This window comes from Bradyrhizobium sp. in8p8 (assembly GCF_000426845.1).
Classification (GTDB): domain Bacteria; phylum Pseudomonadota; class Alphaproteobacteria; order Rhizobiales; family Xanthobacteraceae; genus Bradyrhizobium; species Bradyrhizobium japonicum_C.
On the sequence record NZ_AUGD01000004.1, the window covers coordinates 1 to 55,995 of the forward strand.

Genomic DNA, 55,995 nt, shown 5'->3' on the forward strand with positions numbered 1-55,995 from the left:
GGCCAGATCTCGTCGATCTCGACGTCGATCGCGAGCGCGGTCGAGCAGCAGGGCGCGGCGACGCAGGAGATCGCCCGCAGCGTCCAGACGGTCGCGCAGGGCACCCAGACTGCGGCTACTGACATCGGCGAGGTCAACCGCGGTGCCGCCGAGACCGGATCTGCCTCGGAAGAGGTGCTCAATTCGGCCAAGACCCTGTCGAGCGAGAGCACCCGCCTGCGCGCCGAGCTCGACCGCTTCATGGCGACGATCAGGGCCGCGTAGGGGCGTGCGATAGGCTCACCGCCATCGCACCACCCTCCGCTGTCGTCCCCGGGCAAGCGCGCTCTCCGGCGCGCTTGGATTAGTGGTTCATACCCACAGGATTGGGCTTGGCAGGGATTCGGGCCACCTGCAGAACGTCAGCATCGACAGCGCCGATCCGGGCGCCTGTCTTCCGTGAATGTGTCGTCTTTCTGACGTGAGCCATGCATCGAGCCCTTGCGGCTCCATCGCATCGAGCGGTGTCGACGGGCCTTCCCGCGGGAACCCGGCCACTTCGCAGGCGTTGTCGCAGGTGGCAGGCAGAATGCCGCACTCCCATGATCGGATCGACCCCGTCCACGTCACCTGGGACGGGGCTGCTTCCATTGATCAGACGCAACAACCGATGGAATTGCAGCAAAGTCCAGCGCTGAACTATGCACCCGTAGTCCCGGCGGCGACGGCGGCCGACCGTATCGTGGAGACCAGCATTCCCTCGCGGCTCGATGCGCTGCCGTGGAGCGGTTTCCACACCCGCGTCGTGCTCGCGCTCGGCATTACCTGGATACTCGACGGACTTGAGGTGACATTGGCCGGTGCGCTCTCCGGCGCGCTGAAGCAGAGCAACTCGCTGCATTTCTCCAATCTCGATCTCGGTATCGCGAACTCCGCCTATCTCGCCGGCGCCGTGCTAGGCGCTCTCGGCTTCGGCTGGCTCACCGATCGCATCGGCCGCAAGAAATTGTTCTTCATCACGCTCGCGCTCTACCTGTCGGCGACGGCCGCGACGGCCCTGTCATGGGATGTCGCGAGCTACGCGCTGTTCCGATTCCTCACCGGCGCGGGCATCGGCGGCGAGTATACCGCGATCAACTCGACCATCCAGGAGCTGGTGCCGGCTCGCTATCGCGGCTGGACGGATCTCGTCATCAACGGCAGCTTCTGGATCGGCGCCGCGATGGGCGCGGTCGCCGCCATCGTGCTGCTTGATCCCGCCGTGATCGATCCCGACCTCGGCTGGCGACTCGCCTATCTCATCGGCGCGGCCCTCGGCCTTGTCGTGCTCCTGATGCGAATGTGGATCCCGGAAAGTCCGCGCTGGCTGATGATTCATGGACGACCCGACGAGGCCCATGCCATCGTCGGCGACATCGAGCGTTCGGTGATCGGGCACAATCAGGATACGAGCGGCGGGCGCTTCACCAAGATTCGGCTGAGGATGCGTGACCACACGCCGATTGCAGAGGTTCTCCACACGCTGTTCTCGCTCTATCGTCAGCGTGCGCTGGTTGGCCTCGTGCTGATGAGCGCACAGGCGTTCTTCTACAACGCCATCTTCTTCACCTTCGCGCTGGTGCTGACCGATTTCTACGGCATCCGCTCCGATCACGTAGGCTGGTACCTGCTGCCCTTCGCTGCCGGCAATTTCCTCGGGCCTCTCTTGCTCGGCCGCCTGTTCGATACGCTCGGCCGCCGCACCATGATCATGTTCACCTATGGCGCGTCGGGCCTGTTGCTGGCGCTGTCGGGCTATCTGTTCTCGATTGGTGTGCTGAGCGCGCAGGGACAGACGATTGCCTGGATGGTAATCTTCTTCTTCGCCTCACCCGCCGCGAGTGCGGCCTATCTCACCGTCAGCGAGACCTTCCCCCTCGAGGTGCGTGCGCTGGCGATCGCGGTGTTCTATGCGGTCGGCACCGGCATCGGCGGCGTGATCGGACCGGCACTGTTCGGTGCGCTGATCGACACGGGGTCGCGCAACAGCGTGTTCGCCGGCTATCTGCTGGGGGCGGCCCTGATGATCGTGGCAGCGATCGTGGCGGGGCGCTATGCCGTGGCGGCGGAGCGCAAATCGCTCGAACAGATCGCGCGTCCGCTCGCCTTTATGGAGTAGACTGATGAAATCGGAACTTGCGGACATGGCGATGGACCAGAAGCGCACCATACTGGACGGGGATGCACCGGATGCGGTGCCGGTGCCGCATGCGCTCGTCCCGCATCTCGATGAACTTGCCATTTTGCTCGACATTGACGGCACGCTGCTCGATCTGATGCCGACGCCGCGCGAGGTATGGGTGCCGCCGGGCCTGTCGGAAACGCTGAAGCATCTGACCGAGCGCACCTCCGGCGCGCTGGCGCTGGTCAGCGGTCGCTCCCTCAACGACATCGACCTGATCTTTGCGCCCGACGTGTTCCGCGCCGTGGCCGGTCACGGCGCCGAGATGCGGCTGTCGGCGGACAATGAAGCGGAGGCCGTGCACGCGCCGCCGTTGGACAAGGAGCTGAAGCGGCGGCTCGCGGCGCTTGCCAAGCTCAGTCCGGGCATTCTGCTCGAGGACAAGGGCTATTCGCTGGCGCTGCATTACCGCCTCGCGCCGCATGCGGAAAAGGCGATCTACGAAGCCGTTTCGCTGGTCCGCGCAGAGTTGCCCAATGCGCCGATCGAGGTGCTGCCTGGCAAGTTCGTCTGCGAGATCAAGCATTCCGGTTTCACGAAGGCAACCGGGGTATGCGAGCTGATGAAGCACGAGCCTTTCAAGGGACGTCGCCCGATCTTCATCGGCGATGATGTCACGGACGAGACCGTGTTCGCGATCATGCCCGACATGGATGGGCTCGCGTTCTCGGTCGGTCGCCGCGCCATGGGCGTGAACGGTCACTTCGATGCGCCAGCCGACGTCCGTGCGTTCCTCGCGCGCCTGCTCGATCCAAGGTGAAATGAAGGCTGCGCCACGCCGCAGACACAAAGGTCTTCGAGCACGGCGCCGTCGCGCGGCGCCATGCGTGCTGCGGGAGAGACCCGAAGGGATGCTTTTCCAAGCGAATCGGGTGGGTTCCGCGAGCGAAACCAGTTCCAACGCGCCCGCCTGATTTTGGTTTCAATTGGTTGAAACGATGATCAGGAACCATATTGATGAACGGCAGTTAAACGGGGTGGAATGAACAGGAGGGGACGACCTGTGAACTTAGTTGTCGTTTCAAACCGCGTCGCCCGCGGCAAGCCGAACGAGCCCATGACGGGCGGCCTTGCAGCAGCCTTGCTTCCAGTTGTGGAACATTCGGGTGCGATCTGGGTGGGCTCCTCCGGGCGCGTGCGGGATGGACACCAGAAAGAACCTTTCGCCGAAATCGAGGCGCTCGGGACGGGCGCAATCGCGACGCTGGATTTGCCGGCGGCACATTACGGCGGTTATTACGAAGGCTTCGCCAATTCGGCGCTGTGGCCGGCGCTGCACTCCCGCAGCGATCTGATCCGTGTCTCGCGGGACGATTATGTCAGCTATCGCGAGGTCAACGCCTTCATGGCGAGGGCCTTGATGCGTTTCCGCAAGCCACAGACTGCGTTCTGGGTGCAGGATTACCATTTCCTCGCGCTCGGCGCCGAGCTGCGCGACCTCGGCGTTGATGACCCGATCGGCTTCTTCCTGCATACGCCGTGGCCCGTTACCACCGTGATGCAGGGCGTGCCGAACCATCGCGAGCTGGTCACGGCGATGCTGGCCTACGATCTGCTCGGCTTCCAGACCGAGGAGGATCGCCAGAACTTCCTCGGCTATGTCGGCGGCGAGCTCGGCCTCGCGATCGAGGACGGCGTCGCGATCTCGCAGCAGGGGCGCACCCGCTGCGAAGTGTTTCCGATCGGCATCGATGCGGAGAAGTTTGCGGCCTACGCCGCGAAGTCGGCCTCCCATCCCGACGTATCGCGCCTGCGCCGCAGCCTCAATGGCGAGCGCCTCGCGATCGGCGTCGACCGGCTCGACTATTCAAAGGGCCTCCTCAACCGAATCAGTGCTTTCGACCGGCTCTGGACCGAGCATCCGCAGTTTGCGCGGGGCATCTCGCTGCTCCAGATCGCCAATCCCTCGCGCGGCGGCATCGAGGCCTATGGCAATCTCCAGAACGAGGTCGCCCGCCTCGTCTCGGACGTCAACGGCCGCCATGGCGAGGTCGACTGGACGCCGATCCGCTATCTGAACAAGGGCTTCAGCCAGGCCGTGCTCGCGGGTCTGTACCGCACCGCGCAGATCGGCGTGGTGACGCCCCTGCACGACGGCATGAATCTCGTCGCCAAGGAGTATGTTGCCGCCCAGAACCCGGCCGATCCCGGCGTACTGGTACTGTCGAAGTTCGCGGGCGCGGCCAACGAGCTCGACGCCGCACTGCTGGTCAACCCGCACGACATCGACGGCATGGCCCGCGCGATCGCGGTCGCCGCATCCATGCCGTTGACCGAGCGCAAGATGCGCTGGGACGCGATGATGAAGAAGCTGCGTTGCCACACGATCCAGCAATGGTCCGCCGATTTCGTCGCCAAGCTCGAGAAGTGCCGGACCGAGAAGGCTGCCGTTGCCCCGCTCGCAGCCCAACCGCCGCAGGCGCTGCGTTGGCTGAAGTCGGCAATCTCTGGCGTGCGGTTGATCTGAGATTATTCTCGGGTCTATCGACCCCTCGTGGCCGGGCTCGACCCGGCCATCTGCCACGGGCATGACGACAAACAGCCATAGCGCCCGCCTTCAATAGCAATACGATACGCCATCCAGAATCGCGCATTGCCGCTTGTTCGGCGCATTCGGATTGTCCAGCGGCACCACGCCCTTGCCCTGGCCGACGAACACGCCGGGGCCCACATGCACGGAGCTCTTGTTGCCGATGATCACGCTCTGATGCGGCGTCGAGCTCGAGCGCGTGCCATCCGGCCAGAGGATGGCATCGCCCGAGAGCATCCCGCGCCGGCCGTCGTCACAGCTGACGTCGGCGCCTTGCCGGCTGCAGACCTGTGCGGCGGCGGGTACTGCGAGGACGGAGCCGAGGGTCAAAATCAGGCCCAGGGCGGCCATGGTCTTGCTGACGGGCATGATGTGCTCGGTCGGGTCTGGTGGGCTTCCCGTGAATCGTCGCGCCGAACCCGCCTCAGGTTCAGCCGGCAAGCGGGCCAAGGTGCATGTAGCGCTGGGCATTGTCTTTAAAAAACAACAAGTTGCGGAAAATAACCCGATTTGCCCCGCGATCCCTTGCAAAATCATCGGCGCCCCTTCAAGAGAGGGCGCTCCGGAGAGATGGCCGAGTGGCTTAAGGCGCACGCTTGGAAAGCGTGTGTGCGGGAAACCGTACCGTGGGTTCGAATCCCACTCTCTCCGCCACCACGTTGTTGTTCAGCAGCGGCCCGACGGCGAGCCGCCAGCAGCCGCATCACACACGACCGACCCGGCGAACGAACTCCCAAACCATTTGCTCGTCAATGAGCCGTCACGGTCGGTCCACGGGATCGGTGGGAGCTGCGGCAGGTAGGACGCATACGGCATCACTTTCGCAAGCGTTACTCGGCCGGGAAACCGCGCATGGAAAGCCTTGTTCATGCCGCCGTCGAGTCCGCTGTAGATCGGGGCCGCCGGCACATTGTCTTCGACCAATTGCGCGTATGCGCGTTCGTCGGCGTGCTGCTTTTGCCACGCCGCTCGCGCGATTTCGGGATTGACGACGAAGGGCGGGCATTTTTCGTTTGCGCTGAATGCGAGAGGGTGCCGCGAACTTGGAGGTGGTTGCGCATCGAATACATAACGGCGGTCGCATACATCCACCTTGGGTTCGAGACGCGTCGTCTCGAAATGATCGTTGCCGACCTTGAGCATTTTCCAGAAGGTCAGGTTGGGACTGTTTCGATGCCGCGCCAGATTTGCCGGCGTCAGGCGGAACGGATAGGCCTGGACCTGGAACGACGGGCGGCCGCCGAGGAATGAGTCGCGCGCCAACGAATAGATTTCGCTGATCTGTTCGTCGGTCATGGCATAGCAACCGCTCGACCAGCAGTCGCCGTGGATCATGAGGAAGCTGCCGTTGCGCTTGTGCGCCTTGTCGAATGCGTTGGGGTAGCCCAGGTTGATCGAAAGGTAGAAGTTAGAGTTGGGATTCATCAACTCAGGTGTAATCGTATAGAACCCTTCCGGAGCCTGTCGGTCGCCTTCGTACAGCTTCGGCCCGAGATCTCCCGACCACCGACAGATCGGATAGGTCTTGAGAATCTGGAAGCGGCCGGTCGCGTCCTGTTTCCAGACCTCGAGCTCGGCCTCCTCCTTGAAAATACGTACGACGATAGGTGAATATTTCGGCATCTTCTTCTGCTCAAGCAGCGCGAGCAGCTCAGCGGGTAGTTCTCTCGTTGCCTTGGCCGGCAAGGGCTTGCTGCTTTCGCCGAGACAAATGACAGGCGCCAAGGCAGTGGCAAGAGCCGCCGCCAGCGCAAGGATAGGTCGGACCATGGCGCGGATCACCACTGTGCCTCCAGCCTTTCCGACCGTGCGCCGCTACGTCTCAAACCCAACGAAGACCGTCGCTTCCTCAACGGACTTGCGCTCCGACACCACTGCGTTCGCAGGAAAAGTTTCATCCGGCCAGCCAAGAGCAATGCTTTTCATGATGATCTGATCGTCGGCTATGCCCGCGTGCTCGCGCACCACGGGGGATTGCATGATGCCCTGGCTGTTGATCACGGCGCCGAGCCCGCGAGACCACGCGGCATTGACCAGGGCCGTCGCCACGGCGCCGCAGTCGAAGGGCGTATCGTCGCTACCATCAAGCATGCGGTCATAGGTGATGATCACGCAGACGGGCGCGTCGAACTGGCGAAAGCCGCGCAGCACCCAGTCCTGGCGCTTCTCCATATTGTCGCGCTCGATTCCCATTGCTGAGAATAATTGCTTGGCGACGCCGACCTGCCTGTCGCGGTGCTTGCCCGAAAAAGCCTGGCCCGTGCGGAACTCGCGCGACTGTGGGATGCCTGCCAGCATCCGTTCGGTGTTGCCGGCGCGGATTCGATCCAGCGGTTCGCCAGTAATGACATAGAAATTCCAGGGCTGGGTGTTCATCGATGATGGAGCGCGCATCGCCAAACCAATGATCTCCGCAATCAGCTCCTTGGGGACCGGATCGGACTTGTAGCCGCGGATGCTTCGGCGACCGAGAATGACGTCATCAAACTGCATTTGTGTGGAGTCCCCCCTGACAAGTTCTGAGCGCTTGCGATTTTCGTGGTTTCGGCACCCTCGCGCAAGCGACGACGGGTGTCATTAAGGATCCAGCCACGCAGAACATGGTCGCGTCAATCTCGCGCACGCCGTCATTCTGCGAGTTTCGGTAGAAGCAAATTGGGCCTCTGATTTGCCCAACGTGTCAAATTCCGGTCCACGCTGCCTTTGATCTCACATTCTGGATTGACTGACACTCTCTACTTCATCGCGCCTCACCGTAGGACCTCCACTTCCCATCCCCCGCTCGCTTTAGCGTCGGATCGGTTACCCGCGCTGGCTCCGCGATGAAATCGATGAACGCGCGGGCGCGGGGTGGCAGACCTTCTATCAATGCGCCATGCAGAAACGCACCTGTACAGGGCCGCATCTCCTCCGTAACCTCCGCTGCGCAATTTCAAGGAGATGCTGGCGTGGCGAAGACGGCGACTAAGAAGGCTTCTAAGAAGAAGAGTGCGTCGAAGAAGGCGGCGAAGACCGCGAAGAAGGCGAACTCCGGCCGCAAGAGTGCCGTCGCGAAGCCGGCAAGGAAGTCCGCGCCGCGCAGGTCCGCCGCACCGCGTCTTCCCAAGGGACCGGCCTGGCAATGGTCGGCGGTGGAGACCGCCGCGGCCATCCGCTCCGGCGCCATCTCTGCGGTCGCGACGGTCGAGGCCCATCTCGAACGGATGCGCGCGGTCAATCCGAAGCTGAACGCCGTCGTCGTCGATCTCTCGGAAGAGGCGCTTGCCGCGGCCCATGCGGCCGACAAGCAGCGTGCCAAGGGCGGCGATCTCGGCCTTCTGCACGGCGTGCCGATCACGATCAAGGAAAACGTCGATTTCCAGGGTCGGCCCAACTTCAACGGCGTGCCGGCCAACAAGGGCCTGATCGCCCCCTCCGACGCGCCTGTTGTCCGCAACCTGAAGAAGGCCGGTGCGATCGTCATCGGCCTGACCAACACGCCGGAATTCTCCTTCCGGGGCTTCACCGACAATCCCCTGCACGGGTTGACGCTGAATCCCTGGGATCCGGACATCACCTGCGGCGGCTCCTCGGGCGGAGCGGGCTCGGCGGTCGCCGCCGGCATCGGCACCATCGCCCACGGCAACGACATCGGGGGCTCGCTGCGCTGGCCGGCGCATTGCAACGGCGTCGCCACCATCAAGCCCACGCAGGGCCGCATCCCCGCATTCAACGAGAGCGCAACGGCCGAGCGGCCGATGCTGGCACATCTGATGTCGGCGCAGGGGCCGCTCGCCCGCCACGTCGCCGACGTTCGCCTCGCGCTGGAGGTCATGAGCCAGCGCGATCCGCGCGACCCCTGGTGGGTGCCGGCACCGCTGGTCGGCGAACGGCCGAAAGGACCGATCAAGGTCGCGCTGGCCAAAATCCCCGAGGACATGGACGTTGATCCGTCTGTCTCCGCCGCGCTGCGCCAGGCCGCCGACCATCTCGAGCGGTCTGGCTATCGCGTCAGCGAGGTCGAGGTGCCCGACATCAACGGTGTCTGGCAGACCTGGTGCGACATCATCACCAACGAGACCGTGGTGATGCAGGAAGCCGGCATGCTGAAGGTCACGTCCGAGGATTTTCACAAGGCCTGGGGCGGCATGAAGGCCAAGGCCAATGTGCTCGATCTCAAGGGCTGGATGCAGGCGACCGCCGCGCGCAACGGCCATATCCGCGCCTGGCAGTTGTTCTTCGAGGAGTATCCGGTCGTGCTGGCGCCGACCACGGTGAAGCCGACGCCAGGCCCGCGTGACGACACCATCAGCGCCGAGCGCGTGCGCGAGATCTTCTGGGGCGAGATCCGCTTCATCTCCGCCATCAATGTGCTGGGGCTCCCGGGCGCGGTCGTGCCGGTGGCGCTGCACGACGGCAAGCCGATCGGCGTGCAGCTGATTGCCGGACGCTATCGCGAGGATCTCGCGCTCGATGCCGCGGCCGCGATCGAGAAACGCGCCGGCGTGCTCGCCCGCCAGCTGTGGGAGCAAATGTCGTAGGTGCACCTTCCCTGATGCCGCGTCGATCTGCCTTCTCCAAGCCGGGAGAGGGCAGAGGCACGCAACCGCCGCGGCAGGACGCAGCAATTTGTTAATCCGCATTAACCCGAATGCCGGCCAATTCCCTGGCAAGCATTAGGGTTACTTCCTCGATCTCTAGGCGAATTATTGTCCGCTTTACCACCCGCCTCTAACAGAGGAGCGGCGGACAACGCACATGCCTCATACAGGCTAATAAGTGCGGCCCGCCCCACGCGGAGGTGGCATAATGCGCAACGAGACGATTGCTATTCACGCCGGCTACGAGCCCGAAGCCACCACGCATGCGGTGGCCGTGCCGATCTACCAGACCGCGGCCTATGCCTTCGACAGCGCCGATCACGGCGCCGCCCTGTTCAATCTCGAGACCGAAGGCTTTCGCTACAGCCGTATCGCCAATCCGACCAGCGCGGTGCTGGAGAAGCGCATCGCCCAACTCGAAGGCGGCGTCGGCGCGCTCGCGGTCGCGACCGGTCAGGCGGCGCTGCATTTCGCCTTCGTCAACGTCGCCGATCACGGCGGCAACATCGTTTCAGTGCCGCAGCTCTACGGCACCACGCACACGCTGCTCTCGCACATCCTGCCGCGCCAGGGGATCACCGGCCGCTTCGCCGAGAGCGACAAGCCGGATGCGATGGCGAGGCTGATCGACGAGAACACCCGCGCCGTCTTCGCCGAGACAATCGGCAATCCCGCCGGGAATGTCTGCGACATCGAAGCACTGGCAAAGATCGCGCATGCGCACGGCGTGCCGCTGATCGTCGACAACACTGTCGCAACCCCGATCTTGCTCAAGCCGTTCGACTACGGCGCCGACATCGCCGTGCACTCGCTGACCAAGTTCCTGGGCGGCCACGGCACCACGCTGGGTGGCGCCATCGTCGATTCCGGGAATTTCCCCTGGGCCAAATATGCCGAGCGCTTCCCGGCCTACAACAAGCCGGATGCCTCCTATCACGGCCTCGTCTATGCCGAGCGCTTCGGCCGCACCGCCTATATCGAGCGCGCGCGCAGCGTCTATCAGCGCACCATGGGCTCGGTGCTGTCGCCGTTCAATGCCTTCCTGCTGCTGCAGGGCATCGAGACCGTCGCGTTGCGCATGGAGCGCCACGTCGAGAATGCGCGCAAGGTTGCTGAATTCCTGCGCGGCGATCCTCGTGTCGCCTGGGTCAATTACAGCGGTTTCCCTGACAGTCCTTACTATCCGCTGGTGCAGAAATACCTGAACGGCAACGCCTCCTCCCTGTTCACCTTCGGCATCAAGGGCGGCATGGAAGCCGGCAAGTCCTTCTACGATGCACTGAAGCTGATCACTCGCCTCGTCAATATCGGCGACGCCAAGTCGCTGGCCTGTCATCCGGCTTCGACCACGCACCGGCAAATGTCGGCGGAGCAGCAGCGCGCCGCTGGCGTGCTGCCGGAGACCATCCGTTTGTCGATCGGCATCGAGCATGTCTCGGACATCATCGAGGACATCGACCAGGCGCTGGAAAGGGCCTGCTCGCCGGCCCGTCTCGAGGCCGCGGAGTAGGCGGCGCTGCCCATGACGATCTTGATCGACAAGGATCAAGTCATCGCCGGCCCGGCGCTGGTGCCGGCCGAGCACGATCTCGCGCGCGAGGCCGGCGACGAACTCACCATCGGGCTCGTCAACAACATGCCGGATCCGGCGCTGAAGGCCACCGAGCGCCAGTTCATGAAGCTGCTCCAAGCCGCAGCAGGCCCGCGCCGTATCCGCTTTTACTGCTTCTCGCTTCCCAGCGTACAGCGCTCGCCGGAAGCGAAGTGGCATATCGAGAGCGAGTACTCCGACCTCTCCGATCTCGAGCGCGGCAAATTCGATGGGTTGATCGTGACCGGTGCAGAGCCGATCGCGCCCGAGCTCGATCAGGAGCCTTACTGGCGCGACCTCACGAACCTCATCGACTGGGCGAAGATCAATACGCGATCGACGATCTGGTCGTGCCTTGCCGCCCATGCGGCGGTGCTGCACCTCGATGGCATCGAACGGCGGCGGTTGCCGGCCAAATGTCACGGCGTTTTCGATTGCGACGTCGTAACGGCCGACTCGCTGACACGTGCCGCGCCCGCGCCTTTCAAGGTCTCGCATTCCCGCCTGAACGAGATCGCCGAGAGCGACCTCGAGCAGGCCGGTTATCAAGTGCTGACACGTTCGGCCCAAGCCGGCGTCGACGTCTTCATCCGCCAATATGCCAGCCGCTTCGTATTCTTCCAGGGCCATCCGGAATACGACGCGCTGTCGCTCCAGCGAGAATATCTGCGCGACATCGGCCGCTATCTCGCGCGCGAGCGCGACAACTATCCACGCCTGCCGATGAGCTATTTTGACGCAGCGACGGAAGAGAAGCTGGCTCGCTTCGAGAAGAAGGCGGCACATCAGCGCCATCCGGCGCTCAGCAACGAGCTGCCCAGGCTGAACTTGCGCGCCGATATCGGCGCTGGCAGCGCCGCGGCGGTGCTATTCCGCAACTGGTTGCGCTATCTCGGCGCGGCCGCCGATGCGTCTGCGGCGGTACGCTAGCGTAGGCGTCTTGGTGCCGCGTTAGGATTACCCAAGCGTTAGGCTTGCCGCAACCAGCGCACGAATGTTTCAGTAGCGCCAACAGGGAAATCACGGGAAACGCAGCGTGTGGTCGGCACTCCAGGGACGCGTGAGTAATCGGCTGGCTCGGCATTTCCGAGCCGCGCCGCACCGACTGCCCGCGCATGCGCCTATGGTGAGCTTTACCTTCGACGATGCTCCCGATAGCGCGGCAAGCGAGGGCGCCGAGCTTCTGGAGAAGCATGGCGGCCGCGGGACGTTCTATCTCGCCGGCAGTCTGATCGATCAGCCGTCGGAGCATTGGCACGGCTTGTCGAATGACGCGATCGTGCGGCTCCACCGCGCCGGTCACGAGATTGCCTGCCATACCTACTCGCACCGGAACTCCGCCACTCTCGACGAGGGCGCGATGGCTCGCGAGATCGAACGGAACCGCTCCTATTTCCGCGGCATCGATTCCTCGATCACACTGGAGAACTTCGCCTATCCCTATGGGGTCGCCTCGATCTGGCGCAAGCCGCAACTCACAAAGGCCTTCCGTTCCGCGCGTGGCATTCTTCCCGGCGTCAACAGCGATGTCATCGACCTCCAGTTCCTGCGTGCTTCGCCCTTGATCGATTGCGAGATCGACAAGGCAGGAGTTGATCGCTATTTCGACGAGGCGGTCGCAAGCGGCGGCTGGCTCATCTTCTACGGCCACGACGTCACCGATCGGCCGAGCCCCTATGGCTGCACGCCCGACCTGATGCGGCATGCGCTGGCGGCAGCCGGCAAGCGCAACATGCCGATCGTCACGGTCGCAGAAGCGTTGCGGCGGATCGGAGCCTAGCTTCCCGCCTCTCGCCCCTGGCGCGGCGGGAAGATAGACTTGCCATGCCGCCGCCAGCATGCGACTGGCCTCGTGACGAATCTCACGGCCTTGTTCCCAGCGCGCCCATGTCCGCTCCCTCCACCGCTACCGTCCCTGTACCGGCCAACGGCCGCGACGCGCTGTCGGTGCTGCATTCGGTGTTCGGCCTGCCGGACTTCCGCGGCGCGCAGGGCGAGATCATCCGTCACGTCACCCAGGGCGGCAATTGCCTCGTGTTGATGCCGACCGGCGGCGGCAAGTCGCTGTGCTATCAACTCCCTTCACTGCTGCGCGAAGGCTGCGGCATCGTGGTGTCGCCCTTGATCGCCTTGATGCGCGACCAGGTCGCCGGGCTGATCGATGCCGGCGTCAATGCCGCCGCCCTGAACTCGTCGCTGACGCCGCAGGAGGCGTCCGATATCGAGCGGCGCCTGCTCGCGGGTGATCTCGACCTGCTCTATGTCGCGCCGGAACGGCTGGTCACGCCGCGCTGCCTGTCGCTGCTGGCGCAGGCGAAGGTGGCGCTGTTTGCGATCGACGAGGCGCATTGCGTCTCGCAATGGGGCCATGATTTCCGTCCCGAGTATGTGGGGCTCTCCATCATCGCCGATCGGTTTCCCGACGTGCCGCGCATCGCGCTGACCGCGACCGCCGACGAGCTGACCCGCAAGGAGATCGTCGAACGGCTTCATCTGACCGGCGCGCCGCAATTCGTCTCGAGCTTCGACCGGCCCAACATCCGCTACGAGATCGTGGACAAGCGCAGCCCGGTGTCGCAGCTCAAGGAATTGATCCGCGAGCGCCACGCCGGCGATGCCGGCGTGGTCTATTGTCTGTCACGCAACCGCGTCGAGGAGGTCGCCGCCGCGCTTCAGGAGGCCGGCATTGCGGCGCTGCCCTATCATGCCGGCCTCGACGGCAGCGTGCGATCGCGCAACCAGGACCGCTTCCTCAACGAGGACGGCATCGTCATCGTCGCGACCGTGGCGTTCGGCATGGGCATCGACAAGCCCGACGTGCGCTTCGTTGCCCATCTCGACCTGCCCAAGAGCATCGAGGCCTATTACCAGGAGACGGGGCGAGCGGGCCGCGACGGCAAGCCGTCGACGGCCTGGATGGCCTATGGCCTCTCGGACATCGTGCAGCAGCGCCGCATGATCGACGAGTCCAGCGCCTCCGATGAGTTCAAGCGGGTCTCGATCGGCAAGCTCGATGCGCTGGTCGGCCTTGCCGAGACGCCGCATTGCCGGCGCCGGCGGCTGCTCGCCTATTTCGGCGAGATCGCGATGGGCGAGAGCTGCGGCAATTGCGACAATTGCCTGACGCCGCCCAAGATGCGCGACGGCAAGGTGCTGGCGCAGAAGCTGCTGTCCTGCGCCTATCGCACCGGCCAGCGTTTCGGCGCGATGCATCTGATCGACGTGCTGGTCGGGCGCCTGACCGAGAAGGTCACGCAGTTCGGTCACGACAAGCTGTCGGTGTTCGGCATCGGCCGCGAGCTCAACGAAAAGCAGTGGCGCACGGTGCTGCGGCAGCTCGTGGCGATGGGCCATTTGCAGAGCGACAGCGAAGCGTTCGGAGCGCTGAAACTGACGGAGTCCTCGCGCGGGGTGCTGCGCGGTGAAACGGAGGTGTGGCTGCGCGAGGAAGCGACCGGCACCCGCACCCGTTCGAGCCGCGCTAGATCCCGCCGCGGCGATCTCGCGCCTGCGGCCGGCGCGCCGCAAGGCGATGTCGATCCCGAGCTGCGTGCGCGCCTGCGGTCGTGGCGTTCAGACGTCGCCCGCGAACGCGGCGTGCCGGCCTACGTGGTGCTGCACGATACCACCATCGACGGTATCGTCCGGGCCTGGCCGACGACGCTGGACGAACTCCGCACCGTGCCGGGGATCGGCGACAAGAAGCTCGAGCATTACGGCGACGAGCTGCTGCAGATCATCAGGACGCGGTAAGAGGAAATGACGAAGACAAGAGCGAGAGCCGCCCTTCTGATGCCTCACCCATTCCTGAACGCATAGGCATACCCGTTCAGCGCCGGCGCACCGCCGAGATGGGCGTAGAGGATCTTCGCGCCTTTCTCGAAATGGCCCTTCTTCGCAAGATCGATCAGGCCCTGCATCGACTTGCCCTCGTAGACGGGGTCGGTGATCATGCCTTCGAGACGCGCGGTGAGGCGGATGGCATTCTTGGTCTCCTCCGACGGCACGCCATAGGCGGGATAGGCATAGTCCTCGATCAGCACGACGTCGCCGGCGACGATCTCCTTGCCGAGCTCGACGAGCTGAGCGGTGTTCTGCGCGATCTCGAGCACCTGCGCCTTGGTCTGCGCGGGCGTAAAGGAGGCGTCGATGCCGATCACCTTGCGGGCACGGCCATCCGCCGCAAAACCGACCAGCATGCCGGCATGGGTGGAGCCGGTGACGGTGCAGACGATGATGTAGTCGAACTTGAAGCCCAGCTCGGCTTCCTGCTTGCGCACCTCCTCGGCGAAGCCGACATAGCCGAGGCCGCCAAACTTGTGCACGGAGGCGCCGGCGGGAATCGCATAGGGCTTGCCGCCCGCTGCCTTCACCTCCTCGATCGCCTGCTCCCAGCTCTTTCGGATGCCGATGTCGAAGCCCTCGTCGACCAGGCGCACGTCCGCGCCCATGATGCGCGAGAGCATGATGTTGCCGACGCGGTCATAGACCGCGTCCTCGTGCGGCACCCAGGCCTCCTGCACGAGGCGGCACTTCATGCCGATCTTGGCCGCGACCGCGGCGATCATGCGGGTGTGGTTGGACTGCACGCCGCCGATCGAGACCAGCGTGTCGGCATTCGAGGCGATGGCATCGGGGATGATATATTCAAGCTTGCGGAGCTTGTTGCCGCCATAGGCGAGACCGGAATTGCAGTCCTCGCGCTTGGCGTAGATTTCGACGTTACCGCCGAGATGTTTTGACAGCCGCTCCAGCTTCTCGATCGGCGTCGGGCCGAAGGTCAGCGGATAGCGCGCGAATTTTTCCAGCATCATTGGTCATCCCGATTGGCAAATGGTCTGGGGACGCAGCTAGCATTGGCCGGGGCAAATGTGCTTTCGAATAGTGCGGCAATGCTGCACTATATCTTGCGAGAAGGACGTCATTTGCTAGGATTTCTTCCGCAGAGCTGTCATTGAAAGAAAGCTTCTTCCATGTCGTCCCGGCTCGATCGAATCGATCTCAAGATGTTGAGATTGCTTCAGAATAACGGCCGGCTCAGCAACGCCGAGCTGGCGGAGACGGTCGCAATCAGCCCCGCCACATGCCATCGCCGTACCCAGCGACTGTTCGAGGACGGCTTCATTGCCGCCGTGCGCGCCATGGTCGCGCCGAAGAAGGTGGCGAAAGGCACGCTCGTGATGGTCGGCGTCGTGCTCGACCGCTCGACACCGGAGAGCTTTGCCTCCTTCGAACAGGCCATTACCAAGCTGAGATGCGTGCTCGACTGCCATCTCGTCGCCGGCGATTTCGACTATTTCCTCAAGATCCGCGTCGGCGACATGGAGGATTTCAACCGCATCCACGGCGAGCAGCTCATCGCGCTGCCCGGCGTGCGCCAGACCCGCACCTTCTTCGTTATGAAGGAAGTCGTCGACAACGCGCCGCTGGAGTTTTGAGCGGCTATCCTGCGCTATGCCTAATTGCGCACGGCGTAGAGCGGCGTTCGTAACGTCAGCTGGTAGGACGGCTTCGGCGCCCACGCGATCAGCGCGGTGATACCGAACAGCCGGTTGTCGTTGTCGTCCATGCGATCGAGGTCGAGCCGCAGGATCGGCTGGGTGAAGGACTCCGCGATCGTCCGCCCCGCGAGCTGTGCGCCACCGAAGGACTGCACGCCGAGGCGCCCGGTGAACTTCCAGTTGCTCGGCCATTGGTAGTAGCCGCCGGCATAGAGGATCGTGTTCGTTCCGATGTTGGCGAATGGGCTGGCAATGGCGGTGGTGGTGTATTGCGTGCCGGCCAGCCAGCCCCGCGTCTCGTCCTCGTCGAGCGCGTAGTCGAACTCCAGGATGTTGTTGAACGAATTCGTCATACCCTGTTCGTTCGGGACCGATTGCGTCAGCGTCGACTGCAGCGTGATGGTCGGAATCGTTCCGCCATTCTGCTGGTACAGGTCGGCCTGCACGCCAATGTTCCAGCTCGTGATGTCGAAGGAGGACCAGCCGCGGCCGATATCAATGGTAGAGCCCGACACGCCGCCATACAGCGAGACGCGGTCGCTGACGTCGACGGTCAACGGCAGGTCGATGGCAATCGCTGTCGTGGCCGGCAAGCCGTGCGGCAGCGTTGCGCCGCGACGCACCGCCAGGGCCTGGAGTGCGGCTGATAGCGAGGTGTTTCCGAATCCGAGTCCGAGGGTGACCGACGGGATTTTCGCATAGTTCGTGCGCAGATCGAGGTAGATGTTCGGAATAGCCGGCTTTGCCGTTTCATCGTCGTCGGCCTCGCCGAAAGCGGCGCTCGCCGAGATGGCAAGACAGGCCAGCCCCATCGCAACAGCGCGCAAATCCGGACGATGCGATGGGTTGTGACTTGACACCTGACAATCCGATGCGCGGAACTCTGGTTACCGAGCGGCCCGCTAAATGGAACGCGATCGTTCCTGAGGTCAAGGGCTATCCGCACGATGGACTGCATCGATGCGCGCGGCTACCCTGCCGTGATCGCACCGACTCTCGCCGGCTATAGCTCGGGCCGGACCATGGAGGACGAAGCCATGAACACGTCGCGCCGCATCCTGCTCGCCGGAATGGCGGGGCTCATCGCCGCTCCGACTGCCGTGACGGCCACACCGGCGTCGGCGGCCGATGATGTGACGGTTGCCGAAGAACGCTTTGCGCGCATGATCGCCGCCGCGCATGCGCCCGACATCAATTGCGCGCGGCAGGCGGAGCGTTATGCGGACGCGCATTGGCCTGAATACGTTGTCGCGGCCAGGGCGGTTCTCGATGCACGCGTGTGATTCGCGTGCTCACCTCTTCACAGCCCTCCGCACCTGTTCTCCGATCTGCGACAACACGAGTTGTGCCTGCGGCAGGATCGCGCCCATGGCGTGGAAATTGTGAACCATGCCGTCGTGGCAGACATGCTCGACGGCGACGCCCGCGGCGAGCAGCTTGCGGGCATAGGCGTTGCCTTCGTCGCGCATCGGGTCGTACTCGGCGGTGTGGATGATCGCGGTCGGCAGTCCGGTGAGCCGCGTTGCGCGCAACGGGGAGACGCGCGGATCTGCGGTATCGATGTCGTCAGGCAGATAGTCGGAAAGATCGGCTTCGATCGTGGCGCGATCGATCAGGTGCCCCTCGGCAAAGGCTTCGCGTGAGGGCGAGGTCTCCTCGAAATCCAGCACCGGGCAGATGAGGCATTGCGCGGCGATGGAGAGGCCGGCGGTCTGCGCCGCCTCCTGGCACACGATCGCCGCGAGCGTAGCTCCGGCGGAATCGCCGCCGATCACCAGACGATCCGCGTCGATGCCGAGAGATGCGGCCTCGCGCGCCACCCATTCGGTGGCGGCGATCGCGTCATCGACGGCGGCGGGAAATCTGTGCTCCGGGGCGAGCCGGTACTCGACCGATACGAGGCGGCAACCGGTGGCATGCGCCAGCGCGGCCGCGATACGGTCGTGCGTGGCAATGCTGCCGGCGACGAGCCCGCCGCCATGGAAGAACACGAAGCCCGGCGCGAGCTCCTCGGCGCTTGCCGGCGTGTAGAGGCGATAGGCCAGTTCAGTGGCGTGGCCAGTCAGCGTGCCATCGGAGGTCGCCACATCCGGCGCCTCGGCGCGCGCGAACTGCATCAGCTTTGCCAGCGATTGCCGCCGCGCCTCCACGCTCGGTCTGCTCCGCGCCTGCGGCCCGGCCGCCGCCATCATGGTCAACAAACGCTTTGCGAGTGGATCGAGCGGCATCGATCTCTCCTTTCTCTCACGAGGGAAAAGGGTAACTCACGAAGCCCCCGCAGCAAATCGTTTAGAAATTGGGACAATAGTGCCCGGATGGTTCCAGGGGAGGCCCGGTCATGGCCGAAATCAAGAAACCCATTGAATATTCGCCGAGTTGGACCTTCTTCGAGGGTAAATGGCACGACGGCAATGTGCCGATCATGGGCCCGCGGACGCATGCGGCCTGGCTCGGATCGATCGTGTTCGACGGCGCGCGCGCGTTCGAGGGTGTCGCCCCCGACCTCGACCGCCACATCGCCCGCGCCAACCAGTCTGCGCTCAACTTCGGCCTCAAGCCGGTGGTCGATACCGACACCTGGCTCACGCTCGCGCGCGAGGGCATTGCGCGCTTTGGACCTTATGCCGAGCTCTATATCCGTCCGATGTATTGGGCGCAGAACGGTTCGGGCGGCGGCGTGCTGTTCGACCCCGAAACCACCAATTGGTGCCTGTGCATCTACGAGGCGCCGATGCCAAAACCCGTGGGCAACGCCATCACGCTGTCGCCGTTCCGAAGGCCCACCGCCGAATGCGCGCCGGTCGAGGCAAAGGCGGCTTGCCTCTACCCGAACAATTCGCGTGCGCTAGCGGAAGCTGCTTCCCGCGGCTTCCAGAACGCGTTGATGCTCGACATGCTCGGCAACGTGGCCGAGTTTGGCAATTCCAACGTGTTCATGGCCAAGGACGGCGTGGTGTTTACGCCGGTGCCGAACGGCACCTTCCTCAACGGCATCACGCGCCAGCGCGTCATCAGCCTGCTTCGCGGCGACGGCATCACCGTGGTCGAGAGGACGCTGCGCTATGCCGATTTCCTGGCCGCCGACGAGATCTTCTCCACCGGCAATTTCGCCAAGGTCGCGCCCGTGATCCGCATCGACGAGCGCGAACTGAAGCCGGGGCCGTTCTATGCGAGAGCGCGCAAACTGTATTGGGACTTTGCGCATGCGATGAAGCAGGCGGCTTGACGCGAGCTGTTTCCGCGAACGCCATCATGGCGAGCGCGGCGGTGGCTCACGCGCCGCGTCTCCGAAACCGGCTGAACTGAAACGCCTGCGTGGAATCCCATGGCGTGTGATGCGTCTCGCTTCGCGTCTCGACGAGCTCGAACTCCGGGCCGAGCGCCGCCGCAAGGCTCGCGCTGTCATGCCGCTGCACCGGCAGGCCGCTGCATTTCTCGGGACCATCGGGCGCGAACGTCGCAATGATGACGTTGCCGCCGGGAGCGACCGCCGACCGAAGGCGCTCGACATAGGCGGCCCTGTCGCGCGGGTCGGTCAAGAAATGAAACGCGGCGCGATCGTGCCAGACCTCGTAGGTCTTCGCCGGCTGCCACGTCGTCGCGTCGGCAACGATCCAGTCGACCATCGAGGCTGCTCCGCCGATCCGCTTCTTTGCTGCGTCAAGCGCATTCGCCGAAAGATCCAGCACGCTGACGTCGCGATATCCGTCCTGCAACAGCGCATCGACCAGTCGTGATGCTCCGCCGCCGATATCGATGATGGCTGCGCCATGGTCGGGAGTTGCAGCGCGGATCAGGTCGAGCGAGGTCGCCGGGCTGTTCTGGAACCAACTGACCTCGGCTTCGCCCTTGGTGAGGTAGACGTTCTCCCAATGCGCACTTCGATCGGACATGGCGCATCCTTTCGGCTTGGGGCGGCTGGCTTGAAAGAAGACCTACTCGTCCTTTTTCGACATCCGCTCGAGGCGTTCCTGCATTTCCTTCATCTGCTGGCGCAGATCGTCGATGTTGCTGTCCTTCGGCGCCTCGGCATTCGCGTCGGGCTCCGGGGTAGTGGCCGAACGGGGCGCTGCGAACGGCTTGAACATCGAGAAGGTCTGCTGGAACAGCTCCATGTTGCGGCGGACCTGTTCCTCCAGGGGAGCAAAAGGAGTGCCGGACAGGGTGTTGGCGATCTGCTTGCGGAACTTCTCCTGCTCCTGGGTCAGGGTCGCGATCGACTGCTCCAGATATTTCGGCACCACCATCTGCATGCTGTCGCCGTAGAAGCGGATGAGCTGGCGGAGGAAGGTGGTCGGCAGCAGGTTCTGGCCGGCCTTGTTCTCCTGCTCGAAGATGATCTGGGCAAGCACGGAGCGGGTGATGTCGTCGCCGGTCTTGGCGTCATAGACCAGGAAATCTTCGCCATCCTTGACCATGGCGGCAAGGTCTTCCAGCGTCACGTAGGTGCTCGTCCCGGTGTTATAGAGCCGGCGGTTCGCGTATTTCTTGATGGTGGTGGGTTGGTCTGATTTCGCCATGGGCTCTCACTTGCAAAACGCGGAGAACGGGAACCTGACGGGCAATGCCGCAGGGCGGGAAGAGTACGCAACGCAACAAAATAAGCATTTTCAAAGGGCTCACGCTACCGTTTTGTGCGGCACGGTTAATTGCAGAGCAAAATCCTGCTTGCGAAAGCGCCAAGAACGCTATTTTGAATGCGTTGCGGCATGAATTCGGAGACCGTCCGATTGACATGCCTCAACGACGTTAACAGGATGCCATTCGAGACTGGCGAGCCGTTTTCCCCAGCCCCGTCTGCCCCCATTTCAAACCCAGGAGATGCCCATGTCAGACGATGTCGTCATCGTCAGCGCCGCCCGCACCCCGGTCGGAAGCTTCAACGGAGCGTTCGCGACCCTTCCCGCCCATGACCTCGGCGCAGTCGCCATCAAGGCCGCGCTGGAGCGCGCGGGCATCGAGCCCGGCCGCGTCTCCGAGGTCATCATGGGGCAGATCCTGACCGCCGCCCAGGGCCAGAACCCGGCACGTCAGGCTTCGATCGCCGCCGGCATTCCGGTGGAAAGCCCGGCCTGGGGCGTGAACCAGCTTTGCGGCTCGGGTCTGCGCACCGTCGCACTCGGCTATCAGGCGCTGCTCAACGGCGATTCCGAGATCGTGGTTGCCGGCGGCCAGGAATCGATGAGCATGGCCCCGCACGCCCAGCACCTGCGCGGCGGCGTCAAGATGGGCGGCCTCGAACTGGTCGACACCATGATCAAGGACGGTCTGTGGGATGCCTTCAACGGCTACCATATGGGCAATACCGCCGAGAACGTCGCGCGGCAGTGGCAGATCACCCGCGCCCAGCAGGACGAATTCGCCGTCGCCTCGCAGCAGAAGGCGGAGGCCGCTCAGAAGGCGGGCAGGTTCAACGACGAGATCGTTCCTGTCACCATCAAGACCCGCAAGGGTGACGTCGTCGTCAGCGCGGACGAATATCCGCGTCATGGCGCCACGCTCGATGCCATGGCCAAGCTCAAGCCCGCCTTCGAGAAGGACGGCACGGTCACAGCGGGCTCTGCGTCCGGCATCAATGACGGCGCTGCCGCCGTGGTGCTGATGACTGCCAAGCAGGCGGCCAAGGAAGGCAAGAAGCCGCTCGCGCGCATCGTGTCGTGGGCACAGGCCGGCGTCGATCCGAAGATCATGGGCTCGGGTCCGATCCCGGCTTCGCGCGCCGCGCTGAAGAAGGCCGGCTGGAATGTCGGCGATCTCGATCTCATCGAAGCCAACGAGGCCTTCGCGGCGCAGGCCTGCGCCGTCAACAAGGACCTCGGCTGGGACACCTCCAAGGTCAATGTCAACGGCGGCGCGATCGCGATCGGCCATCCGGTCGGCGCATCCGGCGCACGCGTGCTGGTGACGCTGCTGCACGAGATGCAGAAGCGCGATTCGAAGAAGGGTCTGGCCACGCTCTGCATCGGCGGCGGCATGGGCATCGCCATGTGCCTGGCGCGCGACTGACGGCGAGCTTGCACGCAGCCGACGCGTGCGCCGCACACGTCGGCGCGTGCGTCGCACGCGACTAAAAAGGCAGCGGCTGCAAATCAAATATTCTTCGCAACCACGCAAGCCTCGACTAAAGAAAAACGCCCGGCTCGACGCCGGGCGTTTTGTTCTTGATGTCCGTCAAACCAACCGCATAATCCAACGCTAAAAACGATCGCTCCAGAAACGTCCGAAGAGTCCAAGGGAAGGGAATTTCGACATGGCACGTGTTGCATTGGTCACGGGTGGTACGCGGGGCATCGGTGCTGCGATCAGCAAGGCGCTGAAAGCCGCCGGCTACAAGGTCGCGGCGAGCTATGCCGGCAACGATGCGGCGGCCGAGAAGTTCAAGGCCGAGACCGGCATCGCGGTCTACAAATGGGACGTCAGCAGCTTCGATGCCTGCGCCGAGGGCGTGAAGAAGGTCGAGGCCGATCTCGGGCCGATCGAGGTGCTGGTCAACAATGCCGGCATCACCCGTGACACCGCCTTCCACAAGATGACGCTCGAGCAGTGGAACGCCGTCATCAACACCAATCTCGGCTCGCTGTTCAACATGACGCGCCAGGTCATCGAGGGCATGCGCGCGCGCAAGTTCGGCCGCATCATCTCCATCTCTTCGATCAACGGCCAGAAGGGGCAGTTCGGGCAGGTCAACTATTCCGCGGCGAAGGCCGGCGACATCGGTTTCACCAAGGCGCTCGCGCTCGAGAACGCCAAGGGCGGCATCACAGTGAACGCGATCTGCCCCGGCTACATCAACACCGAAATGGTGCAGGCGGTCCCCAAGGACGTTCTGGAGAAGAACGTGATTCCGCAGATACCGGCCAGCCGTCTCGGCGAGCCCGAAGAGATTGCGCGCGCGGTCGTGTTCCTCGCGGCCGACGATGCCGGATTCATCACCGGCTCGACCCTGACGGTCAACGGCGGCCAGTACATGGTGTGATGCGATCGCATCACGCGGGCTGATATTTTCCGCCTCGTCATGCCCGGGCTTGTCCCGGGCATCCACGGCCTTACAACAGCCGTCGCCACGGAAGAGCGTGGATGGCCGGGACAAGCCCGGCATGACGGAAACATTGGGCCGATGACTCCCCGCACCGCCACACTGATCGGCTTGACCGCGATCCTCATGTGGTCGCTGCTGTCGGTAATGACGGTGGCGACCGGGAAGATCCCGGCATTTCAACTCGCCGCGATGACGTTTGCGATCGGCGGCCTCGTCGGCCTGCTCACCTGGATCGGGCGGAATGGGGCGACGAAAAGCCTGCGCCAGCCGCTCGTCGTCTGGGTCGTCGGCGTCGGCGGCCTGTTCGGCTATCACGCGCTGTATTTTCTCGCGCTGCGCTTCGCGCCACCGGCCGAAGCCGGCCTTCTGAACTACCTGTGGCCGCTCTTGATCGTGCTGTTCTCGTCATTCCTGCCCGGCGAGCGTCTGGCTGCGCATCACATCATCGGCGCCGTGCTCGGCCTCGTCGGCACCGTGCTGCTGTTCGCCGGCAACACCTCCGGCTTCGCGCCGGGCGCGGTGCCGGGATTGATCGCGGCCTTCATCGCAGCTTTCGTCTGGGCGACCTATTCGGTGCTGTCGCGCCGGTTGAAGGCGGTGCCGACCGACGCCGTCGCGGGCTTCTGCCTTGCCACGGCCGCGCTGGCCGCGCTGATGCATGGCCTGCTCGAGACCACGGTGTGGCCGGAGACCAGGGTGCAATGGCTTTCGGTCATCGCACTCGGGATCGGCCCCGTCGGCGCCGCCTTCTACGCCTGGGACATCGGCATGAAGCGCGGCGACATCCGCGTGCTCGGCGCCGCCTCCTACGCGACGCCGCTGCTTTCGACCGGATTCCTCATTGCAGCCGGTTTTGCCAAGGCCAGCGCCAGCATCGCGCTTGCCGCAATCCTGATCGCGGGCGGTGGCTTGATCGCGGCGAAGGACATGGTGTTGCGGAAGAGGTGAGGGGAGCTACGGCTCCCAGCCGTTCGGTGCGAGCTCGAATCCTGCGAACTCGAATGCGGGCGCCACCGTGCAGCCGACCAGCGTCCACTCGCCCGTGGTTTCGGCCATCTGCCAGGCATTCGCAGGCACGATACCCTGCGGCCGCTCGCCGCCGACGAGGTCGGAGCCCAGCCGCACCTCGTGTTGCGAGCAACCCTCATGGGCGATGCGCAGGATCAAAGAATTGCCGGCGTAATAATGCCAGGTCTCGACCGCATCGACGCGGTGCCAGTGCGAGCGTTCGCCGCGCGCGAGCAGGAAATAGATCAGGGTCGAGCGCGACCGCCCGTTGGCGTCGGTGGCCTGGTCGCGAAACGTCTCCCGGTAATGCCCGCCTTCCGGATGCGGCCGGAGTTCGAGGCGCGCGATGATCTCGGCTGCGGTCGGCATCGATCCCCGCCAGGATTTGTTCGTCTGATCTTCAGGACTTGTTCTTGCGCTCGCGCAGCTCGCCGAACACCGAGGCGGGGTCTGCGCCTTTCATGTGCAGCTTGGCCGCGACCGAGGGTTCGTCGGCGCGCAGGAACACGTTGGCGCGCTTCTCCTCGCCGAGCAGGGTGGGAATGGTCGGCTTGTTCTCGGCCCGGAGCTTCGTCACCTCCGCGGCGCGCGCCTGCAGCGCCGCATTGTCCGGCTCGATGGTGAGCGCGAACCTGACGTTGGACGCCGTATATTCGTGGCCGCAATAGAGCTTGAAGTCGTCGGGCAGGGCGCGCAGCTTCAGGAGCGAATCCCACATCATGGGATAGGTGCCCTCAAAGACGCGGCCGCAGCCGATCGAGAACAGCGTGTCGGCTGCGAAGACCGCCTTCTCGGTGTCGAACACGTAAGAGATGTGGTCGAGCGTATGGCCCGGCGTCTCCACGACGCGCGCCAGCAGATTGCCGATCTTGACCACGTCGGCATTGGCGACGCGCAGATCGACGTTGGCGATCTTCGTCGTCTTGTCGTGCGGCGCGACGACGCGGCAATTGTATTTCTGCTTGAGTTCAGCGACCCCGCCGACATGATCACCATGATGATGGGTGATCAGGATGTCGGTGAGCTGCCAGCCCTCGCGCTCCAGGGCCTCGAGGATCGGGCCGGCCTCCGGTGCGTCGATCGACGCCGTCGCCTTGGTTTCCACATCGTGGATCAGGTAACCGAAATTGTCGTTTAAACAGGTGAAAGTACGAATTTCGGCGGCCATGTCATCTCCATCGCGCTACCCCGCCCGACAAATATGGCGTTAACGTCGCGCAGGCAATGCAATATTCCGCGCGCAGCGCCGGGCGCGTGCATGATACATTGCCCGTCATGACCATCGACGTCGTCGACCTCCGCGAGTTCTATTCCCGCCGCCTCGGCATCGTGGCGCGGCAGATGATCAATCGCGGCATCAGGGAGCGTTGGCCCCGCGCCGAGGGCCAGCGCGTGCTCGGCATCGGCTATCCCACGCCTTATCTGGGGTTGTTCCGCGAGGATGCCGAGCGCTGCATTGCGTTCATGCCGGCCGCCCAGGGTGTCCTGAAATGGCCTACCGGACGGCCGGCGCTGGCCTCGCTGGTCGATGAATTCTCACTGCCGCTTCCTGACGCCGCGGTCGACCGCATCCTCCTGGTGCACGCGCTGGAGATGTCGGACGATCCGGCCGCGCTGCTGCGCGAGGTGTGGCGCGTGCTATCGCCGTCCGGTCGCGTGATCGCGGTGATCCCGAACCGGCGCGGAATGTGGACCCGCACAGACAACACGCCGTTCGGTCACGGGCGGCCCTATTCGCGATCGCAGATCACTGAGCTATTCCGCCAGACCTGGTTCACGCCGACCGGCTGGGGCGAGGCGCTGTTCATGCCGCCCTATGCCGGCGGCTGGGTGCTGAGATCGGCGCAGATGTGGGAGCGCGCCGGAGCAGCGTTGTCGCTGCCCTTTGCCGGCGTTCATATCGTGGAGGCGACCAAGCAGGTCTACCGCGCGATCCCCGCCAAGCGCGAGCGCGCACGGCTCATTCCTTCGCTCGGCAAGCCCGTGCTGGTGCCCTCCTCGACGACGGCGACACGCAGCTGAAACAAATCGTCCCGGCGAAGCCGGGACGATTCAGGTCAGAAGATCGGAAGAGGCTACTCGCCGGGGGCGACCTCGTCGCTGGAGGCGACCGGGGCGGCTTCGCGCTCGGGGCGCGGGCCATGCGGACGGCGACGCCGCCGGGGAAAGCGCTCGCCACCACCGCCCTCGAACCCACCTTGGCCGCCATTCGCGCCGACATTCACCTGCGGCTGCGCGCCGGTGATGAAGGAGGGCAAGCGGTCGACGCCGCCGGCATCGGCAATGACGGGCTGCGGCTGGTTAGCTGGCGGCGGCTGATATTGCGGCTGCGGACGATGATCGCGCTCGCGGTGCTCGCGGGGCTGCTGGTTGTCGCGCTGATAAGGCGGCTGGCTGTCGCGCTGCTGAGGGTCACGCTGGTGGTGATCGCGCTGCCCGTCGCGGTCGCGCATGAAGGGCTGCTGCTGGGGCTGCGGGACGAAGCCCGGCTCCTGGCCGAAGGCCGAGAAATTCTCGCCATCGTCCTCGCCGTCGTCGCTGCTGTTGCTGATCGGCTCATCGCCGCGCGGCTGCTGGTTCTGCCGGAACTGCTCCTGAGCCGCCGCGATCAGGCGGAAGTAATGCTCGGCATGCTGGTAATAGTTCTCGGCCGCAACGGGGTCGCCGGAGGAGCGCGCGTCACGCGCAAGCTGGAGATATTTCTCGGCAATGTGCGAGGCGGTGCCGCGAATCTTGATGTCCGGTCCGTTGGACTCGTAGACCCGGGTCATCGGATTCTGGCCGCGCCGGTTGTTGTTGTTATTGTTGTTGCGGTTGCGCATCCGCTGCTTGTTTTGACCGTTTCTCATGTCCTGCCTTTAATTCCAGCCCTAAAGGTTGCACGCATTACTGATTGCTAGGAGTGATCGGGTGACATGGGCCCACATCTCTCACGCGCACCGCGTGCAAGAGCGGATCGAACCCTGCCGATGTTCGTCGACCGTCGCGTTCAACAAAGACGCGTTCCCCACCCGCCAGCATTCAGTGCCAGCGAACCCATTCATTTCGCTTGCCGAAACAAGCCCAGCTGTCTTGCGTAAGTGTTCAAGCGCAATATCAGGCTTTCGTTCACTTTGCGGTCGGAGAGCAGCGCAGCTCCACTGGCCATCGCGCTCAACAGGACCTGCGGCTTGGAACCTTATCAGTAATGCTCTCGCCCGAGAGCCCGGCTTTCGCCCGTAGGTCTACGGGGCCGGCACCGATGTGTTGCACGGAACGTAGTCGTTCCCAGGCGATATTCCAAGAGGTTTTTGCAGTTCAATCCGGCTTTTATGGGGGCATTTTTCGGGCCGAAACGGCCCGGGGAATGCCGGCCAAGTCGGTCTTGGGTGGCCTGTCGATCGACAACGCGGCCCCCCTCATCAAGGTTTCAATATTCTGGGCCTGGCCCTGGCCAGCCTCGACGATCACCGCGCCGGCCGGGGAGAGGCGCTCGGCGGCCTGAGGGATCAATGCGCGATAGGCGTCGTAGCCGTCATTGCCGCCGTCGAGTGCCAGATGAGGATCGTGCTCGCGGACCTCGATGCTCAATTTCGGAATCTCGGCGGAGGGAATATAGGGGGGATTGGACACGATGAGGTCGAACGGGCCGCGGAGCGCCGCGGCGTAGGAGCAGGCGACGAAGGCGGCGCGGTCGGCGAGGCCGAGCGCCGCGGCATTGTCCCTGGCGGTTCTGAGCGCGTTCTGGCTGAGATCGGTGCCGACGCCGAAAGCATCGGGGATTTCGTGCAGCAGCGCGAGCAGGATCGCGCCCGATCCGGTGCCGAGATCGGCGATACGCGGATGAGGCGTCGGCCGCTCGCGAAAGACTTCCAGCGCAAGCTCGACCACGGTCTCGGTATCGGGGCGCGGGACCAGGGTTGCCTCGGACAGGCGGAATGGCAGACCCCAGAACTCGCGTGTCCCGAGAATGCGCGCCACCGGCTCACCGGCGATACGGCGCTCTGCGTGCTGCGCCAGCCGCGATGCTTCGGCCGCGGTGAGAGGACGGCCGGCCTGCGTGATCAGGCCGGTGAGGTCGAGGCCGAGTACCGCACTGATCAGGATGCGTGCGTCGAGCTCGGCCTCGTCGAATTGTGCCGACCTCAGTCGCGCAGCGAGCGCGCGCCGCGCGCCCTCGATGGATTGTCCGGTGAAGGGATTGCTCACGCCTCAGGCCGCCGCGCCTTGTGCAGCGAGCTGCGCGGCCTGGTGCTCCGTCGTCAGCGCATCGATCAATTCGCCGAGCGCCTCGCCCGCGATCACCTGCGGCAGCTTGTAGAGCGTTAGATTGATGCGGTGATCGGTGACGCGGCCTTGCGGAAAATTGTACGTGCGGATGCGCTCGGAGCGGTCGCCGGAGCCGACCTTCTCCTTGCGCTCGGCCGAGCGCGCGGCGTCGACCCGTTGCCGCTCGGCGTCGTAGATGCGCGACCGCAGAATGTTCATGGCAGAGGCGCGGTTCTTGTGCTGCGAGCGGCTGTCCTGCATCATCACCACGATGCCGGTCGGGATGTGCGTGATGCGGATCGCCGATTCGGTCTTGTTGACGTGCTGGCCGCCCGCGCCTTGCGCGCGCATTGTCTCGATGCGCAGGTCCTCGTTCTTGATCTCGACGTCGACATCCTCGACTTCCGGCAGCACGGCGACCGTCGCCGCGGACGTGTGGATGCGTCCCTGCGTCTCGGTATCGGGCACGCGCTGCACGCGGTGCACGCCGGATTCGAACTTGAGCTTGGAGAAGGCGCCACGGCCCTGCACCTCCGCGATGATTTCCTTGAAGCCGCCGACGGTGCCTTCACTGGCGGAGATCACCTCGACCTTCCAGCCCTGAAGGCTGGCGAAGCGCTCGTACATCCGGAACAAATCGCCGGCGAACAACGAAGCCTCGTCGCCGCCGGTGCCGGCGCGGATTTCCAGCACCACGTTGCGGTCGTCCATGGCGTCCTTCGGCAGCAGCGCGACGCGGATCTTCTGGACCAGCTCCTCGATTCTTGACGTCAACTCGCCGCGCTCGGCCTCCGCCATGCTGCGCATCTCGGCATCGGTGGCGGGATCGGCGATCAGGGCTTCGGTATCGGCGAGCTCCTTGACCGCGGAGCGATAGGTCTTCACCGCCTCGACGAGCGGGGTGATCTCGGCGAGCTCGCGCGTGATCTGCACGTACCGCTCGGAGGTGAGCTGTCCCAGCGATTCAGCCTCGAGCGAGGCGTGATGCGCGAGCAGGAGGTCCAGTTTGGCTTCGGGAAGTGACGACATCGGTTCAGTCTCAATAGCGGAAAGGAGCGAGGCGGCAGGACGCGGCGACAGGCTCGCTACAACGCCAGGCCCTCGGCTTCGGCAAATTCCGTCAGCTTCTGCCGGATCGAGACGCTGCCCGCCGGCGCGTCCAGGAGCGGGCCGAGCACGGCTTCGGCCTTCCTGGCGTCGAGGTCGAGCACCATTGCCTTGACGGGGCCGAGCGCGGTTGCCGAGAGCGACAGCGAACGGTAGCCCAGCGCGATCAGCGCCAGCGCGCCGATCGGTTTCGACGCCATCTCGCCGCAGAGCGAGAGCGACTTCTTCGCCGCGTGCGCCTTGCGTGCGATATCGCGCAGCGCGCGCAGGATCGGCGCCGACATGGTGTCGAAGCGCTCGGAGACCTTGGCATTGCCGCGATCGACCGCGAACAGGAACTGGAACAGATCGTTGGAGCCGACCGAGATGAAATCGACCTTCTTCAGGAGCTCGTCGAGCTGGTAAAGCAGGGCGGGCACCTCGACCATGGTGCCGATGTCGATACGTTCCGGCAGCGTGTGGCCGTGCTGGCGCAGATATGTGAGCTCGCGCTCGACCAGCGCTTTCGCCGCGTCGAACTCGGCGACCTCCGAGATCATCGGGAACATGATGCGCAGCGCGCGGCCGCCGCCGGCCCGCAGCAATGCGCGGATCTGCCCGCGCAACAGGCCCGGACGATCCAGCCCGAGCCGGATCGCGCGCCAGCCGAGCGCAGGATTTTCCTCGATCACCGCTTCCATATAGGGCAGCGCCTTGTCGCCGCCGATATCGAGCGTGCGGAAGGTGACGGGCTTGCTGCCCGCCGCGTCCAGCACGGTGCGATAGAGCGCGAGTTGATCGCTGGTGCGCGGCAGGCTCTGGCCGACCATGAATTGCAGCTCGGTGCGGAACAGGCCGATGCCGGCGCTGCCGGTGTCCTCGATATGCGGCAGGTCGATGGCGAGACCTGCGTTGATCATCAGCTCGACGTTCTGGCCGTCCTTGGTGACGCAGGGCCGGTCGCGTAGCGCCAGATACTGCGCCTGGCGGCGGGCGCGAAAGCGCACGCGCTCGGCGAACGCCGCCTCGACCTCCTGCGACGGGCGCACATAGATCGAGCCGGAGGTGCCGTCGACGATGATGGCATCGCCGGGATCGGCGATGCCGGGCGCGTTCGGCACTTCGCCGACTGCGGGGATTCCGAGCGCGCGCGCCACGATGGAGACGTGCGAATTGGCGGTGCCTTCCTCCAGCACGATGCCCCGCAGGCGCTTGCGGTCGTAGTCGAGCAGCGCCGCCGGGCCCATCGCGCGGGCGATGACGATGGCGTTGTCGGGCAATTGCTCGCGCGAAGGCGCGTGGTCTTGCCCGACGAGCTGCCGCATCAGGCGATAGCCGAGATCTTCCAGATCGTGCAGGCGGTCGCGCAAGTAAGGGTCAGTGGAGCGCAGCATGCGCGCGCGGGTGTCGGACTGCACGCGCTCGACGGCGGCTTCCGCGGTAAGGCCCGTGGCGACGGCCTCGTGCAGCTTGTGCGACCAGCCCTGGTCGTTGGCGAACATGCGGTAGGCTTCCAGCACCTCGCGATGCTCGCCGCCTTCGGCGACGTCGCCGCGCTCCAGCATGCGATCGAGATCGGCGCGCAGCTTGGCGAGCGCGGTGTCGAGCCGCTTGATCTCCTTCGGCAGGTCCTCGGCGATGTAGTCCTTGATGACGACGCGCGGCTCGTGCAGCACGACATGGCCGAGCGCGATGCCCTCCGACAGGATCGCGCCGACCTTCTGCGCGGAATGGCGCGCAGCGGGCTCCTGGCCCGGCTGGGCCAGCGCCGACAATTCGCCCGAGGCGATCAGCTCGGCCAGCACCATCGCAGTGGTCTGCAGCGCCTCGAGTTCCTCCTCGACATAGTTGCGCTTGGCGCGGTTCTGCACCACCAGCACGCCGAGGGTGTTGCCGGCCCGCAGGATCGGCACGCCGAGGAAGGAGTGGTAGATCTCTTCGCCCGTCTCGGGGCGGAACGAGAAGGCCGGATGGCTCTGTGCGTCGCTCAGATTGAGTGGCGTCGCCTCGCTGGCGACCAGGCCGACCAGGCCCTCATGGGCGCTGAGCACGGTGTGGTGCACGGCCTCGCGATTGAGACCTTCGGTGGCGTAGAGCTCCAGCGTGTTGTCGATGCGCAGCACGTAGACCGAGCACACCTCGGCCACCATGTTGGCGGCGATCAGCACCACGATCTTGTCCAGCCGCTCCTGGGCCGAGACCTGCTCCGCCATGGTCTCGCGGAGCCGTCTCAACAAGACGCGGGGACCTCCCGACGCGCTCCGCATGAACCGTCAATCTCCTCCGTCTGCCGGGCCCGGCGGTATCGGCCGGCGGCTAACCCAAAGTTCCAGAAAAACAACCAAAATTGTTCGTCCGGCGCAGGCACAAACCGAAATCTACTTGAGATCTAGCGCTTGCGCCGAATCAGCGCCGCCTGAACTGGGACACAGTCTGCGGCAGCCCACCCTGTTCGCCGTATAGCGAATTGAGGCTTGTTTTGCCAAGCAAAACGCCTGCCAAACGCGAAGGTGTGTACACCTTCGCGTTTGCTGCGACCGCTAAGAGAAAATTAGCCTAGATACGGTCCGGAAAGTGCGACGCGATTTTCCGGAAAGGCCATGCTCAAGGACAATCTGAAGCGCGACGAGGGTCGTGCTTTAGGCTTGATCGAGGCCGTAGAGCGTGTGCAGGGTGCGTACCGCAAGCTCGGTGTAGGCGGTATCGATCAAGACAGAGAATTTGATCTCGGAGGTTGTGATGGCCCGGATGTTGATGTTCCGTCCGGCGAGGGCCGAGAACGCCTGGGCCGCGACGCCGGCATGGCTGCGCATGCCGCTGCCGATCACCGAGATCTTCGCGACGTCGGTGGCGGTATCGAGCCGCGCATAGCCGATCTTGCCCTTGGCGGCGGTAATCGTATCCTTTGCGCGGGTATAGTCGGCGGCCGGCACCGTGAAGGTGAGGTCGGTGGTCTTGCCGTCCTCGGAAACATTCTGCACGATCATGTCGACGTTGATGTTGGCGTCCGCCAGCGGGCCGAAGATCGAAGCCGCAACGCCGGGCTTGTCCTCGATGTGGCGCACCGAGATCTGGGCCTCGTCCTTTGAAAAGGCGATGCCGGTGACGACGTGGCTTTCCATGATCTCCTCCTCGCTGCAGATCAGCGTGCCGGGCGGCTGGTTGGCATGCGGGTCGATATCCTCGGGCTTGTCGAAGCTCGAGCGGACGAAAATCGGCATATTGTGGACCATGCCGAGTTCCACCGAGCGCACCTGGAGCACTTTTGCACCCTGCGAGGCGAGTTCCAGCATGTCCTCGAATGCGATCTTGTCGAGCCTCTTGGCCTTCGGCACGATTCGCGGGTCGGTGGTGTAGACGCCGTCGACGTCGGTATAGATGTCGCAACGATCCGCCTTGACGGCGGCGGCGATCGCCACGGCCGACGTGTCGGATCCGCCGCGGCCGAGGGTGGTGATGCGATTGGTCTCGGGGTTGATGCCCTGGAAGCCGGCGATAACCGCGACCTCCTTGCGCTCCTGGAAGCGCTTGATGATCTCGCTGCCGTCGATGTCCTCGATCCGCGCCGAGGCATGGGCGTCGCTGGTCTTGATCGGGATCTGCCATCCCTGCCAGGAGCGAGCCTGGATGCCCATGCCCTGGAGCACGATGGCAAGCAGGCCCGAGGTCACCTGTTCGCCCGAGGCGACCACGGCGTCGTATTCGCGCGCGTCATGCATCGGCGAGGCCTCGGTGCACCAGGCGACCAGCTCGTTGGTCTTGCCGGCCATCGCCGAGACGACCACGGCCACTTCGTGGCCGGCGTCGACCTCACGCTTCACATGGCGTGCAACGTTGCGGATACGTTCGATATTGGCGACGGACGTGCCGCCGAATTTCATCACGAGGCGGCTCATGACGACGCGTGCATTCCTTCATAAGGATCAGTATGGTGACCCGCACCGGACGGCTGCCTCGCGGATACCGACCGCGCGTATACAGAGCGGCGGGGCCGGGGGCAAGCGGGTTCCTGCGGAGGCAGGACGCGGGGGTAGTGGGTTAACCGAGGCATGGCGCGTTACATCGACGAGATCCTGCAACCGGGCGAGCGGGTGCTGTATTCGACCAATGCGCACTGGATCTTCTACTTTCCGGCCATCATGGCCTGGATCGTGGCGCTGGCCCTCTTCATCCTGTCGCGGCAGGTGACCGTCGACTGGCTCTTTCTGCTTTGCCTGGGAGGCGCCGGCCTCGTGGCTCTGGCCGCACTGTACTGGACCATCAAGGGCTGGTTCCATCGCTTCACCACCGAGACCGACGTCACCAACCTCAGGGTGGTGCACAAGACCGGGTTCATCCAGCGCCGCACCTTCGAGATGGCGCTGGACAAGGTCGAGAGCGTCGATGTCAACCAGACGATTCTTGGACGTATTCTCAACTACGGCGATGTGACCATCAACGGGGTCGGTGAAGGTCGCGAAACCATCCGGACGATCGCCTCGCCGCTCGCCTTCCGTAGTTCGATCACCACGCGGTAGGACCGCGCGCCACCATGAGCATGCAGCAAAATCCTTCCCTTTCTGCCCAGCCGGGCTCGACCGTCGATGCCACCGAGATCGCAAAATTCTCGAAACTCTCGGCGGAGTGGTGGGACCCCAAGGGCAAGATGGCGCCGCTGCACCGGATCAACCCGCTGCGGCTCGGCTACATCCGCGACGCCGCCTGCCGCAAGTTCGAACGCAACGTGCGAAGCCTCAGTTGTCTCGGGTCCTTGCGCGTGCTCGACATCGGCTGCGGCGCTGGCCTGCTCTGCGAGCCGCTGTCGCGCCTGGGTGCGCAGGTTGTCGGCATCGATCCTTCGGCAAGCAACATCGCCGCGGCGAAGCTGCACGCCGGCAAGAGCCATCTTGCGATCGACTATCGCTGCACAACGGTGGAGGAGGTCGACCCGCGCGAGCGCTTCGATATCGTGCTGGCAATGGAGGTGGTCGAGCACGTCACCGACGTCGGCGTCTTCCTGAAGCGCTGCGCCTCGATGCTGAAGCCGAACGGCCTGATGGTGGTCTCGACGCTGAACCGAAACTGGAAGAGCTTCGCCCTCGCCATCGTCGGCGCCGAATACGTGCTGCGCTGGCTGCCGCGCGGCACCCACGAGTGGAACAAGTTCGTCACCCCCGACGAGCTCGCAAAACACCTGCTCGACAACCGTCTCGTGATCACCGAGCAGACCGGCGTGGTCTACAGCCCATTCGCTGATAAATGGTCCCTCTCGTCCGACATGGACGTGAACTACATGGTGGTCGCGGAAGCGATGGTGTGAGGGGGAATGAGTGGCGCGCGAGCTCTTACCCCTCGGGGCAGTGTCGCATTGACCCATACCGCGGATCTGTCGTTACGCGGATGGTGTGAGATGTGCAGGTTGGCGGCCGCCGCAAAACGGCTCCTTGGGTAAAGGGTCCCTGCGTGCGCAGGGACGCCGCCGAATTTGTTGCGAGAGCATCGCTCCCATGACGTCCGTGCGGTTGACCGGGTTGGGTTCAACTTGCAGGCTGGCCGCGTTGATTTCCTGCTAGCGCCCGTTCCCCGCCCCTATGCTCACCATTGCCAGCCTCTGGATCCCTTTCACGATCATTGCCGCGCTGGGTCAGGTCGCGCGCAATGCGATGCAGCGGTCGTTGACGAAGCCGCTGGGGACCTGGGGCGCGACCAATATCCGCTTCCTGTTCGGCTTTCCGTTCTCGCTGCTGTTTCTCGGCGTGGTGCTGATCGGCACCGGCGATCATCTCGGCATGCCGCCGACCGTGTTCTGGCCATGGCTGCTGCTCGGCGCGCTCAGCCAGATCGTCGCCACCGGCCTGATGCTGCTCGCGATGAACGACCGCTCCTTCGTGGTGACGACGGCGTATCTGAAGACCGAGGCGATCCAGACCGCGATCTTCGGGTTCGTCTTCCTCGGCGATCACCTGACGTGGCTGAAGGTGCTGGCGATCGTGATCGCGACGATCGGCGTGGTCATCACCGCGCTGCGGCCCGGCGGCGAGAAGAGCTTTGCCGAATTGAAGCCGACCATCACCGGCCTCGTCGCGGCGGCGGCGTTCGCGCTCTCCGCTGTCGGTTTTCGCGGCGCGATCATCAACGTTCCCGGCGTCTCCTTCGTGACTGCGGCCTCGTTCACGCTGGTGCTTGGCCTGTTCGTGCAGACGCTGGTGCTGACGATCTATCTGCTCTGGCGCGCGCCTGACGTGTTGCGGGGAATCCTCAAATTATGGCGCCCGTCGATGCTCGCGGGCTTCACGGGCGCTTTCGCGTCGCAATTCTGGTTCCTGGCGTTCGCGCTGACGGCGGCCGCCAACGTCCGCACGCTCGCGCTGATCGAGGTGCTGTTCGCGCAAGGAGTAGCCTACTACTCGTTCAAGCAGTCGATCGCGCCGCGCGAGCTTGCAGGCATCGCGCTGATCGTGATTGGCGTTGCGGTGCTGGTCGGCGTCTAGTTCCGGTCTTCCGGCAGCGTCGGCAGCGGCGAGACCTCGATGCCTTCCTCGATCAGCGACTTCGCCTCTTCTGTCGAGGCCTCGCCATAGATCGGGCGATGCTCCTTGTCGCCGTAATGCATTGCGCGGGCTTCGTTGGCAAAACGCTCGCCGACATTGTCGGCGTTCTTGACGATGTGATCGCGCAGCTCCTTGAGCTTGGCGCGCAACTCGCGCTCCTGCGCCATCAGCAGCGAGGTCGGTCCTGAGGCCGCAGCGTCGGGTGTCGCGGCCGTCGCGACTGGCTCCGGTGGCGGCGTCGCGGGGCCACGGCCCTTCTTGCCGACGATGCGCGGCGCCATGATCGCCTTGTCGACCTTGGCCGAGCCGCAGATCGGACAGGTCACGAGCTTCCGCTTCACCTGGGAATCATAGGCCGACGAACTCTGGAACCAGCTCTCGAACTCGTGGTTCCGGTCGCAGCGAAGCGCGTAGCGGATCATGCCGATCCCCGCACAAGGTGCAGGTGATCCGGGCCCGCCTTCGGATCGGAGACACCGAAGCGGCGGCCATGCTGGAGCGAAGGGATTGCCCGCCGGGCGGTCTCGACCTTGGCCGGATCGATCTTGGCCATGATGACACCGGGCTCGACATCGCCCTCGGCGAGGATTTCGCCCCAGGGATCGATGATCAGCGAATGGCCGTAGGTCTCGCGCTTGTTCTCGTGCAGGCCGGCCTGGGCCGCGGCGAAGACGAAGCAGCCGGTCTCGATCGCACGGGCGCGCAGCAGCACGTGCCAATGTGCTTCGCCGGTCTTGCGGGTGAAGGCCGACGGCACCGTGATGAAATATGCTCCGCTTTCGGCGAGTGCGCGATAGAGCGCGGGGAAGCGCACATCGTAGCAGATCGTCAGCCCGATGCGGCCCCAGGGCAGATCGGAGATCACGGCGGTCTCGCCCGGCTGGTAGTTCGCGGATTCCCGATAGCTCTCGCCGTCCGGCAGCTCGATGTCGAACATGTGGATCTTGTCGTAGCTCGCGAGCACATTGCCCTCGGGCCCGATCAGGAAGGAGCGGTTGACCGCCTTTTCAGCCGAGAAGCGCAGCGCCAGCGAGCCGACATGGAGATGGATCTTCAGCTCCGCCGCGAGTGCGCGATAGGCTTTCAGCGAGGTGTCGTCCTCTTCGCTTTGGAGGTGCTCGAACAATGCCTTGCGGTTCAGCTGCATCATGTTGCTGACTTCGGGCGTCTGCACGTAGTCGGCGCCATTGGCCGCAGCCTGGCGGATCAGCTTGGTGGCCTGCTCGAGGCTCGGCCCGGGCATCAGGCCGGTGCGCATCTGCACCATGGCGGCGGTGAAGGTCCTGACCTCGCTCATGAGACCGCCTTGACGCTTTGGAGCATGCCGTCGAGCTTGCCTTCGCGGTCGAGCGCATAGAGATCGTCACAGCCGCCGACATGGGTGCCGCCGATCCAGATCTGCGGGAAGGTCGAGCCCTGACCGGCGCGGTCGTACATTTCCTGACGCCAGGCCGAGTTCTTGGCGACGTCGAATTCGGTGAAGGTCGCCTTCTTGCGGGTCAGCAGCGACTTGGCGGCGGAACAATAGCCGCAGCCCGGCCTCGTGTAGATCTCGACAGCAGCGGTCATCTCGTCTGGCGCTCTCATGTCATGAAGTCATTGAATTATATGGGACGGGGGCTGCTCTCGACAACCCGGGCAAAGACCAGCACGTCGACCTGGGCGGCCCTGGCGCGGAGCAAGACCCGCGCGCAGGCATCCAGCGTCGCCCCTGACGTGAGGACATCGTCCACGAGGACAATGCGGCGGCCCTGGACCTCGGCCTGACGCTCTGGAGATACCTGGAATGCGCCCTGCACATTGGTGGCGCGCTGGGCCCGCGACAGGCCGATCTGCTGCTCGGTGGCGCGCACCCGGCGCAGCACGTCGCCTCGCACCCTCACTCCGCTCTGCAGGGCCATGACACGCGCCAGAGCTCCGGACTGGTTGTAGCGGCGCCGCCAGGCTCGCCGCCAATGCAGGGGGACGGGCACCAGCATGTCGGCGCCTGTGAGCAGCTCGCTGCCGGCGCGCGCCATCCAGCGGCCCATGGCCGGCGCCAGATCGGTGCGGTCCTGGTATTTCAGCGCATGCACCAAGGTGCGGGCGACGTCGTCATAGCGCACCGCCGCGCGGGCGCGCTGGTAGGCCGGCGGGCTGGCGATCGCTTCCATCGACAGCATGTCGGGACCGGGGTCATACACAAAGGGAATGCCGAGCCGCGGGCAATAGGGCCGTTCGATGAACGACAGCCGCCCCCAGCACGAAGCGCAAACGCCTTCGCCATCGACCGGCTCCTGGCAGGACACGCATTGTGTCGGCAGCGCGATGTCGAGCGCGAGCCGCGCCGCGCGCGACAGCACGTGTCGGCCAGCCGTCCACGCGGCCCGCAACGGCGCGCCGATGGAACGGGTAGGGCCAGCTTCGGTTTCCATGAGGCAAGGCTAGCGCTGCGCGCAGCGGATTGCCAGAAGCGTGGAGATCGGCGTAACCAGCGGCATGGCTCAGACCCCGCAAACCCCGCCCGCCTTGTTCGATCGCGCCTTGCTGAACGCGCGGCAGCGGCGCGCGCAGGCGCTGGGCGAGGTGACATTCCTGCTCGATCGCGTGGCCGAGGACATGTCGGACCGGCTGGCGGCGGTGATGCGCGAGTTTCAGGCGCCGGCTGACCTCTGGACGCCCGGCAGCGGGCTGCCGGCGCTGCGTACACCGCTTCCGTCCATCACACGGATTGCGCCCGATGCGAGTGGCGCGGAGGAGCTTCCGTTCGCGCCGGAAAGCCTCGATCTCGTCGTTTCGGCTTTGGCGCTGCAATTCGTCAATGACCTCCCGGGTGTGCTTGCGCAGGTTCGCCGGGCGTTGAAGCCGGACGGGCTGCTGCTCGCCGCGATGATCGGCGGCGACAGCCTCACTGAGCTGCGCCAGGCGTTTGCCGCGGCGGAGGCTGAATGCGAGGGCGGGGTGTCGCCGCGCGTGGCGCCGTTCGCCGACCTCCGCGACGTCGGCGCGCTGTTGCAGCGGGCGGGCTTCGCGCTGCCGGTCACCGACGTCGACCGTGTCGTGGTGCGCTATGGCAATGCGTTCGCCTTGATGCAGGATCTCCGCCGCATGGGCGCGGCCAATGTGCTGATCGAGCGGAGTCGCACGCCGACGCGGCGCGCAACGCTGCTGCGCATGGCCGAAATCTACGCCGAGCGCTTCGCCGATGCCGACGGCCGCATCCGCGCGACATTCGACATCGTGTGGCTCTCCGGCTGGGCGCCGCATGCCAGCCAGCAGCAGCCGCTGAAGCCGGGGTCGGCGAAGGCGAGTCTTGCGGAGGCGGTGAAGAAGGCGGGGAAGGAGTGATCCTCATGGTGAGGGGCGCGTAAGCGCCATCTCGAACCATGCAGGCCCGGCTCTTGCCGTGTGAGCCCGTGCTCACATCAACAGATCGATCAGGTGCGGGATCAGCGGTATGTCCGCGGGCGGCATCGGATAGTCGCGCAGCTTGTTGGCGCGGACCCAGGCCAGGGTCTGGCCTTCGCGCGCCGTAACTTGCCCTTCCCAGCGCCGGCAGATGTAGAGCGGCATCAACAGGTGAAAGGTCTCATAGCCGTAGCTCGCAAACGTCAGTGGCGCCAGGCAGGGCTCGGCGACGGTGATGCCGAGCTCCTCGTGGAGCTCGCGGATCAGGCTCTGCTCGGGCCGCTCGCCCGCCTCGAGCTTGCCGCCGGGAAATTCCCAGAGGCCGGCCAGCGCCTTGCCCTCTGGGCGCTGCGCGATCAGGACGCGCTTGTCGGCATCGACGAGCGCGCAGGCCACCACCAATGTCAGTTTGAGATCGGCCATGCTGCCTAGGACCGGTAGTCCCCGTTGATCGCGACATATTCCTTGGTGAGGTCGCACGTCATGACGCGGTCGCGGCCCTTGCCGAGCCCGAGCGAGACCTTGATCGCGATCTCCGGCGCCTTCATCGCTTCCGACACCTGCGCTTCGTCGTAAGACGGATCGCGTGCGCCGTTCTTGGCGACGCGGATGCCGTTGAAGGAGATCGAGAGCTTGTCGCGATCGGCCGGCTCGCCGGCCTTGCCGACCGCCATCACCACGCGGCCCCAATTGGCATCTTCGCCCGCGATCGCGGTCTTCACCAGCGGCGAGTTGGCGATCGACATCGCGATCTTGCGTGCGGAGGCCTTGGTCTTGGCGCCTTCGACCGTGATCTCGACCAGCTTGCGCGCGCCTTCGCCGTCGCGAGCCACCTGCTCGGCGAGATTGGCCAGAATCTGGTTGAAAGCCTTGACGAAGGCCTTCAGCCTGGGGTCGCTGGCGCGGCTGATCCGCGGCGCACCGTGTTCGGCGGCCGAGCCGGTCGCGAACGCCAGCAACGTGTCCGAGGTCGAGGTGTCGCCGTCGATCGTCACCGCATTGAAGGTGTCCTCGACGCCGGCCTTGAGCAGCGCCTGCAGCGCCGCGGGCGCGATCGGCGCGTCGGTGAAGATGAAGGACAGCATCGTCGCCATGTCGGGAGCGATCATGCCCGCGCCCTTGGCCATGCCGTTGATGGTGACCTTGGCCTTGCCGAGCTTGACGGTCGCGGTCGCGACCTTCGGGAAAGTGTCGGTGGTCATGATCGCCTTGGCCGCGGCGAGATAGTCGCCGGGCTCGGCGGTCTCGGCGAGACGGCCGAGCACGCCGTCGAACTTGGTCGCATCCAGCGGCTCGCCGATCACGCCGGTCGAGGCCAGGAAGATCTCGCTCTCGCTGCACCCGACCGCCTTGGCCGCGATCTTCGCGGTCAGCGCGGTCGAGGCGCGGCCGGTCTTGCCGGTGAAGGCATTGGCGTTGCCGGAGTTGACCACCAGCGCGCGCGCCTTGCCGCCTTTCAGCTTGGCGCGGCACCATTCGACCGGCGCCGAGGGACACTTCGACTTGGTGAAGACGCCGGCGACCGCCGTGCCCTTGTCCATCACCGCCAGCAGCACGTCGGTGCGGTTCTTGTAGCGGATGCCGGCCTCGGCCGTCGCAAGACGGACGCCCGCGATCACGGGCATGTCGGGGACGGTCTTCGGGGCGAGCGGGGAGACGGAGGAGGACATCGCGGGGCGCCTTGGTGGGGTCTGGACATGCAGATGGCCGGGGGATCCCCCGGCCATTGCGACGTTAGATACTATTGGCGTCCGCGAAGTGACAGCGAATTCTTACTTCTTCGCCGGGGGCGCCATCTTGCTGTCGGACGGCTTGGCAGTGTCCGCCGGCTTCGCATCGGACTTGGCGTCCTTGGACGCATCCGCCGCCGGCTGGTTCAGCCGCTCGACCTTGGCTTCGGTGCGCAGCTTGGCGACATATTCGGCCTGGGCCTTGCGGGTCACGTACTGCTCGATCTGGGCCTTGACCTGCTCGAAATCGGGCGCCTTGCGGTTGCGCTTTTCCTCGACCTTGATGACGTGCCAGCCGAACTGCGACTTCACCGGATCGGAGATCTTGCCGGGCTCGAGCGAGAACGCCACGGCCGAGAACTCCGGCACCATCTGCTCCTTTGTGAAGAAGCCGAGGTCGCCGCCATCGGCGGAGCCCGGGTCCTTGGACTTCTTCTTGGCGAGCTCGGCGAAATCGGCGCCCTTCTCGAGTTCGGCCTTCACCGCCTTGGCCTCGTCCTCGGTCTCGACCAGGATGTGGCGGGCGCGCACCTCCTGCTCGCCGCTGATCTGCTTGGAGGCCTCCTCGTAAACCTTCTTCATGGCGTCCGGCGTGGTGGCGGCCTTGCCCTCGCTGGCGAGCAGGCTGTCCATCAGGAGGCGATTGCGGGCGAATGCGAGGCGCTTCTTGAACTCCTCGCTGTCGGCGATCTTCTTGTCTTCGGCAGCCTTGCTGACGATCTTCATGTCGATCAGGAAGGACAGGACGTTCTCGTCCTTGGTCGCCGGGTCCATCTGGGCGAGGCTCGGCCCGAGTTCCTCCTCGGCCATGGTGACGTCGCTCTTCTTGATTTCCGCGCCATTGACCTTCGCCAGCACCGGATCATCGGCGGCCCGGAGCGGGCCCGCGAACGCCAGCAGGGACAGCGCCAGAGCGAGGCTCCCAGCCAGGGCGGACGCATGGCGAAAGCGCTGGCCGGTGGTTACCGGGAACGAGGTGGTCATGGAAAATCCTTATGTTGAAGCAGGGGGCTGCTCGAGCGGGGCGGACACTCGCCCAATTCAGGGGGGCTTGGCAACGCGAAAAGTCTGTCAAAATGATGAATTAGCCGCAATGCGCCCGCCGTTGACAAGGCCCTGACCGGGCCATATCTCTGGCCGGTCGCGACCATGGCGATAGCGTTTATTTTGCTGCGTTTTTGGCCGTTGAACCCAGACTTGCCCAATTCCCACCCATATGGCGGACGACCCCCGCAGTCCGGGCTCTGACGCCACGAGGCGTCACGGTGAGTTGATAGGCAGGCGGGTGACAACTTCTTAGGCCAACGCGGTTAATTCGCGAACACAGGAACTAAGCATGATCGGCGCGCTCGCCCGCAAGTTTTTCGGCTCCGCCAACGACCGGCGGGTGAAGGGATATCAGTCCCGCGTCAACGCGATCAACGCGCTGGAGCCCGAGCTGTCAAAGCTCTCTGACGAGGCGCTCAAGGCCCGCACCGCGGAATTCAAGCAGCAGCTCGCGAACGGCAAGACGCTCGACGACCTGCTGGTGCCTGCCTTCGCCACCGTGCGCGAGGCGGCCAAGCGCACGCTCGGCCAGCGCCATTTCGACGTCCAGCTGATCGGCGGCATGGTGCTGCACGAGGGCGACATCGCCGAGATGAAGACCGGCGAAGGCAAGACGCTGGTGGCAACGCTCGCGGTCTATCTCAACGCGCTCGCCGGCAAGGGCGTCCACGTCGTCACCGTCAACGACTATCTCGCCCGCCGCGACTCAGGCTGGATGGGGCAGATCTACGGCTTCCTCGGCATGACCACGGGCGTGATCGTCCATGGCCTCGATGACGCCGAGCGCAAGGCGGCTTATGCCTGCGACATCACCTACGGCACCAACAACGAATACGGCTTCGATTATCTCCGCGACAACATGAAGTACCGGCTCGAGGACATGGTCCAGCGGCCGCATTACTTCGCCATCGTCGACGAGGTCGACTCCATCCTGATCGACGAAGCACGCACGCCGCTGATCATCTCCGGTCCGCTCGACGACCGATCCGATTTCTACAACACCATCGACAGCTTCCTGCCCAAGCTCGACAAGACCGACTACGACGTCGACGAGAAGCAGCGCACCGTGACGCTCACCGAAGGCGGCATGGAGAAGATCGAGACGCTGCTGCGCGATGCCGGCCAGCTCAAGGGCGAGTCGCTCTACGACGTCGAGAACGTCTCCGTCGTGCACCACATCAACCAGGCGCTTCGCGCCCACACGCTGTTCACGCGCGACAAGGACTACATCGTCCGCGACAACGAGGTCGTCATCATCGACGAGTTCACCGGACGCATGATGCCGGGCCGCCGCTATTCGGAAGGCCTGCACCAGGCGCTGGAGGCCAAGGAGCACGTCCAGGTTCAGCCCGAGAACCAGACGCTGGCCTCGATCACCTTCCAGAACTACTTCCGCATGTACGAGAAGCTCGCCGGCATGACCGGCACGGCCGCGACCGAAGCGGACGAATTGTTCGACATCTACAAGCTGGAGGTCGTGGAGATCCCGACCAACCTGCCGGTCGCGCGCCTCGACGAGGACGATGAGGTCTACCGCACCCAGCAGGAAAAATACCGCGCGATCCTCGCCGAGATCGAGCGCGCGAATGCGCGGCTTCAGCCGGTGCTGGTCGGCACGGCGTCCATCGAGAAATCGGAGGTGCTCGCCGAGTTTCTCAAGAAGAACGGTTACAAGCAGATCGATTTCGGCAAGGAGAACGCGCTCGACAAGCTCTATGCCGCGGCCCGCGCCGGCAAGCCGGCCAAGCTGTTCGCGGTGCTGAACGCACGCTTCCACGAGCAGGAAGCCTATATCGTCGCTGAAGCCGGCGTGCCCGGCGCGATCACGATTGCGACCAACATGGCCGGCCGCGGCACCGACATCAAGCTCGGCGGCTCGCTCGAGATGCGCATCCAGCAGGAGACCGCAGGCATCGAGGACGAGGCCGAGAAGGCCAGGAAGATCGAGCAGATCAAGGCCGACATCGCGCATTTCCGCGAGATCGTGCTGAAGGCCGAGGAGACCGTCGAGCTCGAGCCGGCGAAGGGCTCCAAGCCGGCCAAGACCGTGAAGAAGCCCGGCGGCCTCTACATCATCGGCTCCGAGCGCCACGAATCCCGCCGCATCGACAACCAGCTGCGCGGCCGTTCCGGCCGTCAGGGCGATCCCGGCCGCTCCAAGTTCTTCCTGTCGCTGGAAGACGATCTGATGCGCATCTTCGGGTCGGACCGCCTCGACAGCATGCTCCAGCGTCTCGGCCTGCAGGAGGGCGAGGCCATCATCCATCCCTGGATCAACAAGGCACTGGAGAAGGCGCAGCAGAAGGTCGAGGCGCGCAACTTCGACATCCGCAAGAACCTGCTCAAGTTCGACAACGTCCAGAACGACCAGCGCAAGGTGATCTTCGATCAGCGCATCGAGCTGATGAAGGACGAGAGCGTTGCCGAGACCGTCACGGACATGCGCCATGCCTTCATCGACGATCTCGTCGCCAAGCACGTGCCCGAGCATGCCTATGCCGAACAGTGGGATGTTGCCGGGCTCAAGGACGAATTGAAGCGCGTGCTCGATCTCGACCTGCCGGTCGACGAATGGGCCAAGGAAGAGGGCATCGCCGACGAGGAGCTGCTCTCCCGCATCGAGACCAAGGCCGACGAGCACATGGCCGCCAAGGTCGCGCAATGGGGGCCCGACGTGATGCGCTACGTCGAGAAGACCATTTTGCTCCAGACCCTCGACCATCTCTGGCGCGAGCACCTGATCATGCTCGACCATCTGCGCCAGGTCATCGGCCTGCGCGGTTACGGCCAGCGCGATCCGTTGCAGGAGTACAAGACGGAAGCCTTCAATCTCTTCCAGGAGATGAGCGCTCACTTGCGCGAGGCCGTCACGGCGCAGCTGATGCGGGTCGAGATCGTCCCGCCGGAGCAGGAAGCTCCGGCGCTGCCGCCGATGGAAGCGCACAAGTTCGATCCGAACACCGGCGAGGACGAGATGGCGCTCGCCAGCGTTTCGCTCGGCGCCCAGGCCAGCGACGCCGCGCTGCGCGATCCCAAGAACCCCGCCAGCTGGGGCAAGGTCGGCCGCAACGAGGATTGCCCGTGCGGCTCAGGCAAGAAGTACAAGCACTGTCACGGGCGGTATGCCTGATCGGTGATCTCAAGACCTGGCGAACTCGCGTTGCTGTTTGGCCCGCGAGTTCGCCATGCGTTGAATGCTTCCGGACTGCGTTCTTCGGGAGAACGTCTCGCGGTTCGGGCATAGGCATTCCTGGTGTCGAAAGCCCTTCAGCTGCGCAGCTGGACCGACGACGGTCGCCGGCAGTCTGCGGACGCAGCAGCATCGGAGATGCATCCGGGTAGGCATCCAATCTTCGCCGCTGCTCTTTGTGATCTGAATCACCTCAACAGAGCTCAATCTGTGTTGTGATTGAATCACAATACGCGGTCCAGAAAATTGGAAACCAGACAATGCCCAAACGCGCGCTGCCGACTGCCTTCTGTGCTCTTGCCCTCAGTTTCTTAGCCTGCGGTTCTGCCCCTGCGAGTCAGGTGGTCGGATGGTGGGGCGGAACATGGTCGTGTAACATAGACGGCCGGTCGGCCCGGATGAAATGGGTTGCAGTTGATGACAGTCAGACCACCTGCAACGGCGGCACTTGCACGAGCAGCTCGGGAGTACGCTGGTCGGGCAGCTTCTCGGATAATGGCTCGCGATGGGTGAAGTTGACAAATCCACGCAGCGGAACGCAGGGCGGCGTCTACTTCCACCACGCTGATGGCAATAAATGGTACCTGGCCAAACCGGTGAGCAACAAGGCCGTGGGCTGGACGACCTGGAACGGCCAACGCTATGCCCTCTCGTGCTGGCGGTGATGCATCAAGCGCGGCCTGCTCGTCCTCCACATGGCTCCCGGGCGAGCCCTAAGCGCTGAATAAGAAGGCAACGCTGCACGACGAAGTCGGTTGAAGAAGCCGCCTAGGTTGCGCCGTCCGATCAGCCCTATCCGCTCAGGAGACCGCGGGAGCGATGATACAAGTTCCACCTGCGAGTACATTGGGATGACAATCCAGACTCCCCCGCTCCTCGGTCGCAACCCTGCACCTTGAATCTTACCTTCAACTGGTTGCGTTGGAGTTGAAATGTATCGCTGCGAGCGGCAGAACTTCCACCTGCTCGGGGTTGCCATACTTGCTGGACGGAAAGGACTCGCTCCGTACATTGAGATGCGTGACTCTCCCCTGCACAGAGCGGCAGGTGAGTGTGTCCGCCTCGCAAGGCGCCACGCTCGAGCTCACGAAGCCTAATTCGAACTGTCGATCAGGCTCTCCAGCAGCCGCTTGAGCTCGCTCGTCGACTTGTCGCCGTAGCTCTCCAGGATGTGCTCCTCCTGGTCCACCGCGAGCGAGTTGAGCTTCCTGCAGAGCACCTTGCCGCGATCGGAGATGAACATCAGCACCTTGCGGCGATCGTTGGGATCCTGCACGCGATAGACCAGCGTGTCGGAGACCATGCGGTCGATCATCTTCGTCAGGGTCGGATGGTTGAGCAGCACGGCATCCGCGAGTTCGCCCATCGAATGGCCGTTGCCATCCGACAGCACCTTCAGGATGCGCCATTGCTCGACCGGCACGCCCTCCTTGCTCAACCGCAATTCGAGCTGCCGGTTGATCTCCCGGTTGGCTTGCGCGAGCAGGTAGGCGAGATGTTCGGTGATCGGGGTGTTTTCTTTCGACGGTTTTGCCACGGCTAAGACTTCGTCTTGACCCAAATGAGTGAATGTCTTGCAATCGATGCTGCATCTATATGCACTTCAATTCTTGAATATTCAATATTTCCAAAATAGGATCATTGCCCAACAAACGGGCGGAAGCCGCGGCCGCCCGAAGAATGTGCTTTCAGGTCTGGTACCAGGCAGGAGTTGGCGTGCGCGCGACGGTAAATTTCCCGGCTCACGGCGGTCCGGCGTTGCCGCCGTCATTGCTGTTCAGGAATTTGTCGTCACCGGCGGCGGATGTCGACCTGTCGCCATTCGACGCGCAGGTCATGAAGCGCCGCGGCGCGCGCAACAAGCTGCGCATCGGCAATTTCCTCACTTTCACCGGCTCGCCCGGAATCTGGGGGCCGACCTCCACCAACAGCGCAATGTTGGCGGTCGCCGAGATCAACAAGCGCGGCGGCATTCTGGGCCGCGAGCTCGAGCTCACGATCTACGATTCCGGCGGCCCGATCGAAGACGTGGTGCGGCGGGCCGAGCACGCGATCGCCCTCGATGAAGTCGACCTGATCATGGGCTCGCACATCAGCGCGGTCCGCGTCGCGCTGCGCAAGGTCACCGGCAACCGCATCCCCTACATCTATACGCCCGTCTACGAAGGCGGCGAGCGCACGCCCGGCGTCATGGCGATCGGCGAAACGCCGCGGTGGCAGAGCCGGCCGTCGATCCACTGGCTCGCCGAGGTCAAGAAGGCGGCGCGCTGGTATCTGATCGGCAGCGACTACGTCTGGCCATGGCAATCGCATCGCGCGGTCAAGCGCTACATCAAGGAGGCGGGCGGCCAGGTCGTCGGCGAGGAGTTCGTGCCCGTCGGCGAGGACAATCATGAGCCGCATCTGGCCCGCATCCGTGCGGCAAGACCCGACGTGGTGCTGATCTCGCTGATCGGCACCGACAGCATCACCTTCAACCGCGCCTTCGCGGAAGCGGGCCTGGCGACGTCGACGCTGCGGCTTGCGGGCGCGATGGACGAGACGGTGCTGCTCGGCATCGGCGCCGACAACACCGAGAATCTGTTCTGTGCGTCCGGCTACTTCAACTGCATGGCCTCGCGCGCCAACGACGAGTTTCTCGGCGGCTACCAGGCCATGTTCGGCGCCAACGCGCCGCCGGTCGGCTCCGTCGGTCAGTCGAACTATGAGGGGCTGCGTTTCCTCGAATCCGTTGCCAATCGCGCCGGCTCGCTGGCGTTTCGGCCGCTGCTGAAGGCCGCGCGCAACACCGTCTACTCGGCCGGCCGTGGTCCTGTAACTCTTCGCGATGGCCGTGCCGAGATGCCGATGTATCTCGCTGAAGCCGACGGTCTCGACTTCAAGATCATCAAGGCGCTCTGAGAGGCGGCTGCTGATCCGTCGCAGCGGTCTTCGAAATAATACTTGAAAAGGAAAATATTTCCGTCTCTAGTAACGACGCGAAGCCGATCGGGCCGTGCCATGCAGGCGCGAGCAGATGTGGCTTCCGACCAACGCCAGGGATCAAGAAGCCTTCAAGGAGAGCGCCGTGACAGTTGCCCTTCCCACGCCAGCCCAACTTCGCAGTGTCGCCGAGCAATGCGGCCTTTCGCTCACCGATGATGACGTCGCCTCGTTCCGCGGCCTGATGCAAGGCTCGATCGAAGCCTACAACCTCGTTGCCACGATGCCGGACGAGCTGCCGGAGGTGAAATATCCGCGCACGCCGGGCTATCGGCCTTCGGCTGAAGAGAATCCGCGCAATGCCTGGTATCGCAAGTCGACCGTGAAGGGTGCGGCCAGCGGCAAGCTCAAGGGCAAGACCGTCGCGCTCAAGGACAACATCATGCTGGCCGGCGTGCCCATGACCAATGGCTCGTCGACGCTGGAAGGCTATGTGCCCGACTTCGACGCCACCATCGTCACGCGCATGCTGGATGCCGGCGCCGAGATCAAGGGCAAGGTGCATTGCGAGCACTTCTGCCTCTCCGGCGGCAGTCACACCGGCTCCTACGGACCCGTGCACAATCCGCACAAGATGGGCTATTCGGCCGGCGGCTCGTCGTCGGGCTCGGGTGTCGTCGTCGCGCTCGGCGAGGTCGACATGGCAATCGGCGGCGATCAGGGCGGCTCGATCCGCATGCCGTCCTCGTTCTGCGGCATCTACGGCATGAAGCCGACCTGGGGCCTCGTGCCCTATACCGGGATCATGCCGATCGAGATCTACGTCGACCATACCGGCCCGATGACCGCAACGGTCGAAGACAACGCGCTGCTGCTTGAAGTGCTCGCCGGCGACGACGGCTACGATCCGCGCATCAAGGCGCCGAAGGTCGAGGAGTACACCAAGGCGCTCGGCCAGGGCGTCAAGGGAATGAAGATCGGTATCCTCAAGGAGGGCTTCGAGCAGCCGACGGCAGAGGCCGCGGTGAACGAAAGCGTCCGCGAGGCCGCAAAGCGCTTCAAGGATCTGGGCGCCAGCGTGGAGACCATCTCGGTCCCGATGCATCTTCTGGGCGGCGCGATCTGGACCCCGATCGGCACCGAGGGCCTGACCCAGACCATGATGTTCGGCGACGGTTACGGCCTCAGCCGCGGCGATCTCTATTCGACCTCGCTGATGGATTTCCATCGTGGCTGGCGCCGGCAGGCGGACTCGCTGTCCGAGACGACCAAGTTGTTCATGCTGCTCGGCACCTACATCAACAACAATTTCGGTCCGCGCTTCTACGGCAAGGCCCTCAACATCTCGCGCCGGCTGACGGCGGCCTACGACAAGGCGTTCAAGGATTACGATCTGCTTCTGCTGCCGACGACGCCGATGAAGGCCACCAAGCTGCCGGAGCCGAATGCCAGTCGCGAGGAATACGTTGCGCGCGCGCTGGAGATGATCTCCAACACCGCGCCGTTCGACATCACGCATCATCCGGCAATGTCGCTGCCATGCGGAATGGTTGACGGTCTGCCGGTCGGCCTGATGCTGGTCGGACGCATGTTCGAGGAGTCCACCATCTACCGCGCCGCCCACGCCTTCGAGAAGATCGGCGATTGGAAGAAGATGTGAGCGGACTATCAATGCAGACGGGCGGAACAGCAGCGCATGGCTAACGCGTTCGTTGCGGCGTTCGAGATCCTGAGCTTCGGCGCGATCATTGTCCTGATCGTGCTGGGGCTCGGGATCATCGCCAGCATGATGGGCATCTTCAACTTCGCGCAGGGCGAGTTCGTCCTGCTCGGCGCCTACATCACCTATCTCGCCTATGCCAAGGGCCTGCCCATCTGGGCCGGCATGGTCGCAGCGCCCTTCGTGGTCGGCGCGCTCGGCTTCGTGCTGGAGGCGCTGATCATCCGACGATTCTATGCCGCGCCGATTGTCGCCATGCTCGGCACCTATGCGCTCGGCCTGATCATCCGCGAATCCGTGCGCGGCCTGATCGGCGGCTTTTATCTCACCGTGCCGGAGCCGATCGGCGGCTCGATCGATATCGGCGCCATGCACATCTCGGCCTGGCGCTTCACCATCATCGTCATCACGCTCCTGGTGATGGGCGCCTGCTATCTGCTGCTGTCGCGCACGAGCTTTGGCCTGCGCGTGCGGGCGACGCTGGAGAATCCGTCGCTGGCACGTGCCTCCGGCATCTCAACGCCATTGATCTACGGCGCGACCTTCGCCTTCGGTGCGGCGCTTGCCGGGCTTGCCGGCGCGCTGATCGTGCCGGTGTTCAGCCTGTTCGCCGATCTCGGCCTGCGCTTCCTGATCCAGGGCTTCGTCGCGGTCATGGTCGGTGGTGTCGGCTCGTTCATCGGACCGGTTGCCGGTGCCGGCGTCATTGGCACGCTCAGCGCCGCGCTGCCCTGGGTGATGGCGCCCGTCGTCGCCGACGTCCTCGTCTTCGTCCTCGCCATCGTCTTCATCAAATTCCGCCCGCAGGGCCTCATCGCTGGAAAAGGGGTTTAATCACATGTTCGATCGTACTCAGCTCACGCGACGTCGCTTTCTTTCCAATTTCGCATTTGCTTCCGGAGCCGTCGCAACCGGCGTCGGCAGCTGGGTGATCCCGGCGCCCTGGGCCAACGCGGCCGAGGGCCCGATCAAGGTCGGCATCGCCACCGATCTCACTGGTCCGATCGCCTATGCCGGCAACGCCGACGCCAACGTCGCCAAGATGGTGATCAAGGAGATCAACGCCGCCGGCGGCCTGCTCGGCCGTCCGCTCGAGCTCTACATCGAGGATACCGCCTCCAACGAATCCGTCGCGGTCGGCAACGTGCGCAAGCTGATTCAGCGCGACAAGGTAGACATGGTGCTGGGCGGCATCACCTCGTCGATGCGCAACGCGATCAAGGACCCGATCGTGGCGCGCGGCAAGACGCTCTACATCTACCCGCAGCTCTACGAGGGCAAGGAGTGCACGCCCTATCTGTTCTGCACCGGCCCGACCCCGGCGCAGCAATGCGACGAGTTCATCCCCTGGCTGATCAAGAACGGCGGCAAGAAGTTCGCGCTGCCGAGCGCCAACTACGTCTGGCCGCACACGCTCAACGTTTACGCGCGCAAGGTGATCGAATCCAACGGCGGCGAGGTCGTGTTCGAAGAATATTATCCGCTCGACCAGGTCGATTTCTCATCGACCGTCAACCGCATCATCTCCAACAAGGTGGACGTGGTCTTCAACACCGTCATCCCGCCCGGCGTCGGCCCGTTCTTCAAGCAGCTCTACGAAGCCGGCTTCCTCAAGAACGGCGGGCGGCTCGCCTGCGTCTACTATGACGAGAACACGCTCAACATCAACCAGGCCGCCGAGATCGAAGGCCTCGCCAGCTGTCTCGATTACTTCAAGGTGCTGACCAAGGAGAATCCGTTCGACGCCAAGATCCAGGCTGCTTACGAGAAGGACTTCCCCGGCAACTTCCTCTTCGCTGCCGGCAGTGCCGCCACCGGCACCTATCGCGGTCTCAAGCTGTGGGAAGCTGCGGTCAAGGAGGCCGGCAAGATCGACCGCGAATCGGTCGCGGCCGCGCTCGATCACGCCAAGATCGCCGAGGGTCCCGGCGGACCCGCCGAGATGGTTCCGGGCAAGCGGCACTGCAAGATGAAGATGTACACCGCGGTCGCCAAGGGCGGAAACTACGAGATCGTTGCGCGCAGCAGCGGCCTCGTCGATCCCAAGGAATGCTGACGCGCGCCGCTCGTCACCTCTCCCCCCGGGGGAGAGGTGCAGTGCCCGCCGCAAGGTGCTTTAACTCGGAATGCTGAAGTCCATGGGTGCAGCCAAGCAAGCGATCCACGCCGCCGTCGCGGATGAGGCGGATGTTTCGGTGGCAGAAGGCGTGCCGGCCGAGCGACCGACCACACGAAAAGTCCTGCCTATCGTCGAGGGCGTCGTGCTCGTCGCGGCGCTGCTCGCGCCGCTGGTGCTGCAGGACTATCTCACGGTGTTCGCGACGCGCGTCATCATCCTGGCACTGTTCGCATTGTCGTTCGACCTGGTCTGGGGCTATGCCGGCATCATGAGCTTCGGCCAGGCCCTGTTCTTCGGCTCGGCCGGCTACGGCGTGGCGCTGCTCGCGCGTGACCTCAACGTCACCAACATCCTTCTGGTGCTGCCGGCGGGTACGCTGATCGGCCTGACCTTCGCGCTGCTGCTCGGCGGCTTCCTGCTGCTGGGACGGCATCCCTCCAGCGTCATCTTCGTCTCGCTCGGCACATTGACCGGCTCCTACGCCGCCGATCGCCTCGCGCGCGGCTGGTACTATCTCGGCGGCCAGAACGGCATCCCCTCAATCGCGCCGATGTCGCTCGGCAGCTATGATTTCACCGAGGGCCCCGCCTTCTACTATCTGGTGCTCGGCATCCTCGTCGTGGTCTATCTGCTGTGCCGTTTCCTGGTGCGCTCGCAATTCGGTCTTGCGCTCGCCGGCCTGCGCGAGAACGAGCAGCGCATCGCCTTCTTCGGCTACAAGGCGCAGCATCTTAAAGCGATCATCTTCACCATCGGCGGGGCCGTCGCCGGTCTCGCCGGCAGCCTCTATGCCTTCCACGAAGGCTTTGTCTGGCCCAACATGGTCGGCGTCGTGGTCTCGACCCAGGTCGTGCTCTACGTTCTGTTTGGCGGCTCCGGCACGCTGATCGGCGCGGTGATCGGTGCCATCATCGTCGAGGGCGTCAGCTTCTGGCTCTCGGACAATTACCGCGACATCTGGCCGATCATCCTCGGTCTGCTGCTGCTGCTCGTGATCCTGTTCCGCCCGCTCGGCCTGATCAGCTTCGTGCTCGGCGAGCGCGAGCGCGTCGGCAGCTTTGGCGCCAAGCCGAAGGAGAAGCGCAATGCCGCTCCTTGAAGCCGCCGGCGTCAAGAAAGTCTTCGGCAAGCTGACCGCGCTCGATGGCGCCTCGCTCACCGTCGGCGAGAACGAATTCCACGGCCTGATCGGCCCGAACGGCTCCGGCAAGAGCACGCTGATGAAGTGCATCGCCGGCGCCGAGGTGCCGACGCAGGGCAAGGTGTCGTTCGTCAACACCGATATTACCGAGTTCACGCCGACCGAGCGCGCCCGCGCCGGCATGAGCCTGAAATTCCAGATCACCTCCGTGCTGCCGTCGCTGACGCTCTACGACAACATCCTGCTCGCGCTGCAGGCGCAGTGCTCGCTGCTCGATCTCGTGTTCTCGCGCACGCGCGGGCTCCTGCACGACCAGGTCATGACCATGCTGACCCAGTTCCGGCTCGCCGACCGCGCCTTCGAGGCGGCGGCGGCGTTGTCGCACGGCCAGCAGCAATGGCTGGAGATCGCGATGGCGTTGGCAGGCAAGCCGAAGCTGCTGCTGCTCGACGAGCCGACCGGCGGCATGAGCCTGGAGGAGCGCCGCGTCACCGGCGAATTGCTGCAGCCGATCAAGCAGCATTGCTCGCTCGTCATCGTCGAGCACGACCTCGATTTCATCCGCGACATCTGTGATCGGCTGACCGTGCTCGACCAGGGCAAGGTGCTGGCATCCGGCACGGTGTCCGAGATCCAGGCCAACAAGTCCGTCCAGGAGATCTATCTGCGCCGTGCCTGAATTTTTGGATATCAAGCATCTCGACGCCGGCTACGGCCGCAGCCAGGTCCTGTTCGACGTCAACCTCGGCATTCCCTGGCGCGGCGGCGTCGCCGTGCTCGGGCGCAACGGCGCCGGCAAGACCACGCTGATGAAGACCATCGTCGGCGAATTGCCGGCGTGGAAGGGCGAGGTCGCCTTCGACGGCCGCGACATCAGCCGCCGCGCCACCCAGGAGCGCGTGCGCGCCGGCATCGGCTACGTGCCGCAGGAGCATTCGGTGTTCGCGCGCCTGTCGGTGCGCGACAATCTCGCCGTCGGCTCGCTCGCGCGCAAGGATGCCTCTGCCATCGACCGCGTGCTGACGATTTTCCCCAAGCTCGGCCAGCGCCTCGACCAGCCTGCCGGCACGCTCTCGGGCGGCGAGCGCAAGATGCTCGCCATCGGCCGCGCCATGCTGGGCGATCCGAAGCTGCTGCTGCTGGACGAGCCCACCGAAGGCGTCTGGATCGGCGTCATCGAGGAGATCACCGAACGCCTGATCGATCTCGCCAAGGAGATCGCCGTCATCATCGTCGAGCAGCACCTCGACCTGGCGCTGCGCGTCGCCGACTACGCCTACGTGCTCGACCGCGGCCGGGTCGCGCTGCAAGGCGAGGCGGGCGAGGTGAGAAGCAATCCGGAGCTGATGCGCTATCTGGCGCCGTAGGCGCCAGTTGTTCGTGAGTGAGCCGCTGTGCTCGCTGCCCACTTCGACTGTTATGCCGCCGATGGCGGGGCACCCAGTACGCTGCGGCTTCTCGGTTCAACCACAAGCGTCTCTGGAAGGCTGATCGCCCGCCTTCGCGGGCGATGACAGTGCGAGTGTGGAGCGAAACCGAAAGTCGCCCGCTACCTCACCGCCCCAAAGCGGCTCTCGAACGAGTTCGACTGCACCACCGGAGCGGCGCCCATGATCTGCGTCGCTTCACTCGCGCCATCGCTCACCGACGGCTTCAGCGCGGGGCGCGTCTGGGCGAGACGCGTGTCGGGCTTCGCCGGCTCGGCGGGCTTGGCCGCAACGATCGGCTTCGGCGCCTCCTTCGCGGCATCCTTGGACTTGTCGTGCCCGGGCACGAACCGTGTCACGGCGGCTTTGAGCCGCGACGCCGCGGTTGGCGGATTCGGCGTCGTGGTGGCCGGAGCGACCGAGGCGGTGGTTTGCGCCGGCGGCGTGGTCGCCGTCGTCTCCGACGAGCCGATGCCCATCTTGCGTCCGAGATTGGAGAAGAAGCCGCCGCCTTGTGATTTCTCCTGGGATTTATTCGCCAGCGCAGCATTGGCAACGCGGGTGCTGGCGGGCGCGTTCACCGCGACGACCGGCTCTTCCTGCGATGCAGGCGCGGATGCCACGGCGTCGAGATTCGGCTTGGGCGGGTTGACGTGGCTGGGGATCGTGCCGGGCGCCTTCGCCATCGCCAGCATCTGCAGCGTGGTGCCTTCGGCGCTCTCGGACAGGCCGGTCGAGCCTTCCGGAATCTTCGCGGCGAACACCTTGTTCATGCCGCCGTCGATGCCGGTGTTCAGGCGCGCCACGGGCGTGCCCTTGGCGACAAGCCTTGCATATTCAGCCTCGTCCTTCGCCTGCTTCTGGCGGACAGCGCTGGCGATCTCCTCGGGGATCACATAGGCCGGGCATTTCGCCGAGGCGTCGAACACGGGGTCACGCTTGGCGTCCGCAGGCTTTGCCGCATCGAAGACGTATTTCTTCTCGCAGAAATCGACCTTC

General features: G+C 64.5%; 52 protein-coding genes, 1 tRNA gene and 1 pseudogene (1 of these 54 only partly in view). 30 read left to right on the forward strand and 24 right to left on the reverse strand.

Annotation, left to right across the window (positions count from 1 at the left end; genetic code table 11):
* The 4 genes and pseudogenes from K408_RS37995 to K408_RS0112585 all read left to right on the forward strand — a co-directional run.
* Positions 1–264: pseudogene (locus K408_RS37995) on the forward strand (methyl-accepting chemotaxis protein); the annotation flags it as partial.
* 385 nt (positions 265–649) lie between these two features.
* Entirely contained in the window at positions 650–2,137 is a 1,488-nt protein-coding gene (locus tag K408_RS0112575) for an MFS transporter (RefSeq protein ID WP_024339312.1), read from the forward strand.
* Between the two features lie 4 nt (positions 2,138–2,141).
* Positions 2,142–2,960, forward strand: a complete 819-nt coding sequence (gene otsB, locus K408_RS0112580) for a trehalose-phosphatase (protein WP_024339311.1) — start codon at positions 2,142–2,144, stop codon at positions 2,958–2,960.
* Positions 2,961–3,203: 243 nt separating this feature from the next.
* Positions 3,204–4,667, forward strand: coding sequence for a trehalose-6-phosphate synthase (locus K408_RS0112585; protein WP_024339310.1), 1,464 nt, complete (start codon positions 3,204–3,206; stop codon positions 4,665–4,667).
* A 90-nt stretch (positions 4,668–4,757) separates the two neighbouring features.
* On the opposite strand, the gene K408_RS0112590 is transcribed toward K408_RS0112585, so the two are convergent.
* Entirely contained in the window at positions 4,758–5,099 is a 342-nt protein-coding gene (locus tag K408_RS0112590; RefSeq protein ID WP_024339309.1) for a hypothetical protein, read from the reverse strand.
* A gap of 195 nt (positions 5,100–5,294) precedes the next feature.
* On the opposite strand from K408_RS0112590, the gene K408_RS0112595 reads away from it, so the two are divergent.
* Positions 5,295–5,384, forward strand: a tRNA-Ser gene (locus tag K408_RS0112595).
* Positions 5,385–5,396: 12 nt separating this feature from the next.
* Here K408_RS0112595 and K408_RS0112600 read toward each other — a convergent pair.
* Positions 5,397–6,515, reverse strand: coding sequence for a L,D-transpeptidase family protein (locus tag K408_RS0112600; RefSeq protein ID WP_024339308.1), 1,119 nt, complete (start codon positions 6,513–6,515; stop codon positions 5,397–5,399).
* Between the two features lie 30 nt (positions 6,516–6,545).
* A complete protein-coding gene (locus K408_RS0112605) occupies positions 6,546–7,223 on the reverse strand; it encodes a nitroreductase (protein ID WP_024339307.1) in 678 nt (225 codons plus the stop codon).
* Positions 7,224–7,678: 455 nt separating this feature from the next.
* Here K408_RS0112605 and K408_RS0112610 point away from each other — a divergent pair, with 455 nt between their 5' ends.
* The 5 genes from K408_RS0112610 (at position 7,679) to recQ (ending at position 14,654) form a co-directional block, all read left to right on the forward strand.
* Complete coding sequence (locus K408_RS0112610; protein WP_024339306.1) at positions 7,679–9,250, forward strand: amidase family protein; 1,572 nt, start codon at positions 7,679–7,681, stop codon at positions 9,248–9,250.
* Between the two features lie 268 nt (positions 9,251–9,518).
* On the forward strand, positions 9,519–10,820 hold the full coding sequence (locus K408_RS0112615; RefSeq protein ID WP_024339305.1) for an O-acetylhomoserine aminocarboxypropyltransferase/cysteine synthase family protein: 1,302 nt from the start codon (positions 9,519–9,521) through the stop codon (positions 10,818–10,820).
* A 12-nt stretch (positions 10,821–10,832) separates the two neighbouring features.
* A complete protein-coding gene (gene metA / locus K408_RS0112620) occupies positions 10,833–11,831 on the forward strand; it encodes a homoserine O-succinyltransferase MetA (RefSeq protein ID WP_024339304.1) in 999 nt (332 codons plus the stop codon).
* A 106-nt stretch (positions 11,832–11,937) separates the two neighbouring features.
* Positions 11,938–12,681 (forward strand): polysaccharide deacetylase family protein, encoded by a 744-nt coding sequence (locus K408_RS0112625; RefSeq protein ID WP_024339303.1) that lies wholly within the window; start codon positions 11,938–11,940, stop codon positions 12,679–12,681.
* 107 nt (positions 12,682–12,788) lie between these two features.
* Complete coding sequence (gene recQ / locus K408_RS0112630; RefSeq protein WP_024339302.1) at positions 12,789–14,654, forward strand: DNA helicase RecQ; 1,866 nt, start codon at positions 12,789–12,791, stop codon at positions 14,652–14,654.
* 44 nt (positions 14,655–14,698) lie between these two features.
* On the opposite strand, the gene K408_RS0112635 is transcribed toward recQ, so the two are convergent.
* Positions 14,699–15,712: a 1-aminocyclopropane-1-carboxylate deaminase gene (locus tag K408_RS0112635; protein ID WP_024339301.1), complete on the reverse strand. Its 1,014-nt coding sequence runs from the start codon at positions 15,710–15,712 to the stop codon at positions 14,699–14,701.
* A 162-nt stretch (positions 15,713–15,874) separates the two neighbouring features.
* On the opposite strand from K408_RS0112635, the gene K408_RS0112640 reads away from it, so the two are divergent.
* A complete protein-coding gene (locus K408_RS0112640; protein WP_024339300.1) occupies positions 15,875–16,339 on the forward strand; it encodes an Lrp/AsnC family transcriptional regulator in 465 nt (154 codons plus the stop codon).
* A gap of 20 nt (positions 16,340–16,359) precedes the next feature.
* Here the strand turns inward: K408_RS0112640 and K408_RS0112645 are convergent, their stop codons facing one another.
* Positions 16,360–17,229, reverse strand: coding sequence for a hypothetical protein (locus tag K408_RS0112645; RefSeq protein WP_024339299.1), 870 nt, complete (start codon positions 17,227–17,229; stop codon positions 16,360–16,362).
* Between the two features lie 210 nt (positions 17,230–17,439).
* Here K408_RS0112645 and K408_RS0112650 point away from each other — a divergent pair, with 210 nt between their 5' ends.
* Complete coding sequence (locus tag K408_RS0112650) at positions 17,440–17,685, forward strand: hypothetical protein (RefSeq protein ID WP_024339298.1); 246 nt, start codon at positions 17,440–17,442, stop codon at positions 17,683–17,685.
* A 9-nt stretch (positions 17,686–17,694) separates the two neighbouring features.
* On the opposite strand, the gene K408_RS0112655 is transcribed toward K408_RS0112650, so the two are convergent.
* Positions 17,695–18,630, reverse strand: coding sequence for an alpha/beta hydrolase (locus K408_RS0112655; protein WP_024339297.1), 936 nt, complete (start codon positions 18,628–18,630; stop codon positions 17,695–17,697).
* A gap of 110 nt (positions 18,631–18,740) precedes the next feature.
* Between K408_RS0112655 and K408_RS0112660 the strand changes: the two genes are divergently transcribed.
* Entirely contained in the window at positions 18,741–19,628 is an 888-nt protein-coding gene (locus K408_RS0112660) for a branched-chain amino acid aminotransferase (protein ID WP_024339296.1), read from the forward strand.
* Positions 19,629–19,674: 46 nt separating this feature from the next.
* Here the strand turns inward: K408_RS0112660 and K408_RS0112665 are convergent, their stop codons facing one another.
* Positions 19,675–20,295: a class I SAM-dependent methyltransferase gene (locus K408_RS0112665; protein WP_024339295.1), complete on the reverse strand. Its 621-nt coding sequence runs from the start codon at positions 20,293–20,295 to the stop codon at positions 19,675–19,677.
* Positions 20,296–20,337: 42 nt separating this feature from the next.
* Positions 20,338–20,922 carry a polyhydroxyalkanoate synthesis repressor PhaR gene (gene phaR / locus K408_RS0112670; protein ID WP_024339294.1) on the reverse strand — a complete coding sequence of 195 codons (585 nt, stop codon included), beginning with the start codon at positions 20,920–20,922 and terminating at the stop codon, positions 20,338–20,340.
* 307 nt (positions 20,923–21,229) lie between these two features.
* Here phaR and K408_RS0112675 point away from each other — a divergent pair, with 307 nt between their 5' ends.
* The 3 genes from K408_RS0112675 (at position 21,230) to yddG (ending at position 24,389) form a co-directional block, all read left to right on the forward strand.
* A complete protein-coding gene (locus tag K408_RS0112675; RefSeq protein WP_024339293.1) occupies positions 21,230–22,408 on the forward strand; it encodes an acetyl-CoA C-acetyltransferase in 1,179 nt (392 codons plus the stop codon).
* Positions 22,409–22,652: 244 nt separating this feature from the next.
* Positions 22,653–23,378 (forward strand): acetoacetyl-CoA reductase, encoded by a 726-nt coding sequence (phbB, locus tag K408_RS0112680; protein WP_024339292.1) that lies wholly within the window; start codon positions 22,653–22,655, stop codon positions 23,376–23,378.
* A 141-nt stretch (positions 23,379–23,519) separates the two neighbouring features.
* Positions 23,520–24,389: an aromatic amino acid exporter YddG gene (yddG, locus tag K408_RS0112685; RefSeq protein WP_024339291.1), complete on the forward strand. Its 870-nt coding sequence runs from the start codon at positions 23,520–23,522 to the stop codon at positions 24,387–24,389.
* Positions 24,390–24,395: 6 nt separating this feature from the next.
* Here the strand turns inward: yddG and K408_RS0112690 are convergent, their stop codons facing one another.
* Together K408_RS0112690 and gloB are read right to left on the reverse strand one after the other, a co-directional pair.
* Positions 24,396–24,818, reverse strand: a complete 423-nt coding sequence (locus K408_RS0112690; protein ID WP_024339290.1) for a cupin domain-containing protein — start codon at positions 24,816–24,818, stop codon at positions 24,396–24,398.
* Positions 24,819–24,849: 31 nt separating this feature from the next.
* A complete protein-coding gene (gloB, locus tag K408_RS0112695) occupies positions 24,850–25,617 on the reverse strand; it encodes a hydroxyacylglutathione hydrolase (RefSeq protein WP_024339289.1) in 768 nt (255 codons plus the stop codon).
* A gap of 107 nt (positions 25,618–25,724) precedes the next feature.
* Here gloB and K408_RS0112700 point away from each other — a divergent pair, with 107 nt between their 5' ends.
* Complete coding sequence (locus tag K408_RS0112700) at positions 25,725–26,471, forward strand: class I SAM-dependent methyltransferase (RefSeq protein WP_024339288.1); 747 nt, start codon at positions 25,725–25,727, stop codon at positions 26,469–26,471.
* 53 nt (positions 26,472–26,524) lie between these two features.
* On the opposite strand, the gene K408_RS0112705 is transcribed toward K408_RS0112700, so the two are convergent.
* From K408_RS0112705 to K408_RS0112725, 5 genes are all read right to left on the reverse strand, one after another.
* On the reverse strand, positions 26,525–27,298 hold the full coding sequence (locus tag K408_RS0112705) for a DUF4167 domain-containing protein (protein ID WP_024339287.1): 774 nt from the start codon (positions 27,296–27,298) through the stop codon (positions 26,525–26,527).
* A gap of 460 nt (positions 27,299–27,758) precedes the next feature.
* Positions 27,759–28,637 (reverse strand): peptide chain release factor N(5)-glutamine methyltransferase, encoded by an 879-nt coding sequence (gene prmC / locus K408_RS0112710; protein WP_024339286.1) that lies wholly within the window; start codon positions 28,635–28,637, stop codon positions 27,759–27,761.
* 3 nt (positions 28,638–28,640) lie between these two features.
* Positions 28,641–29,726 (reverse strand): peptide chain release factor 1, encoded by a 1,086-nt coding sequence (gene prfA / locus K408_RS0112715; RefSeq protein WP_024339285.1) that lies wholly within the window; start codon positions 29,724–29,726, stop codon positions 28,641–28,643.
* A gap of 56 nt (positions 29,727–29,782) precedes the next feature.
* Positions 29,783–32,050, reverse strand: a complete 2,268-nt coding sequence (gene ptsP / locus K408_RS0112720) for a phosphoenolpyruvate--protein phosphotransferase (protein WP_024339284.1) — start codon at positions 32,048–32,050, stop codon at positions 29,783–29,785.
* A gap of 372 nt (positions 32,051–32,422) precedes the next feature.
* Positions 32,423–33,679: an aspartate kinase gene (locus K408_RS0112725; RefSeq protein ID WP_024339283.1), complete on the reverse strand. Its 1,257-nt coding sequence runs from the start codon at positions 33,677–33,679 to the stop codon at positions 32,423–32,425.
* 153 nt (positions 33,680–33,832) lie between these two features.
* Here K408_RS0112725 and K408_RS0112730 point away from each other — a divergent pair, with 153 nt between their 5' ends.
* The 3 genes from K408_RS0112730 to K408_RS0112740 all read left to right on the forward strand — a co-directional run bounded on the left by K408_RS0112730 (position 33,833) and on the right by K408_RS0112740 (position 36,253).
* Entirely contained in the window at positions 33,833–34,300 is a 468-nt protein-coding gene (locus K408_RS0112730; protein ID WP_024339282.1) for a PH domain-containing protein, read from the forward strand.
* Between the two features lie 14 nt (positions 34,301–34,314).
* Positions 34,315–35,082 (forward strand): bifunctional 2-polyprenyl-6-hydroxyphenol methylase/3-demethylubiquinol 3-O-methyltransferase UbiG, encoded by a 768-nt coding sequence (ubiG, locus tag K408_RS0112735; protein ID WP_024339281.1) that lies wholly within the window; start codon positions 34,315–34,317, stop codon positions 35,080–35,082.
* Positions 35,083–35,353: 271 nt separating this feature from the next.
* Positions 35,354–36,253, forward strand: a complete 900-nt coding sequence (locus K408_RS0112740; RefSeq protein WP_024339280.1) for an EamA family transporter — start codon at positions 35,354–35,356, stop codon at positions 36,251–36,253.
* Here K408_RS0112740 and K408_RS0112745 read toward each other — a convergent pair.
* Genes K408_RS0112745 through K408_RS0112760 form a run of 4 tightly spaced genes read right to left on the reverse strand, consistent with a single transcriptional unit; the run spans position 36,250 to position 38,727 of the window.
* Positions 36,250–36,735 carry a DUF1178 family protein gene (locus K408_RS0112745; protein WP_024339279.1) on the reverse strand — a complete coding sequence of 162 codons (486 nt, stop codon included), beginning with the start codon at positions 36,733–36,735 and terminating at the stop codon, positions 36,250–36,252. The genes K408_RS0112740 and K408_RS0112745 overlap by 4 nt on opposite strands.
* A complete protein-coding gene (locus tag K408_RS0112750) occupies positions 36,732–37,610 on the reverse strand; it encodes a carbon-nitrogen hydrolase family protein (protein WP_024339278.1) in 879 nt (292 codons plus the stop codon). The genes K408_RS0112745 and K408_RS0112750 overlap by 4 nt, the downstream gene beginning before the upstream one ends.
* Positions 37,607–37,882: a glutaredoxin 3 gene (grxC, locus tag K408_RS0112755; RefSeq protein ID WP_024339277.1), complete on the reverse strand. Its 276-nt coding sequence runs from the start codon at positions 37,880–37,882 to the stop codon at positions 37,607–37,609. Before grxC ends, K408_RS0112750 begins: the two co-directional genes overlap by 4 nt.
* Positions 37,883–37,917: 35 nt before the next feature.
* On the reverse strand, positions 37,918–38,727 hold the full coding sequence (locus tag K408_RS0112760; protein ID WP_024339276.1) for a ComF family protein: 810 nt from the start codon (positions 38,725–38,727) through the stop codon (positions 37,918–37,920).
* A gap of 64 nt (positions 38,728–38,791) precedes the next feature.
* Between K408_RS0112760 and K408_RS0112765 the strand changes: the two genes are divergently transcribed.
* Entirely contained in the window at positions 38,792–39,640 is an 849-nt protein-coding gene (locus K408_RS0112765) for a methyltransferase domain-containing protein (protein WP_028145882.1), read from the forward strand.
* Between the two features lie 72 nt (positions 39,641–39,712).
* Here K408_RS0112765 and mutT read toward each other — a convergent pair whose 3' ends face one another.
* The 3 genes from mutT to K408_RS0112780 form a co-directional block, all read right to left on the reverse strand.
* Complete coding sequence (gene mutT / locus K408_RS0112770) at positions 39,713–40,123, reverse strand: 8-oxo-dGTP diphosphatase MutT (protein ID WP_024339274.1); 411 nt, start codon at positions 40,121–40,123, stop codon at positions 39,713–39,715.
* A 5-nt stretch (positions 40,124–40,128) separates the two neighbouring features.
* Positions 40,129–41,370, reverse strand: coding sequence for a bifunctional glutamate N-acetyltransferase/amino-acid acetyltransferase ArgJ (gene argJ, locus K408_RS0112775; protein ID WP_024339273.1), 1,242 nt, complete (start codon positions 41,368–41,370; stop codon positions 40,129–40,131).
* Positions 41,371–41,472: 102 nt separating this feature from the next.
* On the reverse strand, positions 41,473–42,414 hold the full coding sequence (locus K408_RS0112780; RefSeq protein WP_024339272.1) for a peptidylprolyl isomerase: 942 nt from the start codon (positions 42,412–42,414) through the stop codon (positions 41,473–41,475).
* A 352-nt stretch (positions 42,415–42,766) separates the two neighbouring features.
* On the opposite strand from K408_RS0112780, the gene secA reads away from it, so the two are divergent.
* The gene (secA, locus tag K408_RS0112785; RefSeq protein ID WP_024339271.1) at positions 42,767–45,607 is read left to right on the forward strand and encodes a preprotein translocase subunit SecA; all 2,841 of its coding nucleotides are present in this window, start codon (positions 42,767–42,769) and stop codon (positions 45,605–45,607) included.
* Positions 45,608–45,927: 320 nt separating this feature from the next.
* Positions 45,928–46,332: a DUF6006 family protein gene (locus tag K408_RS44290; RefSeq protein WP_080654873.1), complete on the forward strand. Its 405-nt coding sequence runs from the start codon at positions 45,928–45,930 to the stop codon at positions 46,330–46,332.
* A 428-nt stretch (positions 46,333–46,760) separates the two neighbouring features.
* Here K408_RS44290 and K408_RS0112790 read toward each other — a convergent pair whose 3' ends face one another.
* Positions 46,761–47,204, reverse strand: coding sequence for a MarR family winged helix-turn-helix transcriptional regulator (locus K408_RS0112790; RefSeq protein ID WP_024339270.1), 444 nt, complete (start codon positions 47,202–47,204; stop codon positions 46,761–46,763).
* 179 nt (positions 47,205–47,383) lie between these two features.
* Between K408_RS0112790 and K408_RS0112795 the strand changes: the two genes are divergently transcribed.
* From K408_RS0112795 to K408_RS0112825, 7 genes are all read left to right on the forward strand, one after another.
* Positions 47,384–48,568 carry a substrate-binding domain-containing protein gene (locus tag K408_RS0112795; RefSeq protein ID WP_024339269.1) on the forward strand — a complete coding sequence of 395 codons (1,185 nt, stop codon included), beginning with the start codon at positions 47,384–47,386 and terminating at the stop codon, positions 48,566–48,568.
* Between the two features lie 166 nt (positions 48,569–48,734).
* Positions 48,735–50,249 carry an amidase gene (locus K408_RS0112800; RefSeq protein WP_024339268.1) on the forward strand — a complete coding sequence of 505 codons (1,515 nt, stop codon included), beginning with the start codon at positions 48,735–48,737 and terminating at the stop codon, positions 50,247–50,249.
* A gap of 36 nt (positions 50,250–50,285) precedes the next feature.
* Positions 50,286–51,143: a branched-chain amino acid ABC transporter permease gene (locus tag K408_RS0112805; protein ID WP_024339267.1), complete on the forward strand. Its 858-nt coding sequence runs from the start codon at positions 50,286–50,288 to the stop codon at positions 51,141–51,143.
* 4 nt (positions 51,144–51,147) lie between these two features.
* Positions 51,148–52,365: a substrate-binding protein gene (locus tag K408_RS0112810; RefSeq protein ID WP_024339266.1), complete on the forward strand. Its 1,218-nt coding sequence runs from the start codon at positions 51,148–51,150 to the stop codon at positions 52,363–52,365.
* 82 nt (positions 52,366–52,447) lie between these two features.
* Positions 52,448–53,527 (forward strand): branched-chain amino acid ABC transporter permease, encoded by a 1,080-nt coding sequence (locus K408_RS0112815; RefSeq protein ID WP_433994135.1) that lies wholly within the window; start codon positions 52,448–52,450, stop codon positions 53,525–53,527.
* Positions 53,514–54,248 (forward strand): ABC transporter ATP-binding protein, encoded by a 735-nt coding sequence (locus K408_RS0112820; RefSeq protein ID WP_024339264.1) that lies wholly within the window; start codon positions 53,514–53,516, stop codon positions 54,246–54,248. Before K408_RS0112815 ends, K408_RS0112820 begins: the two co-directional genes overlap by 14 nt.
* The gene (locus tag K408_RS0112825; RefSeq protein WP_024339263.1) at positions 54,241–54,936 is read left to right on the forward strand and encodes a branched-chain amino acid ABC transporter ATP-binding protein; all 696 of its coding nucleotides are present in this window, start codon (positions 54,241–54,243) and stop codon (positions 54,934–54,936) included. The genes K408_RS0112820 and K408_RS0112825 overlap by 8 nt, the downstream gene beginning before the upstream one ends.
* 182 nt (positions 54,937–55,118) lie before the next feature.
* Here K408_RS0112825 and K408_RS0112830 read toward each other — a convergent pair whose 3' ends face one another.
* On the reverse strand, positions 55,119–55,995 hold the 3' portion of the coding sequence (locus tag K408_RS0112830) for a L,D-transpeptidase family protein (RefSeq protein ID WP_051160668.1). Its footprint extends 644 nt past the window's final position; only the last 877 of its 1,521 coding nucleotides appear in the window; the start codon falls outside the window, past its right edge; it ends in the stop codon at positions 55,119–55,121.

What these genes read in the sequence shown, in the direction of transcription:
- phaR (WP_024339294.1), bottom strand. Translation starts at nt 20,922, where the DNA reads ATGGCGAAATCAGACCAACCCACCACCATCAAGAAATACGCGAACCGC.
- K408_RS0112730 (WP_024339282.1), top strand. Translation starts at nt 33,833, where the DNA reads ATGGCGCGTTACATCGACGAGATCCTGCAACCGGGCGAGCGGGTGCTG.
- K408_RS0112605 (WP_024339307.1), bottom strand. Translation starts at nt 7,223, where the DNA reads ATGCAGTTTGATGACGTCATTCTCGGTCGCCGAAGCATCCGCGGCTAC.
- K408_RS0112590 (WP_024339309.1), bottom strand. Translation starts at nt 5,099, where the DNA reads ATGCCCGTCAGCAAGACCATGGCCGCCCTGGGCCTGATTTTGACCCTC.
- K408_RS0112760 (WP_024339276.1), bottom strand. Translation starts at nt 38,727, where the DNA reads ATGGAAACCGAAGCTGGCCCTACCCGTTCCATCGGCGCGCCGTTGCGG.
- K408_RS0112725 (WP_024339283.1), bottom strand. Translation starts at nt 33,679, where the DNA reads ATGAGCCGCCTCGTGATGAAATTCGGCGGCACGTCCGTCGCCAATATC.
- phbB (WP_024339292.1), top strand. Translation starts at nt 22,653, where the DNA reads ATGGCACGTGTTGCATTGGTCACGGGTGGTACGCGGGGCATCGGTGCT.
- gloB (WP_024339289.1), bottom strand. Translation starts at nt 25,617, where the DNA reads ATGGCCGCCGAAATTCGTACTTTCACCTGTTTAAACGACAATTTCGGT.
- K408_RS0112810 (WP_024339266.1), top strand. Translation starts at nt 51,148, where the DNA reads ATGTTCGATCGTACTCAGCTCACGCGACGTCGCTTTCTTTCCAATTTC.
- prfA (WP_024339285.1), bottom strand. Translation starts at nt 29,726, where the DNA reads ATGTCGTCACTTCCCGAAGCCAAACTGGACCTCCTGCTCGCGCATCAC.
- K408_RS0112635 (WP_024339301.1), bottom strand. Translation starts at nt 15,712, where the DNA reads ATGCTGGAAAAATTCGCGCGCTATCCGCTGACCTTCGGCCCGACGCCG.
- K408_RS0112765 (WP_028145882.1), top strand. Translation starts at nt 38,792, where the DNA reads ATGGCTCAGACCCCGCAAACCCCGCCCGCCTTGTTCGATCGCGCCTTG.
- K408_RS0112815 (WP_433994135.1), top strand. Translation starts at nt 52,448, where the DNA reads ATGGGTGCAGCCAAGCAAGCGATCCACGCCGCCGTCGCGGATGAGGCG.
- mutT (WP_024339274.1), bottom strand. Translation starts at nt 40,123, where the DNA reads ATGGCCGATCTCAAACTGACATTGGTGGTGGCCTGCGCGCTCGTCGAT.
- K408_RS44290 (WP_080654873.1), top strand. Translation starts at nt 45,928, where the DNA reads ATGCCCAAACGCGCGCTGCCGACTGCCTTCTGTGCTCTTGCCCTCAGT.
- recQ (WP_024339302.1), top strand. Translation starts at nt 12,789, where the DNA reads ATGTCCGCTCCCTCCACCGCTACCGTCCCTGTACCGGCCAACGGCCGC.
- K408_RS0112675 (WP_024339293.1), top strand. Translation starts at nt 21,230, where the DNA reads ATGTCAGACGATGTCGTCATCGTCAGCGCCGCCCGCACCCCGGTCGGA.
- ubiG (WP_024339281.1), top strand. Translation starts at nt 34,315, where the DNA reads ATGAGCATGCAGCAAAATCCTTCCCTTTCTGCCCAGCCGGGCTCGACC.
- grxC (WP_024339277.1), bottom strand. Translation starts at nt 37,882, where the DNA reads ATGACCGCTGCTGTCGAGATCTACACGAGGCCGGGCTGCGGCTATTGT.
- K408_RS0112650 (WP_024339298.1), top strand. Translation starts at nt 17,440, where the DNA reads ATGAACACGTCGCGCCGCATCCTGCTCGCCGGAATGGCGGGGCTCATC.
- K408_RS0112745 (WP_024339279.1), bottom strand. Translation starts at nt 36,735, where the DNA reads ATGATCCGCTACGCGCTTCGCTGCGACCGGAACCACGAGTTCGAGAGC.
- ptsP (WP_024339284.1), bottom strand. Translation starts at nt 32,050, where the DNA reads ATGCGGAGCGCGTCGGGAGGTCCCCGCGTCTTGTTGAGACGGCTCCGC.
- K408_RS0112655 (WP_024339297.1), bottom strand. Translation starts at nt 18,630, where the DNA reads ATGCCGCTCGATCCACTCGCAAAGCGTTTGTTGACCATGATGGCGGCG.
- K408_RS0112700 (WP_024339288.1), top strand. Translation starts at nt 25,725, where the DNA reads ATGACCATCGACGTCGTCGACCTCCGCGAGTTCTATTCCCGCCGCCTC.
- K408_RS0112805 (WP_024339267.1), top strand. Translation starts at nt 50,286, where the DNA reads ATGGCTAACGCGTTCGTTGCGGCGTTCGAGATCCTGAGCTTCGGCGCG.
- K408_RS0112665 (WP_024339295.1), bottom strand. Translation starts at nt 20,295, where the DNA reads ATGTCCGATCGAAGTGCGCATTGGGAGAACGTCTACCTCACCAAGGGC.
- secA (WP_024339271.1), top strand. Translation starts at nt 42,767, where the DNA reads ATGATCGGCGCGCTCGCCCGCAAGTTTTTCGGCTCCGCCAACGACCGG.
- K408_RS0112575 (WP_024339312.1), top strand. Translation starts at nt 650, where the DNA reads ATGGAATTGCAGCAAAGTCCAGCGCTGAACTATGCACCCGTAGTCCCG.
- K408_RS0112740 (WP_024339280.1), top strand. Translation starts at nt 35,354, where the DNA reads ATGCTCACCATTGCCAGCCTCTGGATCCCTTTCACGATCATTGCCGCG.
- K408_RS0112820 (WP_024339264.1), top strand. Translation starts at nt 53,514, where the DNA reads ATGCCGCTCCTTGAAGCCGCCGGCGTCAAGAAAGTCTTCGGCAAGCTG.
- yddG (WP_024339291.1), top strand. Translation starts at nt 23,520, where the DNA reads ATGACTCCCCGCACCGCCACACTGATCGGCTTGACCGCGATCCTCATG.
- K408_RS0112705 (WP_024339287.1), bottom strand. Translation starts at nt 27,298, where the DNA reads ATGAGAAACGGTCAAAACAAGCAGCGGATGCGCAACCGCAACAACAAT.
- K408_RS0112640 (WP_024339300.1), top strand. Translation starts at nt 15,875, where the DNA reads ATGTCGTCCCGGCTCGATCGAATCGATCTCAAGATGTTGAGATTGCTT.
- K408_RS0112615 (WP_024339305.1), top strand. Translation starts at nt 9,519, where the DNA reads ATGCGCAACGAGACGATTGCTATTCACGCCGGCTACGAGCCCGAAGCC.
- K408_RS0112690 (WP_024339290.1), bottom strand. Translation starts at nt 24,818, where the DNA reads ATGCCGACCGCAGCCGAGATCATCGCGCGCCTCGAACTCCGGCCGCAT.
- K408_RS0112660 (WP_024339296.1), top strand. Translation starts at nt 18,741, where the DNA reads ATGGCCGAAATCAAGAAACCCATTGAATATTCGCCGAGTTGGACCTTC.
- metA (WP_024339304.1), top strand. Translation starts at nt 10,833, where the DNA reads ATGACGATCTTGATCGACAAGGATCAAGTCATCGCCGGCCCGGCGCTG.
- argJ (WP_024339273.1), bottom strand. Translation starts at nt 41,370, where the DNA reads ATGTCCTCCTCCGTCTCCCCGCTCGCCCCGAAGACCGTCCCCGACATG.
- K408_RS0112780 (WP_024339272.1), bottom strand. Translation starts at nt 42,414, where the DNA reads ATGACCACCTCGTTCCCGGTAACCACCGGCCAGCGCTTTCGCCATGCG.
- otsB (WP_024339311.1), top strand. Translation starts at nt 2,142, where the DNA reads ATGAAATCGGAACTTGCGGACATGGCGATGGACCAGAAGCGCACCATA.
- K408_RS0112750 (WP_024339278.1), bottom strand. Translation starts at nt 37,610, where the DNA reads ATGAGCGAGGTCAGGACCTTCACCGCCGCCATGGTGCAGATGCGCACC.